Genomic DNA, 57671 nt, shown 5'->3' on the forward strand with positions numbered 1-57671 from the left:
CAGCAACGGGAATCGCCGTCCTTTTTGCCTTGATCAGAGGATTTGTCCTGAAACAGAAAAATACCATCGGGAATTTTTGGGCAGACCTAGTTAGGTCCACGCTTTATATCCTGATTCCAATTTCTTTTCTCGTAGCTTTGCTGCTTGTTTCCCAAGGGGTAGTTCAGTCGTTTGACTCCTATAAAGAAGTTGCCATGCTGGAAAATGGGGCCTTACAGACAATACCCTTAGGCCCTGCGGCAAGCCAGATCGCAATCAAACAGCTTGGAACGAATGGAGGAGGCTTCTTTGGGATGAACTCTGCGTTTCCTCTTGAAAATCCAACGGTCCTCTCGAACCTGATACAGGTTTTGTCTATACTGCTGATTCCTGCGGCACTTTGCGTAAGCTTTGGAAGGGCGGTAAAAGACGGCAGGCAGGGGAGGTCAATTTATATTACTATGATGATTTTTTTTGTCGCAGCTCTTGCTGCCATAACCGTCAGCGAACAGTTTGCGGCGCCTGTGTTTGATTATGCAGCAGCTTCAGGCAGTATGGAGGGCAAGGAGGTAATTCACGGGATTGGTGCTTCCTCATTATGGGCCGTGGTGACCACGGCGGCATCAAACGGCTCTGTGAACGCCATGCACGACAGCCTAACTCCTCTTGGAGGAATGGTTTCCATGTTCCTTATGCAGCTTGGGGAAATTGTATTTGGCGGCGTGGGAAGCGGGCTTTATGGAATGCTTGCATTTGTACTTCTTACCGTATTTATTGCAGGCCTTATGGTTGGCCGGACTCCGGAGTATCTGGGGAAGAAGGTAGAACCTTTTGATATGAAAATGGTTTGCTTAATAGTCCTTGTTCCCCCGCTTATGACGCTTTTAGGAACCTCCGCCGCCGTTTCTATGCCCGGCGCCCGGTCATGGCTGACCAATTCGGGAGCCCATGGATTTTCAGAGATTTTATATGCTTTTTCTTCCATGGCAAATAACAACGGCAGTTCCTTTGGAGGGTTTTACGGAAATACTCCGTTTACCAATATTTTAGGCGGAATCATTATGCTGATGGTTCGGTTCGTTCCCATGACAGCCGTCATTTTCCTCGCCGGCAATATGGCCCAGAAAAAGGCTGTAGCCGTCAGCGAGGGCACATTATCCACCAGCAATGGCATATTTATAGGACTTTTAATCGGAGTTATCCTTATCATCGGCGCGCTGAGTTTCTTGCCGGCGCTGGCCCTTGGTCCGATTGCCGATTTCTTTACAATGCAGTGACAGAAGGTGATTAGAATGGAAAAAAAGAGTGTTGATAAAAGCATCTTTTATGATGCGCTGAGGCAGTCCTTTGTAAAGCTGTCTCCCAGAGTGCAGGTGAAAAATCCTGTTATGCTGGTTGTTTATATAGGAGCAGTTTTGACCGGTGTGTTGTATTTTCTTTCCTTTGCAGGGCTTAAGGATGAGAATTCGGGTTATACCTTAACCATATCCCTGATTTTATGGTTTACCGTCCTGTTTGCAAACTTTGCAGAAGCGATTGCAGAGGGGCGGGGACGGGCACAGGCAGACAGTCTGCGCAGTGCCAAAAAGGACGTAAAGGCAAGGAAACTGAGAACTCCATCCAATATTGATGATTATACAGAGGTACTTTCAAATACCTTAAAAAAAGGAGATATCGTATACGTCAGGGCAGGGGAGCAGGTCCCAATGGATGGGGAAGTAATCGATGGGGCGGCCTCTGTGGACGAAAGCGCTATTACCGGTGAATCAGCTCCGGTCATCCGGGAATCCGGCGGCGACCGAAGTGCTGTAACAGGGGGAACTACCCTGGTGTCTGACTGGCTGATCATAGAAGTGACGGCAGAAGCAGGAGAAAGCTTCCTGGATAAAATGATATCCATGGTGGAAGGTGCGGCCAGGAAGAAAACGCCGAATGAAGTGGCTTTGCAGATTTTACTCATAACCCTGACCATCATCTTTCTTGTGGTTACGGCAGCCCTACGGCCCTTTACCGGCTTTGCAAGCCTACAGGCTGGCTCTGGTTCTGCCATCTCCATCACCAATGTCATAGCCCTTTTGGTATGCCTTGCGCCTACTACCATTGGTGCGCTTCTATCTTCCATCGGCATTGCGGGCATGAGCCGCTTAAATCAGGCCAATGTTCTGGCAATGAGCGGGCGGGCCATTGAAGCTGCCGGGGATGTGGATGTACTGCTCCTTGATAAGACCGGAACCATTACCCTGGGAAATCGCCAGGCCAGCGAATTTCTGCCGGTGGCCGGCGTCACGGAGCAAGAGCTTGCCGATGCGGCCCAGCTTTCTTCTCTTGCGGACCAGACGGCGGAAGGAAGAAGTATTGTGGTTCTGGCAAAGGAACGGTTTGGAATACGGGGCCGGGAGCTTTCGGCCCTGGGCGCTAATTTTGTGGAATTTACAGCAAAAACAAGGATGAGCGGCATCGACTATCAGGGCAACGAGATCCGGAAGGGTGCTGCGGATACCATCAAAGCGTATGTGATGGAAAAGGGAAGCAATTACCCGGAAGAATGTGAAACGCTTGTAAGGCGCATAGCGGAGGCAGGAGGCACTCCTCTTGTGGTGGCAAAAAACAATCAGGTGATGGGAGTAGTCTATTTAAAGGACATCGTAAAAAATGGCGTAAAAGAACGCTTTGAAGATCTGCGAAAAATGGGCATCAAGACCATTATGATCACCGGTGACAATCCCATGACTGCGGCAGCTATCGCTGCAGAGGCAGGTGTTGATGACTTTCTTGCAGAAGCTACACCAGAAGCAAAACTGGCCCTCATCCGTGATTACCAGGCCAAAGGCCATCTGGTCGCCATGACTGGAGATGGTACCAATGATGCTCCTGCCCTTGCACAGGCAGATGTTGCGGTGGCTATGAATTCAGGAACCCAGGCTGCCAAGGAGGCAGGGAACATGGTTGATTTAGATTCCAGTCCAACCAAGCTCATCGATATTGTCCGGATCGGTAAGCAGCTTTTAATGACAAGAGGCTCTTTGACGACCTTTAGTGTGGCTAACGATGTAGCAAAGTATTTTGCCATCATTCCAGTATTGTTTTTCGGCATTTACCCCCAGCTGGAAGCCCTGAATTTTATGAGGCTGACCAGCGCCGCAAGTGCCATGCTTTCAGCGATCATTTATAATGCGCTGATCATTATTGCACTGATTCCCCTGGCTCTTAGAGGGGTAAAATACCGGGAGCTGCCTGCTGAAAAGCTGCTGACAAGGAACCTGCTGGTCTATGGCCTGGGCGGGATTTGTGCACCTTTTCTTGCAATCAAGCTGATAGATTTGATTCTGACCGCGTGCGGTCTTGTGTGAGGTAAATAGAAACTATGAAAATCAAGAAATTATTCAGAGCCGCTGTTGTATGCTTTGGTTTAATGACCATATTGTGCGGCATTATTTATACGGCTGCAGTCACGGGGGCCGCCCAGCTTCTGTTTCCGGATCAGGCGAACGGGAGCATGAGCGTTGTCACCCAAGAGGATGGAACACAGAAGGAATATGGATCCCAGTTACTGGCCCAGGAATTTACAAAGCCCCAATACCTGATTGGAAGACCCCTTGGCGTGTCAAACCTCTCACCTGTCAGCAAAGAACAGCAAACCCTGGTTTTAGAGCGCATAAACTGGTGGCATTCCTTTGATCCCGGCAATCAGGAAGAGATTCCCATGGATTTAGTTACGGCCTCAGGAAGCGGCGTTGACCCTCATATTTCTCCTGAAGCGGCGGAGTATCAGGTGGCAAGGATTGCGGCCGCCAGGAATATGACAGAGGATGAAGTGAGAGGTATTATTAAGACCTGTACAAAGGGGCGCTTACTTGGATTTATCGGCGAGCCGGGTGTCAATGTTTTAAAGGTGAATTTGGCTCTTGATGGTTTGCTGAAGATAAAAAAAGTGGTATGATATCAAAATAGTAAGGTGGTGGAATATGAATGGAATTATTTGATCACAGACCTGACCCTGACGCGATTTTAGAGGAAATTCAGACGCATCGGGACCAAAGGCCAGGACGGTTAAAAATATTTTTTGGATATGCTGCCGGTGTGGGAAAAACCTATGCAATGCTTGACGATGCTCAGGAACGCTTAAAAAGCGGGATCGGCGTTTTAGTCGGCTACATCGAACCTCATACCCGTCCGGAGACCATGCAGAAACTGCATGGTCTGCCGGTGCTTCCGCCTAAAACCGTATCATACCGCAAGATGGAGCTAAAGGAATTCGACTTAGATAAGGCTCTGGAACTTAAACCGGAATTAATTCTTGTGGATGAACTGGCCCATACCAATGCAGAGGGCGGAAGGAATAAAAAGCGTTATCAGGACATTGAAGAGCTTCTGGGGGCAGGGATCGATGTTTATACAACTGTGAATGTTCAGCACATGGAAAGTTTAAATGACGTGATCGAGAACATCACAAAGGTCCAGGTCCGGGAAACTGTACCGGATTATATCTTTGACCGGGCAGAAAAAATTGAACTGGTGGATATTGAGCCGGACGAACTGCTGCGCCGCCTGGAAGGAGGAAAGATCTATCGCTCTGACCGGGCAGAAACGGCCATGCAGAACTTTTTCACACTGGAGAACCTGCGGCTTTTGCGGGAGATTGCCCTTCGCTGCGCTGCGGATAAGATCAGCTCAGAGAATCAGAGTGAGCGGAGCTTATCCGATAAAATGGCTAATACCAAGCTGCTTGTCTGTATCGGAGCCTCCCCTTCATCGGCAAAATGCATCCGGTGGACAGCACGGGCGGCGGAAGCATTTCACGCAAGCTGGGCCGCATTATACGTGGAGAGTACGGAAAGTGAGGAGCTTACTGCGCAGCAGCAAAAGACCATCCGGGAGAACCTGGACTTAGCAGAGAAGCTTGGGGCTGAACTTGTTAACTTAACAGGACATGATATTGCTGCCACCGTATCGGAATACGCCAAGCTATCTGGTATCACAAACATCGTGGTGGGAAAAAGCAGAAATAAAAAGACGCTTAAGAATCTGTTTGATATGGATTTTGAAGATAAGCTTATCTCCCTTTTGCCTAACATAGAAATCCACATCATACCTGGGAGCGTTGCCAAACGCAACTATAAAAAGCCAAGAAAAAAAATAAAATATGATAGGTTTCATTTTACATGGACGGACACCGTGAAAACACTCTCTATTTTAGGAGGTGCCACCCTGTTGTCCTTTTGGCTTCATAAACTTAATATTATGAACCAGAATATTATTATGGTTTATATTTTCTCCGTTTTACTGGTTTCCCGGATGACGGAAGGGTATTGGTATGGAATTATTGCTTCTGCAGTCAGCGTGCTGACCTTTAATTTCTTTTTTACAGAGCCGTATTTCACTTTAAACGCAATCCAATCCGGTTATCCACTGACCTTTGTCATCATGCTTTTAGTTGCTTTAATAACCAGCGCTTTGACCGTGCGCATGAAAGCGGAAGCCCGGCTGGCCGTGAGGAGGGAACACCGTACTGAAATCCTGTATGAAATCAATAAGAAGCTTCTTGCCACAAGGGGTCTTGACCGGATCGTGGACCTTACAAATGACTATGTGGTCAAGCTGTTTGAACGTTCTGTCATCTTTTTCACTACGGATCCTGAACATGGGGAGAATGGTGAAGTCAGGCAGGCAGCAGATGATATCGGTTCCGATGTCTTAAACTTCGCCGATGAAAAGGCGGTTGCCCACTGGGTATTCTTAAACCAGAAGCGGGCAGGAGCGGGGACCGATACCCTGATGGGGGCGGCAGCATTTTATATGCCTTTGATCTCTCAGGGAAAGGTTCTTGCTGTATGGGGAATTTCCTGTGGGAAAGGTAATCTTGACCATAATACCCGTCTCTTTTTACGTATGATCGCTTCTCAGGTGGCAATGGCCCTGGAACGGCAGCACCTTTCTGATGAGCAGAGGAATATTATGGTGGAGTCGGAAAAAGAAAAGATGCGCAGTACCCTTTTGCGGGCAATATCCCATGATCTGCGCACGCCTCTTGCAGGGATCTTAGGTGCCAGCTCTGTAATTCGTGAAAATGGGAAAATGCTTGATGAAAATACCCAGGGCAGTCTGATCGCCAACATACAGGAGGAATCACAATGGCTCATACGGATGGTGGAAAATCTGCTTTCCGTGACCCGGCTCAATGAAGATGCCTCCAATCTTAAGAAAAGCCCGGAGGCGGCGGAGGAGGTTGTAGGGGAAGCCGTCAGCCGTATCAAGCGAAGATTCCCCCAGTGTAAAATCCTTGTTCATGTCCCGGAGGAATTTTTAGAGGTCCCAATGGATGGAACCTTGATTGTGCAGGTGCTGATCAATCTTCTTGAGAACGCCATAAAGTATTCTCCAGCCGATTCTCCCATTGAGGTCCGTTTAGAGAGAGAAGGAACATGGGCCAGATTTGAAGTGATGGACAGAGGGCGGGGAATTCCAAATGAAGATCTTCCCTATCTGTTTACAGGTTATAAGCCCAATGAAAGCAGGAGTGCTGATTCTTCCAGAGGAATGGGGATTGGTTTGTCTATCTGCAAAACCATTGTCAATGCGCATCAGGGTAACTTAGAGGCTGAAAACAGAAAGGATGGAGGAACGATATTCTGCTTCACTCTGCCCTTGAAAGGAAGTGAATAGATATGGATATAAAACCAGTGGTGCTGATTATTGAAGATGAGGAAGCGATTTGTAATTTTATATCTGCCATTCTGATTTCAAATGATTATCAGGTGATAAAAGCCAAAACAGGGAAGGAAGGTCTTTCTCTATTTACTTCCCATGTTCCCGATATTATCCTTCTGGATCTGGGTCTTCCGGATATTGATGGGGTAGAGATATTAAAAAATATACGTCAATGGTCTAAGACTCCTGTGATTGTGGTTTCCGCCCGTGGTCATGAACGCGAAAAGGTGGCGGCTCTTGATTTTGGAGCTGATGATTACATCGTAAAACCATTCGGAACCTCGGAACTTCTTGCCCGAATACGGACAGCAATGCGGCACAGTCCTCAATCAGCAACCGCAGAAGCCTTGAGAGATGAAGTGTTTATCGTCGGGACGCTGGAAATCGATTATAACAAACGGGTCGTATACAAAGATGGAGAAAAAATCCATTTAACGCCAATTGAATATAAATTATTGGTTTTACTCTCCAAAAATGCGGGCAAAGTGCTTACCCATGATTTCATCATTCGGGAAATATGGGGGGTTTATACCGATGAAAGCCATACCCTTCGGGTTAATATGGCGAATATAAGGCGAAAGATAGAAGAAAATCCAGGAGCGCCTCAGTATATTCTTACGGAAATGGGTGTTGGATACCGGATGGTGGAGGAATTGGAGGAAGGGTAAAAAGAGGGCAAAATATGCCCTCTTTTTTCGGCAGTTGGAAGTTTAAGTTTAAATCATTTGATTTGCATATGATTTTGTGATAAAATTCTTTTGTTTTAAAAGAGAAGATTTTTGACGAATAAAGGATTCAAGTTAAGCAAAAGCGAATACATACTTTAGGTGGAAAATAAAGATGAACATTATTAAAAATTTTATTGATGTAATTCTTCATTTAGATAGCTATATGAACTTGATAATCCAACATTTCGGAGTTGGAACCTATTTAATTTTATTTTTTGTTATTTTTTGTGAAACAGGTCTGGTTGTGACTCCGTTTCTTCCAGGCGATTCCCTGTTATTTGCGTCAGGTGCTTTTGCTGCCCTGGGTTTCCTTGATCTTAAGCTATTGCTTCTGATCAATGGTTTCGCTGCGGTTCTTGGAGATACTGTAAATTATACCCTTGGAAGAACCATTGGACGAAGGATATATGAAAAAGAAAATTTGAGATTCATAAAAAGAGAGCATCTGATAAAAACTCGCAAGTTCTATGAAAAATACGGTGCCGCAACGATTATCATTGCAAGGTTCATACCTATTATTCGTACCTTTGCTCCATTTGTTGCCGGAATAGGTGAAATGAGGTATATGAGATTCATTTCATATAATATAGTCGGTGGCCTGGCCTGGGTCACCCTGTTTACTTTGGGTGGTTACTACTTTGGAAATCTGCCTGTAGTAAAGCATAACTTTACATTTGTTATATTTGGTATCATTTTTATTTCCGTTATTCCAGCAGTTTTGGGATTATTGAAAGAGAAGATGAAGCAAAGAGAAGATCAGATATAATCATAAAATAAGGCACCCTGCTTAACAATGAAAGTTGTCAGACAGGGTGCTTTTGTCATAAAGAAACATAGTATTCAGGTATAGACGTCCCTTAGCCCTCAGGATAAATAAGCTGGTCGTCATCGATTCCATACAGTACAGTATCAAGGAATTTTCCAGCCAGGTATTTTGCCATTCCAAGGTTCATGTCCAGGAAGTTGCCGCAGTCTCTTGCAGCTGCACCTGGCACCTCGCCTTCAAAATTCCGGATGAATTCATACATTTCCGTGATCAATGGGACAATGTCCCCGGACTTGTAATCACCCGACAGCAGAAGGTAAAAGCCGGTGCGGCAGCCCATGGGTCCAAAGTACAAAATACGGGAAGAAAAGAATTCGTGGTTACGCAGGAAGGTGGCTCCCAGATGCTCAATGGTGTGAATTTCCGCTGTATTCATAACAGGCTCAAAGTTAGGGCGGGTCATGCGGATATCAAATGTGGTAATGACAGAGTCTCCAGCCTGATCCTTGCGGGAAACATAGATGCCTGGAAGAAGTTTTAAATGGTTGATGGTAAAGCTCGTTATTTTTTCCATGGATATCATGTCCTTTCTTATCATGGTTGCTTACGGTTAGCGGGTTGCTCATCCCATGATAAAATTATAATAAAAAAAGTGTTCTCCTGCAATAGGAAACAAATATAAACAGCTTGTCTCCAATCCTGACTTAGCTAATGAGCAAATGATGTATGTATTCATCTTGAATGTTGTATATAATATACAATAAAGCATCAACAATATCTGAATTATATTCTATATTGACAGAATTTCTCCATACTGATAAAATGATAATATGGTAATACCTTATGAAAGCGAGAGAGAATATGGAACTTCACCCAATGATTAAACCCAATTTAAGCAGCTCAGTTAAGAATTATCTTTATAAGTATATCCGAAGTCTGGATTTAGGGGGAAATACGAAGCTGCCGCCTGAGAATGAACTGTCTTTAAATCTTGGAGTCAGCAGGGTAACAGTGCGCCGGGCATTGGATGAACTGGAGAAGGAGGGGATAGTCCTAAGAATTCATGGAAGAGGAACATTTGTTAATCCGGAAGCTTTAAATATTCAAGTGAATCTTATGCCGGGAGAAGAGTTTTCAAGGCTGATTGAATCCTGTGGTTATAAAGCATCCTTTGAAGTTGCGGATGTTAGGAAATTGAAAGCTGACGCTGAGATTGCACGGATTCTTCAACTGGAAGATGAGGAAGAAATCTATGAAATTGAAAAGATTTATCTAGCGGATGGACATCCGGCCATTATCAGCATCGACCGTTTTGCATGTAGTTTGGCAGGAGATGATTTGAAACGAGAGGCTGTGGAAGGGAAGTCCACCTTTGATATCTTAAGAAAGTTTGGCGGATGCTTTATTGTTAGGGATAAAATCCGGATAGAAACCATGAACCGCAGGGAGATGGAGCAAGAAACCGTTTACGGGCGGAAGATGGAGTGCGACAGTGTTTTGGTATTTCATGGGATAAATTACAATCAAGATAATAGAGCGGTTATTTACGATACTGAGTTTTATGATACGAAGTACATAAAATTCAGCCTTCTAAGAGTAAAGAATGTATATGAAGATTAGAATTAGTGAAAGAATAAAGTGCTGGTAAGTACTTTATTTTTTAAAGAATAATAAAGGTAATACCATATTATCATAATAACAAATAAGGGGAAAATAATATTATGAGAGACAAACTGAATCAGTTTTTTCATCTTTCCGAGAGAGGGACCAATATTAGAACAGAGATATTGGCGGGGACCACAACATTTCTAACCTGTGTCTACATTGTGGCAGTTAATCCGGGAATCTTATCGGCAGCAGGAATGGACACAAAAGCAGTTTTCTGGGCAACCGCTGTGGCATCGGCCATTGCCTGTATCTGGATCGGAATCTGGGCGAACCTGCCGTTTGCCCTTGCACCTGCTATGGGACTAAATGCCTATTTTACATATTATGTGTGCAATACACTTGGACTTCCATGGCAGAATGCCTTAGCTTGTGTGGCGATATCAGGAATTACGTTTATGCTGTTAAGCATATTTAAGGTACAGCAGAAGATTGTGGATGCTATGCCGGACTGCATCAAACATTCCGTGGGTTCGGGAATTGGATTCTTTATCGCTTTTACGGGGCTTATGCAGGCAGGAATCGTTACATCTTCCCCGGATACACTGCTGACGCTGGGGGATTTAGCCAATCCTGGAGCCTTGCTAGCACTCTTTGGGATTTTCCTTACGGCAATCCTGGTGATCAAGAAGGTCAGAGGCGCGATATTGATCGGGATCCTGGCTGTGACTGCGCTCGGCATTCTGGTTAAAGATCCGGTGACAGGAATTGCATATACGGTGATTCCGGACAACATCATATCCTTTGATAATCCGGTGACGGCTATGGCGCCTACCTTTGGCAAGCTGACGTTAAAGGGGCTGTTTTCAGGAACACCGGAAATGGTGCTGGGAGTAATTTTTGCTATTGTCAGCTTCCTGTTCGTGGATCTGTTTGACAGTATCGGTGTTCTTTTGGGTGTTTCATCAAAGGCTGGCCTGATGGATGAGAAGGGGAATATCCCATGCGCAGGTAAGGCGCTGTTTGTAAGTGCCGGAGGAGCGGCTGTTGGGGCACTGCTGGGAACGAATACGGTGACGATCTATGGAGCAGAAAGTGCAACCGGGATTAACGAAGGCGGAAGAACCGGCCTTACTGCTTGTGTGACGGGAGTATTGTTTTTGTTCACATTGTTTTTATCACCGTTGTTTCTTATGATTCCATCGATTGCAACTGCACCGGCCCTGGTTATGGTAGGAATATTTATGATAGAGCCATTAAGAAAACTGCCCCTTGATGATGTTTCCATCGCGCTGCCGGTATTTCTCACAGTGGCCCTCATGCCATTTACCTATAATATTGCATATGGAATCCTGTTTGGTTTAATTGGATATACCATCGGGCAGGTTGCCGTGGGAAAGGCAAAGGAAATGACAAAGACGGTATGGGTGCTGACGGTTATCTTTATTGTATATTTAATACTGGAAATTATTTTATAGGAGGATATGAACATGAGAACATTTGAGGAAATTAAGAATACAATTGAGGCAGGTCTGGGAATGCATCCCTGCGATTTAAAGCTGGAACACGTAAAACTGGTAAATGTATTTTCAGGTGAAGTGTATCCCACCAATATCTATATTAAAAACAAGAGAATTGTGTCCATCGACCCTGACGCAGTCCTGGAATCGGAACGTGTCCTGGATTGTAAGGGACAATATGCGCTGCCGGGGCTGATTGACGCTCATATGCACTTTGAATCCACCATGCTTTCCCCGGAAGCGCTGGCTTCCGTAGTGGTTCCCCAGGGAACAACCACACTATGTGCAGATCTGATGGAAATTGCAAATGTGGCAGGAGAGCAGGGACTAAGGGCAATGCTCCAGTCTATGAACCGTCTTCCCTACAGAATGCTCATTGAGGTCTCTTCCCGTGTTCCGACCGCACCAGGACTTGAGACGACGGGAGCAGTTCTTGGAGCAAAGGAAGTGGCAGAAATCATGGATTGGGAAGAAAGCGTCAGTCTGGGAGAACTGGACCCATCAAAGATTCTCTTTGTAAAAGATGAGTATCTCCATAAGATAGCGGATACTCTTTCACGGAGGAAACTGGTGAACGGACATGCCATAGGACGTCTGGGGCAGGAACTGAATGTATATGCTTCTTCGGGAATATCCGACGACCATGAATGTGTAAATACCAATGAAATGCTGGAACGGCTGAAAGTGGGAATGAAGGTGTTTATCCGGGAAGGAAGCAGTGAGCGGAATGTGGATGAACTGGTTAAGGGAATTGTAGACAACCAGCTGGATACTGCAAATATCATGTTCTGCACTGATGATAAGCATGCCCGTGAGATACAGGTGGAGGGCCATATTAACTATAATGTATCAAGAGCTGTGGAACTGGGACTGGATCCGATGGAAGCGATTCAAATGGCAACGGTTAACACGGCAAAGCATTTTCGCATGGAAGACGAAATTGGAAGCATTACTCCCGGGCGGTTGGCGGACATCATTCTTGTGGAAGACTGGCGTATTGTAAAACCAACCACGGTTATATTTGAGGGAAAGGTGGTTGCTGCAGACGGTGAACTTCTGGAAGAATGCAGGGTGAGTGATTATCCCCAATGGATTAAAAATACGGTAATTCTGAAACATAAGATTACTTCAGATTCTTTCCGGGCAGCATCAAAGAAAACAGATGGATCAACGGATATTCATGTAATTGATATGATTCCAAGGCAGATCATTAACCGTCATATCATAAAAGAGATGAAGGTAAAAAATGGTGTAGTTTTAACGGATGTAGATCAGGATATTCTTAAACTTGCTGTCGTGGAGCGGTATGGAAAAAATGGAAATGTTGGTGTTGGATTTGTCCGCGGATTTAAACTGAAGAAAGGGGCGCTGGCATATTCCATGTCCCATGATCACCATAATATTGTCGTAGTGGGGACGAATGATGAAGATATGGCTGTGGCAGTAAATGAAGTTGCCAGACTGAATGGAGGGCTTTCCGTAGCCTGTGACGGTGTGATTTTAAACAGCATGGAGCTTCCGATTGGAGGCTTAATGAGCGAAAAAACAGCCGAAGAAGTGATGTCACAGCTGGATATTTTGAATGCGGATGCAAAAAATATGGGCTGTGAGATGGAAGCCCCGTTTATGTCTTTAAGTTTTATTTCCCTTCCGACGGTTCCGGATCTGGGGCTGACTGATATGGGGCTTGTGGATGTACTTGAACATAAACTAATTGAACTGGAGATGGAGTAGGTGAAGTAAATTTGACTTATAATTTCCTTAAGGCCTCTTGTGTTTTTTCGTAGGGGCCTTAAGAGAAATACCAGTGCAGATGGAACATATTCAGCGGAAAAATCAGGAAAGCGGTTGACAATAACCATTTCTAATAATATAATGGGGAACAGTTAGTTAAAGCTAACTAACTAACAATAACTATTTAATGAGGAGATGAAATGAAAAAAAATAATGTATTAAAATCAACTGCCATTATGGCAGCAGCCGTTTTAATGATGACAGCTTGCTCAAGTCCAAGCAGTACAACTACTGGAACCACTGAGACCACTGAAACCGCTGAAACCACTGCAGCTGTTACGAGTAAGGAAGATTTAACAGTTGAAATCAATGATATTCATGGCCCGGTTACAGTTCCTGTAAATCCTCAAAAGGTAATTTCTTTGGATAATAGAACTTATGAAACATTATCAGACTGGGGAATTGAATTAGTCGCTGCTCCAAAGGGTGTAATGCCGGCGGATTCCCCATATGTAACTGATGAGTCTGTTCTGGATATCGGAAATCACCGTGAACCCAATCTTGAGATTATAGCAGCTGCAGATCCCGACCTGGTAATAATCGGTCAAAGATTTGCGTCCTATTATGAAGAAATAAAAAAATTAGTTCCAAATGCAGCTGTTATTGATCTGAATTTCGATGTCTCTGAGGAAGCGAATAAACCTGGAGAAAACTTAGTAAACGGACTTAAGGATTCCACCGTTGCGTTAGGAAAAATTTTTGATAAAAATAAAGAAGCGGAACAATTGACCGCTGACTTTGATCAGGCGATCGAAGCTGTCAAATCTGCATATAACGGAACGGATACCATTATGAGTGTTGTGGTTTCCGGTGGAAATATTGGCTTTTCAGCTCCTCATTCCGGACGTGTTTGGGGACCGATGTATGAAGTGTTCGGATGGATTCCGGCATTAGAAATTGACAATACGACTTCCGATCATCAAGGGGATGATATTTCTGTTGAAGCGATTGCACAAAGTAATCCGGATTGGATTTTCGTCTTAGACCGTGATGCTGCAGTATCTTCTGTAACGGATGCGGTTCCTGCTCAGGACGTTATCGATCAATCACCTGCGCTTCAAAACGTAACTGCAGTTTCTGAAGGACATATCGTTTATGCACCGGCTGATACTTACACAAATGAATCCATACAAACCTATCTGGAGTTATTTGGAGACATTGCAAAGGCTTTGGCTGAATAGTACATAGGAGTATAGTGTTGAAATATACAGCGAAAAAAATGATTGGGGCTGGGAATTCTCAGCCCCAACGTCATTATAATAAGAAATGCACAAAACCATTTATATTAGCGGTTATCGTTGTTATTCTATTAGGCATTCTATCACTGTTTACCGGAGTTTATGATATACGGGGACAAGTGGATGGAATGGATATGTTTTTCATAACACGGGTACCAAGAACAGCTGCACTCATGCTTACTGGAGCTGCAATGTCAATGTCAGGACTAGTCATGCAGCTTATTACGCAAAATCGTTTAGTGGAACCTACCACAACAGGGACGATTGAATGGTCGGGTTTGGGACTTCTTTTTGTCTATTTATTTTTTCCGGCACCGACATTAGTTTTAAGAATGACCGGGGCAATCGTGTTTTCTTTTATAGGAACTATGATTTTCTTCTTGTTTTTAAGAAGAGTGAAACTTCGTTCGTCTTTGATTGTTCCGATCATTGGGATGATGCTTGGAGCAGTTATTTCTGCATTTTCTACTTTTATAGGACTTACATTCCAAATGACGCAAAATATTGAAAGCTGGTTTGTAGGTTCGTTTGCAGCAGTTCAAATTGGAAGATACGAATATTTATGGCTGATTATTATTGTTACTGTCCTTATTTTTATTTGTGCTGATAAGCTGACGTTAGCCGGTCTGGGAGAAGATGTTGCTACAAGCCTTGGAGTAAATTATAATAAGATCATTATTTTGGGGACAGGTCTTATTTCTTTTGCGGTTGGAATTGTGACCGCTGTTATTGGAAATTTACCTTTCTTAGGTTTGATTGTACCCAATATAGTTTCCATGTACAGAGGAGATAACCTCAGGAGCAATTTGCCTTGGGTATGTGTGTTGGGAATGGGTGTAATAACTCTTTGTGACATAATTTCCCGTACAATTATCATGCCTTTTGAAGTACCTGTTTCTTTGATTCTTGGAACAGTGGGGTCAATTGTATTTATTGTGATCTTATTGAGGCAAAGGAGGTCAAGATGAACGGAATAGAATATAATACAAGCCTTAGCCATCAACACAGATCAGCGAGAGCTTTTCGTTCTAAGAAGGAAGAAAAAAAATATTGGATTTTGTTGATCACATTAATAGCTTTGGGCGTTTTTGCTTCCTATGGACTTTTGACTTTTAATAATCCGGTTCCAATTGATTCTCCTTCTTTTCTCCCGGTTGTCAAAAGAAGGATGTTCGCTCTTACAGCAATGATTATTGCTGCAGTATGTCAGAGCTTATCAACAGTCACGTTCCAATCAATTACGAGTAACAGGATTATAACTCCTTCCCTTTTAGGTTTTGAAGCACTTTACTCAACCATTCATACCAGTACTATATTTTTCTTTGGAGCCAGTGCCTTTATAAATTTTAGCGGAATTGGATCCTTTGTATTTCAAGTGGTTGTTATGGTCCTGATGTGCCTGATCCTTTATGGCTGGCTGCTTTCCGGTAAGTATGGAAATTTACAGCTCATGCTTTTAGTTGGTGTTATTATGGGTACTGGGCTGAAATCTTTATCGTCTTTTATGAGAAGACTTCTTGCACCGTCAGAGTTTGATATTTTACAGGCAAGATTGTTTGGCTCTGTCAATAATGCGGATCCGGAATATTTTCCTCTTGCAATTCCGGTTGTAATCATTGCAGCACTGCTGCTTCTTGCTTATTCTAAGAAGCTAAATGTTGTGTCGCTTGGAAAGGATTGCTCTACTTCTTTGGGGGTCAAGCATCAAACTCACGTAATTTATGCTTTAATTCTAGTTTCTATTTTAATGTCAATTTCGACGGCTTTGGTCGGACCACTGACTTTTTATGGATTTTTAGTTGCGACTTTGAGTTATCAGGCGGCGCCAACATATGATCACAGATATATTTTTCCTATGGCTCTCGCGATTGGATTTTTGATAATAACAGGTGCGTACTTTTTTATGTACCATATCTTCAAGGCTCAAGGTGTTGTTTCAGTGATTATCGAGATGTTTGGCGGAATCACATTTTTAATCGTAATTTTAAGGAAGGGTACCTTATGATAATAATAGATAATGCCAGAAAGTCGTATGATGAGGTAGAAATAGGACCTTTGGATATTAAAATACCAAAAGCAGGTCTCACTTCTTTAATCGGACCCAATGGTGCCGGAAAATCCACCACACTTTTGATGATTGGAAGGCTTTTGGATATGGAAGAAGGCCATATTAAGGTGGCAGGTTTGGATGTCACAGAGTCAAAATCAGAGGACTTAGCAAAAGTTTTGACTATTTTGCGGCAGGAAAATCATTTTGTAACCAGGCTTACTGTCAGGCAGCTGGTTGGATTTGGCCGTTTTCCTTATTCAAAAGGAAGATTAACCAATGAGGATGAAGCCATTATTTCTAAGTATATTGATTTTTTAGAGTTGACTGATCTGGAAAATAGATATTTGGATGAGCTATCTGGTGGCCAAAGGCAAAGGGCATATGTGGCAATGGTTTTGTGCCAGGAGACGGAATATGTACTTTTGGACGAACCCTTGAACAATCTGGACGTAGCTCGTTCTGTTCAGATGATGGAGCATTTGAAGCATGCTTCCAAGGAATTTGGACGAACAATTTTGGCTGTCATGCATGATATTAATTTTGCTGCCAAATATTCTGATCGAATCTGTGCAATGAAAGACGGACGAATTGCGGCTTTTGGCACGGTAGATCAGATTATGGATTCAAACGTTTTGACCGATATTTTTGAAACGAATATAAAAATTATCGATGGGCCGTATGGGCCGATAGCAATTTATTGAGTAATCGACAAAAAACAGCGTGACGTTCAGAATCTCAAGGCGTGCCCACAATAGCAAGCTAAAATCATTCATGAAATTCACTTCCTGTCTCATACCATAGTATAGGTTATCAGAAATCGCTTTACAGATTTCTGATAAAAGGCAGCGCTCTTTGCTGCCGTCCATCCGATTATGAAAACATCTTTATGTTTTCATAAATATAGGTTATCAGAAATCGCTTTACAGATTTCTGATAAAAGGCAGCATTCTTTGCTGCCGTCCATCGGATTATCGGAAGCAGTTTGGGATTCCGATAATATGAGAAACAGGAAGGAGCGTCAGAATGGAAGAATGGTTTCGTTTATCAGAGGATGAGGCCCTTGCAAAGCTCGGCGCAGGCAGGAACGGCCTGGATTCCAGGGAGGTCCTGAAGCGCAGGCAGATATATGGTCCAAACACACTAAAGAAGGCGGAACGTAAAAGCGCTTTCCAGGTGTTTTTGGACCAGTTTAAAGACCTGTTGGTCATCATCCTGATTATAGCAGCAGTGATTTCTATGATATCCGGTGATGTGGAAAGCACAGGAGTAATTTTTGCAGTGCTTCTGCTGAATGCGGTGTTGGGGACCGTAGAGCACCAGAAGGCAGAGAAGTCCTTAGACAGCCTCATGGCCCTGTCGTCACCGGTGGCAAAGCTGATAAGAGAAGGGAAAAAGCAGGAAATCCTGTCCGGGGATATCGTACCTGGGGATATTCTGCTCTTGGAAGCAGGGGACATGGTAGCGGCAGACGGCCGGATACTGGAAAATTATTCCCTTTTGGTCAATGAAAGCTCCCTGACCGGAGAATCCATTAATGTGGAGAAACGGACAGGGAGGATCCGGGAAAAAAAGGTACCTTTGGCAGAGCAGACGAATATGGTGTTTTCCGGCTCCCTGGTGGCAGCAGGCAGGGCAAAGGTACTAATCACAGGCACCGGAATGGATACGGAAATCGGCAGGATCGCTTCCCTCATGAATGACACCGGGGAAAAAAAGACACCACTTCAGGTAAGCTTAGACCAGTTCGGAAGCAAGCTGGCGGCAGCTATCCTGTTTATTTGTGCGGTGGTTTTCGGCCTTAGCATCTACCGGAGAATGCCGGTTTTAGATTCCCTGATGTTTGCCGTAGCCCTGGCAGTTGCAGCAATTCCGGAAGCGTTAAGTTCCATTGTCACCATCGTTCAGGCAATGGGCACACAGAAAATGGCAGGAGAAAATGCCATCATAAAGGATTTAAAGGCAGTGGAAAGTTTAGGCTGCGTTTCCGTCATCTGCTCCGATAAGACGGGAACCCTGACCCAAAATCGCATGACCGTACAGCAAATCTACGTAAACAGCCGTCTTTATCCTCCAGAGCTCTTAAACAAAGAGGTTCCGGTACATAGATATCTGTTGTATGATGCTATTTTAAATAATGATTCTGCCTACATAGAAGGAAAGCTGTTGGGGGACCCGACGGAAGCCGCACTGGTGCAGATGGCCGAACGGGCGGGGATAAACGAGGAAGCCATGAAATCCTATTACCCCAGAGCAGGGGAAATTCCCTTTGATTCCCAGAGAAAGCTTATGAGCACTATGCACAGGATCGAAGGGAAAAGGGTCCTGTTCACAAAGGGAGCGGTGGATGTGCTGCTTCCCAGGATCAATCATATTTGGACAGGGGAAGGGATCCGCAACATAAGGGAGGGAGACCGGCAGAACCTAATGGAGCAGAACATGGAATTTTCCAAACAGGGGCTCAGGGTTCTGACTTTTGCCTGCCGGGAAATGAATGAGGATGAAAGGCTGACGGAAAAATCAGAGGCCGGCTATACCTTTCTTGGAATGGTCGCGATGATGGATCCGCCCCGCCCGGAAACTAAGAATGCGGTATTAAACGCCAAAAGAGCAGGCATCCGCCCGGTTATGATTACAGGGGACCATAAGATCACTGCATCCGCCATAGCGGAGAAAATAGGCATCCTGGGAGAGGATGATATGGCAGTCAGCGGGCCTGAGCTTGATGATATGCCGGAGGAAGAATTGAGCCGAAAGCTGGAGCACATCAGCGTCTATGCCAGGGTTTCGCCGGAACATAAAATACGAATCGTCCGCTCCTGGCAGAAAAAAGGCCACATCGTAGCCATGACAGGAGACGGGGTTAATGACGCTCCGGCCTTAAAACAGGCCGACATCGGCGTTGCCATGGGAAAAATGGGGACAGAGGTATCAAAGGATGCCTCTGCCATGATCCTGACGGATGACAACTTTGCAACCATTATTAAGGCAGTTGCCAATGGCCGTAATGTTTACCGGAACATCCGGAATGCCATTAAATTTCTTTTATCAGGAAATATGGCTGGTATAATTTGTGTATTGTATACATCCTTTCGGGCTCTTCCCCCTCCCTTTGCGCCGGTTCACTTGCTGTTTATTAACCTACTGACCGACTCCCTTCCAGCCATTGCCATTGGCATGGAAAAGGCGGAGGCGGACCTTTTGGCCCAAAAGCCCAGGAATCCCAAAGAAGGAATCTTAACCAAGCGTTTTGTCCTTCAGGTCCTGCTTCAGGGGGCCCTTATAGCAGGCTGTACCATGACTTCATACCACACAGGTATGGTAACCGGAAGCGAGGCAGCCGCAAGCACCATGGCATTTTCCACCCTGACTCTGGCAAGACTATTTCACGGCTTTAACTGCAGAAGCGGCCATTCCATTCTGAAGATTGGATTTAAAAGTAATTTGTGGAGTATTATGGCCTTTGAGGCAGGAGCCATTCTTTTGGCAGCTGTGTTGTTCATACCAGGGCTTCATACCTTTTTTTACGTGGCAGATTTAAACGCAAGGCAGTTTATAACCATTTTCATATTTGCATTTATTCCTACGCTTGTAATCCAGGCATTTAAGACCATAAGAGAGAGTCTCCATTAAGAAAATAAGCACCCTGAAATATTGACATACTTTTTGGTCCATGGTAGTATTAAGTATACATAAATAGATAGCCTAAGAGATGACAGAGCCAGGTAATGAGTTCGGGTAACCGTTCATTTCCGAGGCTCTTTCTTTACTCCTTGAGAAAAGTTTAACAAGGAAAGAAATCCGGGGGCAATTACTGGAAGGGGAAGAAATTATGGGAAGATATGTCATTGCCTTAGATCAGGGCACGACAAGTTCCAGATGTATTCTGTTTGATGAGCAGGGGAACATCTGCAGTTCAGCACAAAAGGAGTTTACTCAGATTTTTCCGGAGCCGGGTTTCGTGGAGCATGACCCAATGGAGATCTGGTCTTCACAGCTTTCTGTGACCATGGAGGCCATGGGAAAGATCGGGGCCCATTACAGCGATATTGCTGCGATCGGGATCACGAACCAGAGGGAGACCACGGTGGTCTGGGATAAGGAAACTGGGGAGCCGGTCTATCATGCAATCGTGTGGCAGTGCCGCAGGACCGCTGACAGGATCGAGAAGCTTAAGCATGACGGCCTGGAAGGGCTCATTGTTGAACGCACGGGACTGATCCCTGACGCTTATTTTTCAGGAAGCAAGATTGAATGGATTCTTGATCATGTAGAAGGGGCAAGAGAACGGGCAGAGCGTGGGGAGCTGCTGTTTGGAACCGTAGATACCTGGCTGATCTGGAACCTGACCAAGGGCTGCATCCATGTGACGGATTATACCAATGCATCCAGAACCATGCTTTTTGATATACACCGGAAGTGCTGGGATGAGGAAATTCTTAATTATTTCCGCATTCCCAAATGCATGCTGCCGGAGGTTAAACCATCAAGTTGTATCTATGGCTACACTTCTTCGGATGTCATGGGAGGAAAGATTCCTATTGCAGGAGCGGCAGGCGACCAGCAGGCAGCTTTGTTCGGCCAGTGCTGCTTTGAAGCGGGGGAAGTGAAAAACACTTATGGAACCGGCTGTTTTCTTCTTATGAATACAGGAGAAAGGGCGGTAAAGTCTGAGCATGGACTTTTGACCACCATAGCTGCCAGTGACCAGGGGAACATCCAGTATGCTCTGGAAGGAAGTGTGTTTGTGGCAGGAGCTGCCGTTCAGTGGCTAAGGGATGAGATGCGGATGGTCCGTTCTGCCTCCCAAACAGAGGAATACTGCAGTGCTGCAAAGGATACGGGGGGCGTTTATATAGTACCGGCCTTTGCAGGACTTGGGGCACCCTATTGGGACCAGTACGCAAGAGGAACCATTGTGGGAGTGACCAGAGGAACCAGCAAGGAGCAGTTTATCCGTGCTACGGTGGAATCCATGGCTTATCAGGTCTGCGATCTCATTGAGGCCATGGAACAGGATTCGGATATTCATTTAAAGCAGTTAAAGGTGGATGGGGGCGCCTGCGCCAACAATTTCCTCATGCAGTTCCAGTCTGATCTGTTAAACACGGAGATCGTAAGGCCGGATTGTATTGAGACGACCGCTCTTGGAGCGGCATACCTGGCTGGACTTGCGGTTGGCTATTGGAAGAGCCGGGAAGAAATCAAGGCAAACTGGAAAGTATCCAGGGCCTTTGACAGCCAGATGGAGGAGGAACACCGGAAGAGGCTGGTTAAAGGCTGGAAGAGGGCGGTAAAATGCGCACTTTATTGGTCAGAAGAAGAGGAGTAAAACGTGGAGGGGTAGGATTTTGGAGGGTACATATTTATTGTTTGGGGGAATTACATTATCATACGTCATGATCCAGCTGGAATATATGCTGCGTATTATAACGGCTGGGTTATTAGGTTTTTTGATTGGCAGTGAGAGAAAAAACAGAAACAAATCGGCTGGAATCCGCACCCACGCCATTGTAGCGATCGGTTCAGCCCTTATGATGGTGGTTTCCAAATATGGGTTTTCGGATATTCCCAGCAGCGATGGGGCAAGAATCGCGGCTCAGGTGGTCAGCGGAATAGGATTTTTAGGTGCAGGGGTTATATTTGTGCGGAACAATCTGGTAAATGGACTGACGACGGCAGCCGGGATATGGGCTACTGCCGGAGTCGGGCTGGCTCTTGGGGCGGGCCAGTACATAGTGGGCATATTGTCTGCGGTTCTCATTATCGTCATGCAGACCATGACCCACCGGATCAGCTATTTTGCCCAGGTGGCTTCTTGCGGCTTCCTGCGGATGACCATAGCACAAAAGAACGGGGCAGTAAAAAACATGGAAGAGTTTCTGGAAAGAGAAAAGGTGGAGATCGCTTCTGTTAAGATCAACAAAAATAAAAAAGATGAGATTAAGCTGGAATTTGAAGTGATTTATCCGCCGGGCTTTGACAAAGGAGCCCTGCTGTCCAAGCTGGCAGAAGAGAGTGCAGTCATGGCAGTCAGCGAATAAGGGAAGGAGATACCCTGGCAGAAAAATCTTGACAATCCGGTCCGGATTGTGCTAGCATTAACTATATAAAATAGAAAAACCTTTGAGACGAAAGAGTAAGGGAATAAAACGGAAGTATCCGTTTGTTTTCCTTACTCTTTTTTGTATGATTTCCATTAAATAGGGTGACCATTACAGAGATGGAGGAGAAAAACATGAAGGAAATGAATTACGATGCAGCGATCATTGGCGGCGGCGTAATCGGCTGCGCAATTGCAAGAGAACTGGCTCGCTATGACCTTAGCATTTGTGTCATTGAGCGGGAGGAAGATGTCTGTTCCGGTACGTCTAAGTCAAACAGTGCCATTGTCCACGCAGGATACGATGCAATACCCGGGTCCTTAAAGGCGAGATTCAATGTAGAAGGCAATCATTTAATGGGAGAGCTTTCCGAGGAACTTGATTTTTCAATGGTCCGAAATGGCTCACTGGTACTCTGCTTTTCAGAGGAGGATGTGCCCGCTCTTAAGGAACTTTATGAAAAGGGTATAAAAAACGGAGTCCCCGGATTATCCATCCTTTCCGGCGATGAGGTTAGAGCCATGGAGCCTAATGTGACAGATACGGTAGTAGCAGCCTTATATGCACCTACAGGGGGAATCGTATGCCCCTTTGGTTTAACCATAGCACTGGCGGAAAATGCCTGTGACAACGGCGTGGAATTTTTATTTAATACTGAGATAAAAGATATCGAAAAGACGGAAAAAGGCTATGATCTTAAATCCGAAGAGGAGATCATCCATGCCACTTATGTGATCAACGCAGCCGGAGTTTATGCCGACGTATTCCATAACATGGTAAGCGAAGAGAAGAAGCATATCACGGTAAGAAAAGGAGATTACTGCCTGTTGGATAAGGAGGCCGGAACCCATGTGTCCCATACTATCTTCCAGCTCCCGGGCAAAATGGGTAAAGGAGTTCTGGTGACCCCTACGGTTCACGGCAACCTGCTGATCGGGCCTACGGCAATTAATGTGGAGGATAAGGAGGGCGTCGGAACAACCGCAAACGAACTGTCCGATATTATGGAGAAGTCTGCATGGGGAGTAAAGAATATTCCGCTCCGCCAGATCATCACTTCCTTTTCAGGTCTCCGTGCTCATGAGGATGGGGATGATTTTATCCTGGGAGAGGTTTCCGATGCCGCCGGTTTCTTTGATGCGGCAGGTATTGAATCACCGGGTCTTACAAGTGCCCCTGCCATTGGTGTTTATATAGCAGGTCTGGTTGCAGAAAAGGCAAAGGCTTCCCCAAGGGAGAATTTTAAATCCACCCGAAAGGGAATCCTGGACCCTCAGAAGCTGTCTTTTGAGGATCGGGCGGAACTCATTAAGAAGAATCCTCAGTACGGTACCATCATCTGCCGCTGCGAAGGGGTCAGTGAGGGTGAGATTGTAGATGCCATTACCCGGACTCTGGGAGCAGTTTCCTTAGACGGGATCAAACGCCGTGTCCGTGCCGGCATGGGACGGTGCCAGGCCGGTTTCTGTGCCCCTAAGACCATGGAGATCCTGGCAAGGGAAACAGACAGGAAGTTGGAAGATATCTGCAAGAACAGGCCCGGCTCCAATATAGTGACCGGTCATAAATAAGGAGGACAGCGACATGGCAGAACATGATATAGTGATAATCGGAGGCGGTCCGGCTGGTCTTGCTGCAGCAGTAGCGGCAAAAAAGGCGGGCATTACAGATATATTGATCCTGGAAAGAGAAGCCTGCCTTGGCGGTATCTTAAACCAGTGCATCCATAATGGTTTTGGCCTGCATACCTTTAAAGAAGAATTAACAGGCCCGGAATATGCGGCCCGTTACATAGAGCTGGCGGAGTCAGAAAATATTCCTTACAAATTAAATACCATGGTTCTTGATATTAACAAAGATAAAGAGATAACGGTCATTAACAGGGAAGATGGCCTGGCAATGATAAAGGCAAAAGCCATTATCCTGGCCATGGGATGCAGGGAACGCCCCAGAGGTGCCCTTAACATACCGGGCTACCGTCCGGCAGGAATCTATTCCGCAGGCACAGCCCAGAGATTAATGAATATCGAAGGCTTCAGCGTGGGGAAAGAAGTGGTGATCTTAGGCTCCGGAGACATCGGTCTCATCATGGCAAGGCGTATGACCCTGGAAGGTGCTAAAGTGAAGGTTGTGGCAGAGCTTATGCCTTATTCCGGAGGCTTAAAGAGAAATATTGTCCAGTGCCTGGATGACTATGGAATTCCCTTAAAGCTTAGTCATACGGTTATTAACATTGAGGGAAAGGATCGGTTGACAGGAATTACCCTTGCCCAGGTCGATGAAAAAAGAAAGCCGATTCCAGGTACAGAGGAATATTACAGCTGTGATACCCTTCTTCTTTCCGTAGGCCTGATTCCGGAAAATGAGCTTTCCAAAGGGGCAGGTGTAAAGATGAATCAGGTGACGTTTGGTCCCGAAGTAGGCGACCAGCTGGAAACCAGCAACCCAGGTATCTTTGCCTGTGGTAATGTGCTTCATGTCCATGACCTGGTTGATTATGTATCTGAGGAAGCCGCCTTGGCAGGAGCAAGCGCTGCAGCCTACATAAAGGCAGATGGAGAAAAAGAAACGGCTCATGCAGTAGAACTGGCAGCTGAGAACGGAGTCCGCTATACGGTGCCTCAGAAGATTGACGTGGAGAACATGAAGGATAAGGTTACAGTCCGTTTCCGTGTGGCCGATGTTTACAAGGACCGCTTCATCAGTGTTTATTACGATGATGTAAGGGTTTCCCACAAAAAGAAAAAAGTCCTGGCTCCCGGTGAGATGGAGCAGATTGTATTAAAGAAAGACAGCTTTAAGGAATATCCGGAGCTTAAGAGAATTGTTGTCTGTACGGAGGTGGAATGATATGGAGGTAAGAGAACTGATCTGTATCCGATGCCCTTTAGGCTGCCCGTTAACGGTGCGCATAGAAGGAGACCAGGTGGAAGTAACAGGGAATTCCTGCAGCCGCGGGGAGGAATATGGAAAAAAAGAGGTTTTAAGCCCTACCAGAGTGGTGACCTCCTCGGTCCGCGTCATAGGCGGTGACTTAGAAATGGTGCCTGTAAAAACAAAGCAGGACATTCCTAAGGACAAGATTTTTGCTTGTATGGAGGAAATCCGAAAGATGGAAGTTTCCGCACCTGTTTCCATTGGTGATGTGATCATTCCTGACTGCGCCGGAACCGGTGTTTCCATCGTTGCTACAAGGAACGTTGAAAAAGTGTAAAATAATTATATAAAAAACCTCGTAATTACGTTAAGCGGCTGAAGTCATATTGGAAGCCTGCGGAATTACGAGGTTGTTTTGCATAAAACAGGGGGAACCTATAGAAAATTTACCCAGGAAATGATATAGTTAAAAGAGATCTTTTGAGAATAATTAAAAAGGAAGAGGGGTTGATATGAAGGTATTTGCACACAGAGGCTACAGCGGTAGGTATCCGGAAAATACTATGTTGGCGTTTCAGAAGGCAGCAGAGACAGGCTGTGACGGGATCGAATTGGATGTGCAGCTTACAAAGGATGGTACCGTGGTGGTAATCCACGACGAAAGCATTGACCGGACCACGGATGGAGCTGGCTTTGTGAAGGATCTTACCTATGAGGAACTAAAGGAATTCAATGCAGATGCTGTCTGCGGAGGAATTCACGGTTTTGTGCCTGTTCCATCCTTTGAAGAATACTGTAAGTGGGCAAAGGATCAGGAGCTTGTTACAAATATCGAAATCAAGACTGGTGTATATTATTATGAAGGTCTGGAGGAGAAGACTCTGGAGCTTGTACGTAAATACGGGCTCGAAAAAAAGGTTATCTTTTCTTCCTTTAACCATACTTCCATAATCCGCTTAAAGGAACTGGCTCCCGAGATCCCGTGCGGCGCGCTGCTTGATCATCCGGGCCTGGGAAATGCAGGATACTATTGTGACCGGTATCATTTCGAATGCTACCACCCAGGAGTAAAGGGATTAACCAAAGAGGCTGTGGACAACTGCAGGAAATACGGAATTTTAGTGAATGTTTGGACGGTTAATGATATGTCCGCATTGGAGCAGGTCTATGAATGGGGCTGTGACGGAGTAATCAGCAACTTTCCGGAGGTCTGCAAGCGGTGGGTCCAAAGCAAAGATCTGTAGATAAAAGATAGCAGGAGTGAGGCGTGTAGTTTCCAGAGAACGCAGCTCCTGCTATCTTGTATGGAAAAAAGAACGTTAAAATATGCTTTTCTTCCTTATAAAATCCAGAAAGGGCAAAAATTGCCTTGACGGTGGGGGAAAGGATTGATAAAGTAGAACGAGATCCATATATTGTGGGTGAAGATGCAATCTCCACCACAAAGGAAGAGCTATGGTTCATGTAAAAGGAGGATGTTATGAAATTAGTTACATACGAGGTTGACCGGAGAAAAGATATCGGGGTAGTGAGTAAGGACGAGATGTGGATCTTTCCTCTCAGGGCATTTGGTATGGAGTATAAGGAGATGCTGGAAGTCATCAAGGGGCTTACTCAGTCTGAACTTGACCTGCTGGAACATGCCTCCGGCCTTGATCCTTACAACAGCAACGTCATCGGAGCTGCTATGATGAAGGAGGTCAGGCTGCTGGCGCCCATCCGGACACCGGAGCAGGACATCATCTGTCTGGGGCTTAATTACATGGAACATGCCGAGGAATCTGCCCGCTTTAAAAAAGAGGATTTTGACGGGAAACGCCCCAATGCTGTTTATTTCTCCAAGAGAGTGAATGAAGCGGTGGATCCATACGGGGAGATCTTAAGCCACAGCGATATCGTGGACAGCCTGGATTATGAGGCGGAATTAGGGGTTATCATTGGAAAAGATGCAAAGGATGTGGCACCGGAACAGGTAAAGGACCATATTTTCGGTTACACCATCATCAATGATGTCAGCGCCCGCAATGTGCAGAATGCCCATAAGCAGTGGTATTTTGGAAAGAGCCTTGACGGGTTTACTCCTATGGGTCCTTGTATTGTGACTGCAGGTTCCATAACCTATCCACCGGAGCTTGGCATTCAGTCTAAGGTAAATGGAGAGCTGAGGCAGGACAGCAATACCGGGCTTATGATATTTAATATAGATCATATTGTCAGCGAACTGTCTAAGGGGATGACTCTTAAGGCAGGTACAATTATTTCCACCGGAACGCCTAAGGGTGTTGGAATGGGATTTGAACCGCCAAAGTTTTTGGTGGCAGGAGATGAAGTGGAATGCCTGATCGAAGGGATTGGGGCCATTAAGAATAAGGTTGTATAAGAAAAATTAGGAATGCTGCTCATTTATTGGGCAGCATTTTTTTTTATGTCACAGTAAGAAAGAAACTTCTGCGGATGGAATCTCTATAGATAGAATACTGCCTGTGCAAAAAAAAGCAGGTCTGTAAACTGTTCTGATACTATACGGTTATGTATCGTAAATATTAAAAAATTATATTGACACTTTACGATGGTGCATTCTATAATTAGTTAGACTGAACGTCAGTCTAATTAAAGTTTAAGGAGCAATGTTATGCGAATTATAAAAGACGCTGATGTGCGTAAGAATGAAATACTGGATGCTGCCGCAGACCTTTTTAACAGTGATGGCTTTGATGGAACGACCATCAGCGCCATTATAGAGAAGGCCGGAATCGCGCGGGGAACAATATACTATCATTTCAAATCAAAGGAAGATATTTTGGATGCACTTATTGATCGGCGCAACACAGAGTTTTTGACTGCGGCCAGGCAGATTGCTTCGGATAAAAGTATTCCTGTATTGGAACGGCTGATCAGAACTTTTATTGCTATGAATGGTGATAAAGATGGCAAATCAGAACTCACCCGGCAGATGCACAAGCCCCAGAATGCTTTGATGCACCAGAAAACACATCAGGCAATGATGGAAGGCATCCCCCCGATTCTTATGGAAATTATTGAGGACGGTATCAATGAGGGCTTATTCAACACCCCTTATCCCTATGAGAGCTTGGAGATGGTTGTGGCTCATATCAATGCAGTTTTTGATGATTATGCGGAAAAACTTACAGGCGAAGAACTTTTGGGAAGGGTAAAGGCGTTTATATTTAATCTAGAAAGATTGTTTGGTGCAGAACGGGGAAGTTTTGACAGGGTGATAGAACTATTTCAAATGGATGGAGGAAGTGCCTATGAATAAGAACACGGGAAAACCATTTATAAAATTTGTTATGCTGTGCTCCGGCAGCTTTGTCGCCGCCATAGGCAGCGGCATAACATCTTTCGGGCTTGGCGTATATGTATTTGAGCAGACCGGTCTTGCGTCCTCCAGTACATTGATTATCTTGTTGGCTTTTTTACCGGGACTCCTGCTCACTCCGTTTGCAGGGGTGCTTGCTGATAAATACGACCGCAGGCTTTTAATGATACTCGGCGACGGGCTTTCCGCTTTGGGACTTATCTATATCCTGATTTGCATGATGAATGGCCCAGCACTGCTTTGGCAGATCGGAATAGGCGTTACCATCAGTTCGGTGTTTTCTTCACTCATAGAACCGGCGTTCAAAGCGACAATTACTGACCTGCTAACGGAAGAAGAATACACAAAAGCAAGCGGATTGGTACAATTATCCGGTTCCGCAAAGTTTTTGATCTCACCGCTCATCGCGGGGTTTCTGTTACAGGTTTCAGATATAAGGCTTCTGCTTATGATAGACATTTGCACAATCTTTCTGACTGTAATGGTGACGTTTGTGGTACGAAGGGGGCTTGCTGCCAAAGCTTCCGAATATAAAGAATCTTTCTTCCATGAGTTTAGAACCGGACTGACTGCGCTCACCCAAAACCGGGGCGTGTTCACACTGGTTTTATCAGGAATCGGCATCTCTTTCTTTTTAGGCTGCATCCAGTCTCTTTATACGCCAATGATACTTGGATTTACCGACAGTTCGGTGCTGGGGGTTGCCACTACGATTTCAGCCATGGGCATGCTGGTAAGCAGCCTTATTCTTGGCACGGTTCCCATAAAAAAGGGCTTTACACAAATGCTTTTTGCCTCGCTCTTTTTTGCCGGTATCTTTATGGCAGGCTACGGATTTAGAGAAAACATTATTTTAATCTGCATTTTTGGTTTTCTCTTTTTTTCAATGCTTCCATTTGCCAACACAAGCATTGATTATCTGATCCGTACCAATATCAGCAACGATGTGCAAGGCAGGGTTTGGGGACTGATCGGTATTATCTCCCAGCTTGGATATGTGATTGCATACAGCATTTTAGGTCCGCTTGCAGACTATGTATTTATCCCTTTGCTGGTAGAGGATGGCGCGCTGGCAAATAGCATGGGAAAGGTAATCGGCGTGGGAAGCGGCAGAGGAATTGGATTATTAATTATGATAGCTGGTCTGTTGTTATCTGCAACGGCCATTCTTTTATATAATATAAAGTCCGTCAGGGGGCTGGAGCGGGGAGGTGAACTGTGTACAGAAAAATAATAATAAACGATGTAAAGAAAAGCAAACTGATTACAATCACCATTACCGCATTTATTCTGCTTGCGGCAATGCTTACCTCCCTTGCCGCGATATTGTCGGTGAATTTGTTCTCTGCTATTAACAACATGATGTTAAGAGCCGAAACGCCCCACTTTATGCAGATGCACTCCGGTGATATTGATATGGAACGGCTTTCTGCTTTTGCAGATACGGAAAATAATGTAGAAGATTTTCAGGTGCTTCCCTTTCTCAACATCGAGGGCGCAGAAATTGTCATTGGTGAAAACTCCCTCGCCGGTTACGTGCAGGATAACGGCCTTTCGGTGCAGAGCAGACGCTTTGATTTTCTGCTGGGCCTTAACGGCAATATTATTTACCCGGCCAAAGGAGAGATCTATGTTCCCATTTACTACATGAAGCAGGGGCTGGCAGGTATTGGCGACACCATAACCATTCATGGGGTTTCCTTTACGGTAGCTGGTTTCCTGCGGGATTCTCAAATGAACGCTTCCATGATTTCCTCCAAGCGGTTTCTTATCAATGAAAGTGATTTTGAAAAAGTAAAGAAATTTGGAAAGCTGGAATATTTAATAGAGTTCCGACTTAGGGACAGTTCCGCTGTTTCCGCTTTTGAATCTGGCTATATTGCCGCAGGACTTCCGGCAAACGGGCCTCCCGCCATCACCCATTCCCTGTTTAAGCTGGTAAATGCCCTTGATGACGGCATGATGATAGCGATGCTTATCCTTATCAGCGTCCTTGTAATCGTGATCAATTTCCTGTGTATACGTTTTACCCTGCTTGCCAAGGTGGAAGAAGATTACCGGGAAATTGGCGTATTAAAAGCTATCGGTCTGCAGGTTGGAAGCATCAAAAAGCTCTATCTGGCTAAGTATGGTGCTATTGCCGGAACTGCCTGCATAGCTGGATTCATCCTGTCTCTGTTTGCAAAAGAGCCTTTGATGGAGAATATTCGTCTGTATATGGGAGAGAGCGGCAGTTCCGGTCTCGGCACGGTATTTGGAATGATAGGCGCAGGGATTATCTTTTTGGTGGTGGTGCTTTATGTGAACGGCGTTCTATGCCGCTTCAAAAAAGTATCAGCGGCAGAGGCCATACGCTTTGGAGCGTCCCAGAGTGGAGCCAAACTTGCGAAAAGCTACCGGCTATCCTGCAGCGGGGGGCTCCCGCCGAATATTTTTCTTGGCATTCAGGATGTGCTAGCCCGAAAAAAACTTTACAGCACAATGCTTTTGGTGCTTGTTATTTCCTCATTCCTGATGATTGTGCCGCAGAATACTTATAATACCATTTCCCAAAGAAACTTTATGACTTATATGGGCATTGGCGAATGTGATATGAGAATCGATATCCAGCAGACGGAAGATATTGCAGGAAAGACAGCGGAGATAGCAGCTGCGATGGCACGGGACACAGATATTAAAAAATACACGGTGCTGACCAGTTATATGTTCGATATGAAAATGGAGGACAGTACCACTGAAAAGCTAAAGGTGGAACTTGGCGACCAATCAGCGTTCCCTATTGAGTATTCGGCTGGCAGAGCCCCGCAGCGCGAATCGGAAATCGCTATTTCATCATTAATTGCGGGCGATCTCGAAAAAGGGCTTAATGATATTATCGTGCTCAATATTGACGGTCAGGAGAAGCGGCTTACCATAAGCGGGATATATTCTGATATCACTAATGGGGGCAAGACGGCAAAGGCAGTTTTTAAAACCAGTAAGGACAGCATTCTATGGAGTATTATTCCGGTAAAATTACAGGCGGATGCTGCCACAGATCAAAAGATAACCGGATATAAGGAACAGTTTTCCTATGCCAAGGTATCCGATATAGATGAATACATCGGCCAGACCTTTGGCGGGATTACTGATGCGGTTAAAAAAGCTTCTTACGCTGCCATTGCCGCTGCCGCCATACTCACTGTGCTGGTCACACTTCTCTTTATGAAAATGCTGGTGACAAAGGATAGATATCCGATTGCCGTTTTAAAATCCCTCGGCTTTAAAAATGAAGATATCTGCCGGCAATATATGGTGAGGTCTGCCATAGTACTGGCTGCCGGCGTTTTAATAGGCACTGCCTTGGCAAACACTTTGGGAGAGCTGGTGGGCGTGGGTTTGATTTCATCTTTTGGCGCATCCACGTTCCGCTTTAATATAAACCCGTTGTTTGCCTATCTGTTTTCCCCTGTTTTAATGGCGGTCTGTGTCTATCTGGCAGCACGTTTTGGCATTTCGGAAATTTCCGGTCTGAAGATATCCGAATATAGAAAGGAGTAGCCTATGAATAAAATTCTAAGCGGAAAAAATATTGTAAAAACCTATGGCAAAGGACGGGAAGCGTCCAATGCACTCAATGGAGTGAATATAGAAATATTAGCCGGAGAGTTCGTCGCAGTGATGGGGCCGTCCGGCTGCGGAAAGTCTACGCTGCTCTTTGCGTTAAGCGGTACAGATACCATCAACAGCGGTTCTATCCAATTTGGCGGTAAGGAACTGACCCGGCTTAATGAAAACGCACTGGCAGATATTCGCAGAACAAAGATGGGATTTGTATTCCAGCAGCCTGCCATGCTGAAAAATCTGAATATTCTGGATAATATCATTCTTTCCAGCGTACAGGAAAAAAGAAAAAATACCGCCGGCATTATCAGAAAAGCCAAGACATTGATAGAAAAGACCGGCATAACCGGGCTGGAAGAAAGAGATATTACCGAGGTTTCCGGCGGTCAGCTCCAACGCGCCTGTATCTGCCGCGCCCTTATGAGCGAGCCGGAGATTTTATTTGCTGACGAACCTACCGGCGCACTCAACTCAAAATCATCGGAAGAAATTATGGAGCTGTTTTCCGATATCAGCAAAAATGGCATGGCTGTTTTTCTTGTAACCCATGACGCAAAAGTCGCGTCCAGAGCTGACCGGGTGTTATTTATGAATGACGGCGCTGTTAGGTCCGAGCTTTTTTTGAAAAAGTTTAATGGACGCGACATGGAAAACAGAGTGAATCAGGTTATTTTGCGGATGAGGGATTATGAAATATAGGTAATGGGTGCTTATAGTCCGGCGATGCTGGAACGGTAATTAAAGGGGATTTCACTGATGATATTGGCTTTATAAATAAACAAAATCAATAAATGTTTGTTTATGCGTAGACATTTAGTAAAAAATCATATATAATAACCCTTATTAAGGGTATCCTGATATTTGAATGCAGGAAATAAAGAAAAGGAATTATATGCATTGTTACGATGCGTGGAATGGATATAATCATGAAAAATTTGTTTGACAGAAAATCTTTGTGGCAGGCTGGACCCGATGAATTAAAGAGTGGATATTATGAAGATGATGATTCCGTTTACTGTTTCATTTGCAATGAGCATTATACCAAGGGTGAGATTTATTCCTATGACGGTCACTTTTATGATGCATATAAAATGGCTGACATCCATGTCGCAGAAAAACATGGATCAATGCTGAATTATTTGATGAATATGAATCCTTCTTTTTTAGGCTTATCAAAGCTGCAGCACTCCATATTAAAATTGATGGTAGAGGGCTTATCCGATAAAGAAATAGCTGCGCAAAAAGGCATTTCTTATTCGACTGTACGGAATTACCGCTTTAAGCTTCACGAACATGAAAAGCAATCAAAACTGTTTTTAGCGACAATGGAACTGTTACATAAAAAGGAGGAAGCTATGAAATCAGAACATGATGCAACAGAGTTTTATGATGCTCATAAAACTGCAACAATGGTGGATGACCGGTATGATGTTACCATAGAAGAAAAGACGAAGATCTTGTCCAGATATTTTGATAAAAGCGGGGCGGTAAAGCAGTTTCCTTCAAAGGAAAAGGCTAAAATCGTGGTTCTCCGTGAAATAGCAGCCAAGTTTCTGCCAGGTGTCCATTACAGCGAAAATGAAATCAACAATGCTTTGAAAGAGATATATCATGATTTTCCATATATCAGGCGTCTGTTAATCGAATACGGCTTCTTTTGCCGCACGGACTTCGGCTCTGAATATTGGCTCAAGGAGTAAATTCAATTGTCATATCACCATACTACTTTTATAAAAATCCGGAAGAAAATCTGAACAAAAGATTTTTTCCCGGATTCTGTTTATATCCGGAATGTTTTCTTAGTGCAGATTTCCCTCATTCGCCCCACTCCGCCTTATAAACCAGAGGAATAACTCCGGCCGGACAGGACATGCCCTTTGCTGATTATGCAGAAAATACTACCGGTTATGCAAAAAGCCACCCTGAGAATCCATAGTATGCTAAAGTGAAGTTCATACCACGCAGCTTGTGGTAATTTTTATGGAGGAGGATGAAAGAAATGTTACAAATCAACATCGATGATGTATTAAAAATCGTCAACCTTTGTGTGCCGTACCTCATTGGATTGGCCATTGCAGTTGCAGCCGCAGTGGTGGTTATGGTAGTATGCAGGAATAAGAAATCTGCAACCTGTTATTTGATCCGGCGCCAGGGGCTCATGGCCATTGGGCTTGCCGTGGTTATCGTAGTAAATATGATATGCTGGGGTCCAATGTCCAGTCTGATCTCCCTTGCAACCGGAAGTGGAACAATTTCAAAAGAAACCTCAGACAAAGCAACAGAGCTTTGTACTAGAATTGCAGAAGAAGGAATCGTTCTTTTAAAAAATGAGGAAAACTTACTTCCTTTAAAGACAGATTCTAATTTAAACGTTTTTGGCTGGGCTTCCACCAATCCATGCTATGGAGGTACCGGTTCAGGCTCCCTCTCTGACGCATATGAAACCGTGTCTCTTCTTCAAGGGCTTGAAGACGCGGGATTTAAACTGAATACCGGGCTTACTGATTTCTATACCGCATACCGGAGCGACCGTCCCAATGTGGGGATGTGGGAACAGGACTGGACACTTCCGGAGCCTTTAAAGGAATCCTACACCAGTGAGCTGATGACAGATGCAAAAGCATTTTCTGATACGGCACTGATCGTGATTACCCGTGTAGGAGGGGAAGGAGCCGATCTCCCTACAGATGTCAGCGCAGTTACCTATACAGATAATTCTGCCGAATATAAGGATTTTGAGGCCGGGGAGCATTATCTGCAATTAAGTAGGACGGAAAAGGACATGGTTGATTTGGTTTGCTCCAATTTCGACAATGTCGTTTTAGTTTACAATGGTGCAAACGCCATGGAGCTTGGCTTTCTCAATGATTACAGTCAGATAAAGAGTGCTATCTGGTGTCCGGGAACCGGTCAGTCCGGCTTTGAGGCACTGGGCGAAATTGTAAGCGGTGCTGTCAACCCCTCAGGAAAAACAAGTGACACCTTTGCTGCAGACTTAACAGCGACTCCTCACTATAATAACTTCGGAAGCTTTATTTACGATAACATGAATGAATTCGCGGGTAAGGCATTTAAGGGAGAGGCTACCTATCCCAGCTTTATCAATTACGTGGAAGGCATTTATGTTGGTTACCGTTTCTATGAAACTGCCGCAGAGGAAGGGCTCATTGATTACGGTAAAACGGTGCTTTATCCCTTTGGATACGGCATGTCCTATACCTCTTTCTCTCAGGAAATGGGGAACCTCACAGAAGCAGACGGCACGATTTCCTTTGACGTGACCGTTACCAATACTGGAGACAAAGCAGGAAAGGATGTAGTGGAGGTTTATTACAATCCGCCCTATACAAATGGAGGAATTGAAAAGGCTTCTGCAAATCTGATTGCCTTTGATAAGTCAGATCTCCTGGAGCCGGGCCAGTCCCAGACCATTGCAGTTTCTTTCCAGGCGGAAGATATGGCATCCTACGATGCAGCTGGGAAGGGCGCTTATGTCCTGGAAGCAGGAGATTATAAAATCTCGATCCGGACCGATTCCCATAATGTCATCAAAGAACAGATTTATACCGCAGCTTCGGAAACCATATATGATGAAGCCAATCCCCGCTCTACCGATAAGGCGGCTGCGGAAAACAGGTTTGCTGATGCTAAGGGAGAACCGGCTTATTTATCCCGTGCAGACGGATTTGCAAATTATAAAGAGGCTACGGCAAAGCCTTCTACCCTGACCATGCCGGAAAAATATAAGGCTACCTTTGTAAATAACAGCAATTACGATCCAGAAGCTCATAACAATGCTGAGGATATAAAACCGGTAACCGGCGCAAAGAATGGATTGAGCCTTGCCGCCATGCGGGGGCTGGATTATGACGATCCGCAGTGGGAGAAGCTTCTTGACCAGCTGACCGTAGGAGAAATGGATACCATGGTCGCCATCGGAGGTTATCAGACGTCAGCAGCTAAGAGCGTGGATAAGGTAGGTACCGTGGATTGTGACGGACCGGCTTCCATTAACAACAACTTTACAGGAACCGGCTCCATCGGCTTTCCTTCCGCAGTGTTGATTGCTAGTACCTGGAACCGTGATATTGCAGAGGAATTCGGAGAAAGCATCGGTAAGATGGCAGACGAAATGAAGGTATCCGGCTGGTATGCGCCGGCTATGAACACTCATCGTTCCGCCTTTGCAGGCAGAAATTTTGAGTATTATTCCGAAGACGGAATCCTGTCAGGAAAAATGGCGGCCAGTGCAATTAAGGGTGCAGAACGTCATGGAGTATATGCTTATATGAAACATTTTGCCCTTAATGACCAGGAAACCAACCGGACCAACATGCTTTGTACCTGGTCCGGCGAACAGGCCATCCGTGAGATTTATTTAAGACCATTTGAAATTGCAGTAAAAGAGGGCGGAGCAAAGGCAGTAATGTCCGCATTTAACTACATTGGAACCGAATATGCAGGTGCTTCTGATGCACTGCTTAACAAGGTGCTTCGGGATGAATGGGGTTTCCGCGGCTTTGTGCTCACAGATTATTTCGGAGGATACGGATATCAGAATGCCGATCAGGAGATCCGGAACGGCAACGATGCCATGCTGGTAGCCTATGATACGGAAACCAACCATTTAAAGGATACGTCCAGCGCTACAAGCCTTCAGGCTATGCGTAAGGCTTGTAAAAACATGATGTACACGGTAGTAAACAGCCGTGCCTACGAAGGAAACAACGCAAAGGGCGGAATGCTTCCATGGCAGATCGCAGCCATTGTGGCTGATGTGATTCTGGCGGCAGGATTTATAGCCTTGGAGGTAAGAATTATCAATGCCTATAAAAAGAAACGGGAATCATAGGCAGCAGCTTAGGAGGGGGAAAACTCATCTAATGTCCGGAGGAAAATGACATGAAACATACTGATATCATTGAAAAGATGACAATAGAAGAAAAGGCGGCCATTTTAAGCGGGAAGAATGTATGGCAGTCCCGGAACATCGACCGGCTGGGTATCCCTTCCATATTCTGCGCTGATGGCCCCCATGGAATCCGGAAACAGGCAAGGGAAGGGGATCATTTGGGATTAAATGCTTCCCTTCCGGCTACCTGCTTTCCTACGGCAGCGTCCATCTCAAATAGCTGGGATATGGACCTTTGCCGTGAAATCGGGGAAGCTCTGGGAGAGGAAGCCTCGGCCCTGGACGTGAATGTCCTGTTGGGGCCTGGCCTTAATATTAAGAGAAGCCCCCTTTGCGGAAGGAATTTTGAATATTTCTCCGAAGACCCCTACTTATCCGGAAAACTGGCGGCAGCCTACATTAAGGGTATTCAGAGTCAGGGCGTGTATGCATGCCCCAAGCATTTTGCAGTCAACAGCCAGGAGCTGCGCCGCATGGCCATGAATTCCGTGGTGGATGAAAGGACCTTAAGAGAGATTTATCTGGAGGGCTTTGAAATTGCGGTGAAAGAGGGTGGGGCAAGATCCATTATGACCAGCTACAATGAAGTCAACGGTGTCTATGCCAATGAAAATGAACATCTTCTAAAGGATATCCTGCGGGGAGAGTGGGGCTTTGACGGCATCGTCATCACTGACTGGGGAGGTTCCAATGACCATGTGAAGGGGGTGGCAGCAGGGTCTAATCTAGAAATGCCTTCCCCTGGCCTTCATTCTGCCAGGGAGCTGATCGAAGCAGTAGAGAATGGCAGCCTTTCCATGGAAGCGCTGGAGGCTAACGTCGACGATTTGCTGGAGGCGGTGCTTGACCTTACCGGAAACCGGGAAAATAAGGGGAAATCTTTTGATCAGGAAGGGCATCACAAGCTAGCGGAAAAGGCGGAAGAGGAGAGCATCGTGCTATTAAAAAACGAAGATGAACTTCTTCCGTTAAAACCCGGCTGCAAGGTGGCGTTAATCGGTGACTTTGCCTTCACCCCCCGTTATCAGGGGGCAGGATCTTCCCTGGTAAATCCTATCCGGGTGGAGAATATGGAGGCAATGATAAGGAATTATCCTTTGAATGTGACCGGCTGTGCCAGAGGCTATTCCCGTGGCGGAAAAACTGATGTCACCTTAAAAGAGGAAGCCTTAACGCTGGCTGCCCAGGCCGATGTGGTGCTATACTGTTTTGGTCTTGATGAAATCAGTGAATCGGAGGGGATGGACCGAATCCATATGGGAATCCCCCAGAACCAGATCAGTCTGCTCACTGCGTTATCAGAGGCAAATCCCAATGTAGTAGGAATCTTAAGCGCAGGTTCTGCCATAGAAATGCCGTGGCATGAATGCTGTAAATCCCTTCTCCACGGTTATTTAGGCGGAGAAGCCGGACCGTCCGCCATGCTTCGCGTAATAACCGGAGAAGTGAACCCTTCCGGCCGGCTGAGCGAGACTTATCCCCTGCGGTATGAGGACACTCCGGCTTACCGGTATTTTCCCGGAGCAGAACGTTGCTCCCAGTACCGGGAGGGCATTTATGTGGGTTACCGATATTATGATACCGTAAAGGTAAAGGTGCAGTATCCGTTTGGCTATGGTCTGTCCTATACCACCTTTTCCTATAAGGACCTTGAGGTATTGGAGAATGAAGTCCGTTTCACCCTTACAAATACGGGAAGAGTTGATGGTAAGGAAGTTGTCCAGCTTTATGTGGGAGGACCTAAGGGCAGGATATTCCGGCCTGAAAAAGAGCTGAAGGGCTTTAAAAAAGTATTCTTAAAGGCGGGGGAATGTAAAGCAATCACGATTCCCTTTGATGATAAGACCTTCCGGTACTGGAACAGTATGACAAACCGTTTTGAGGTGGAGGGCGGCGTTTATTCCATATTCATCGGTGCAAATGTAGCGGATATTAGGCTGCTTCAGACAGTGACCCGGGAAGGGACCACAAAAGATTGGCCGTATAAGGCTGAAACCCTTAAATCTTACTATACCGGCAGGATTAGCCAGGTGTCTGAGAAAGAATTTGAAACTCTTTTAGGTCATCCGGTTCCCGAAGGAAAATGGTCTGGAGACTTAAGCTTAAATGATGCACTCAGCCAGATGTATTATGCCAAAAGTCCCTTGGCCAGACTGGTCTGGCGGATTCTGACAGGCTTGAAAAACAAGAGCGAGGAAAAAGGAAAGCCGGATTTAAACCTCTTATTCATTTATAACATGCCGTTCCGCGGGATCGCCAAGATGACCGGGGGAGCAGTCAGCATGGATATGGCGGAGGGGATGGTTTTGGCAGTGAACGGCCATTTTTTCCGCGGGATGAGACGAATCATCGGCGGGTACTTTGCCAATGCAAAAGCAAACAGAGCTTATGAGAAAAAGCTCTCCGGTAAATAGAAGGGAGGGAGCACATGCTGTCACGAATAAAATCCGGATGGAAGACCTTTGCGGGCAACCATCCGACCTTAGCACAATTTTTAATATTTTTTCTCGTGTCCAACGGAGTTACGGTATTGCAGATGATTTTAATGCCGGTTTTCCGAAACATTTTCGGAATGACTTCCCTGGTGGATACAAACTTCCAGATATGGCATGTGGGCTCCAATTTAGACGGCACGCCCTATTATATATTTAATTACGGAGCGGGTGCACTATCCGCCGGCGGGGGCGGAGGACTTGCGTATTTTCTAGCGGTGGAAATTACCATGGGAATCGCCCAGGTCATCAACTTTTTTCTTCAGAGGAATGTTACCTTTAAAGCCAATAACAGTGCTGCAAAGGCAGCCTTGTGGTATGTGATCGCTTATATCATCATTACAATTGGCGCAGCCGCTCTGCAGGGCCTTTATAAGGCTCCTGTCTATCATCTGTTCATGAACGGTTTAAACCTGGGCGGAGGGGGAGAGACCATTGCAGATGTAATCACCATGCTGATCAATTCTGCGATTTCCTTCTGGGTGTTCTTCCCCATCTTTAAGGTCATTTTTAAGAACAATGAAAAATAATCGGAAGCCGTAAAAAAGATGTAAACGCATAATAAAATCAGGCAGCCCGTATGAAGAATGTTCATACGGACTGCCTGATTTTATTATGTTTCTCTGTTTATGCTGTTTTGTAGAGGCATGGCAGTGCGAAAGCTATTTACGCTTATTCACGGACGGCCAATGTCTCATCCTGGATCGGTATGAGGAGCTGAAGGCGGAACCAGTTATCTCTGGAAGAAATGGTCATTGAACCGCCATATTTTTCCACTGCGGCCTGAATGCTTTTTAAACCGTACCCATGATACAGCTTATTACTTTTCGTAGTGGGAGGAAAGCATCCGTTCACCATGGCCAGCTGGTTTTCCAAATAATTTTCACATTGAATCATTAAAAAGTGGTTCCGTTTAAATATGGAGAGATTGATCAGCCTTTTTTCCGGATCTTCAAACTGTGAAACGCATTCAATGGCATTATCCAGAGCATTTCCAAAGATGGAACAGATGTCTTTTACATGGAGAAAGGAAATCAGTTTTCCATCGGCCATGCAGGCTAAGGTGATTTTGTTTTGGGTGCAGTAGGTACTTTTGGTGGTCAGTACCACATCTAATACCTGATTCCCCGTATTTGCCATAGCCTCCTGGGTGAGAATGGCTTTTTCCATTTCAGATAGGCATTGCTCCCTCTTTTCCGGATCCTTTTCCGCCCGGATCGCAATCATGTAATGTTTCAGATCATGGAATTCCCGTCTTAACAGTTCCATATTGTCAATGGCCATGCGGTACTGATCGTATTGACGCTGTAAGACCCCGTTCATTGCATGGTTTTCGCTGCGGACCTGCAGTTCTTTTCTTCTGTTTTGCTGGGCGAAAAGCATCAGGAGTCCTCCGAAATCCACCAGGGTCCTTACATAGAGTAGAGAACTGGTGGCACTGGAAAAGGGGGTATTAGGCATGACAAAGCTTATATTGCTGATTAAAAAGGCACCCAGTGCAATAAAAACAGCGCCGACAAGCTCCTTCCGTTCCACTTCCATTCCCTCTGCCTGTGGAATGTGCTCTTTTTCCAGAAAATAATATACCGTATAAATGCACCCATAGGAAATTGACATGATCAGGACGGAAAGGGCCCTGCTCACCCGTCCGAAGCTGAGCGCCCACCATACATACAGCTGCCACTGGAAAGAGGCAGTAAACTCCGCCAGAACAAAAGCGCGGACACAAAGGAATCCGGCGTCATAAGGAGAGATCCGGCAAGAGGCATAGATGGAAAAATACATCAGTAAAATGGCGGCGATCATCCCTGGAAACCATAGATACAGCGGAAGAATGGCGGCAATCATGTGGAGAAGAAAAAACAAGCCAAGCATGCCCACAAAAGAAACGGCCAGGTTGAGTCCCTTAAGCCTTCTTCGAAGCATAAGAATGTAGATTATGCAGGCACACCATTCGGCTAGAGCGGTAAAGGGGCGGGGCGTATTCATAAGTTCGCCAAAGTTCATCGGTTTAACCTCCCATATATTCAGCTAGGCATTCCATAAATGATTTTTTCCGGCTCCGGCTAACGGGAATCTGTTCGCCTGAAAACAGCAGTACATCGCTAGGCAGGCAGCCGGTCACGTGTTTTAAATTAACCAGATAGGCATTGTGGCACTTGGCAAAACCAAAGGTCTTTAAATTCTCTTCCAACCGTTTCATGGGCCCGGAAGCCACAAAATTCCCTTTGTCCGTATGGATGAGGACATGGTGCAGCTGGCTTTCGATATAATAGACGGAGTCCGTGCTCATCCGCATGGTACCTTCGGGCCTGTCTATATTGATATAGTGTATTGCCTGCCGTTTCTGGATTCTGCCCACAGCTTTATTTAGTATTTGTGAAAAGGAAAGATAGGGCACTGGTTTTAATATATAGCCCAGGGCGTCTACCGTGTATCCCTCTACTGCAAACTGGGAGGAGGAGGTAATAAAAATGAAGATCACATCCTCATCAAGCTCCCTGATCTTTTGTGCCGTTTTCATGCCGTTTAAATATTTCATCTGAATGTCCAGCAAAATGATATCATAGCTGGCAGTATAGTCCGATACAATATCAAGACCGTCGGTAAAAGCCTGAAGCTGAAAGCTGACGGAATGATCTTCTTCGTACCGGGCAAGGTAGCCTTTTAGTGTTTCCACATATTCCATTTCATCTTCTACAATAGCGATTTTAATCATATCTTTGTCCTCAAACCGGTCATTCATTTCCTACTATAAAAGTATAGCATGGGCATCAAAAAAAATCCAAGGTATTTTAAAGGGGCAAGTCTTTGACCTTGGGAAATAAAGCAGGTAAAAAGGCGGTACATATGAAAAGATTAAGATAAAGGATTATATTGAAAAAAGCGTGAAACAGAAGAGTTAATCAATCTATGGAAAAGGAGAAAAGGGGTCTTTTTATGCCCTAAAATGGACCATAAAGGCATTAAAGTTATATAAATATTACAATGAAATGAAATATGTGTTCAGAATATTGGACAGTTTGCCAGAATAATGGATTGCTCCGAAAGAAATGAGATAATATAATAATCTTACAGATATTTCAAACGCAGAGGGCAGGCGGGCGCACTGGATATGGTGGTAGACCTTGGTGATGAGAAGGAAGGGGACTTCGTCAGGGTGACCTGAAGAATCGAAGATTTGAAAAAGGCAGCCGCCTGCTCTTTCTGCACTTTCGGAAACATAGGCAAAGCAGTACAACTAAAGGAGGATAATGGAAATGAAAAAAAGAATGATTTCATTGTTATGTGCAGCGGCAGTAGCAACAAGCCTGGCAGGCTGCTCTGGTGGTACCAGTCCAACGTCGGGGAAAAATGCGGACACACAGGCGCCCAAGACAGAGGCAGGCACAGAGGCTAAGAAAGAGGAGGGGGCAGCAGCCTCAAAAGAGAAGCTGATTATCTATAGTCCTCTTACCGAGTCCATGATCGACTCCATGCTGGCTATGTTTGAGGAAGATACCGGTATTGATGCAGAGTGTCTGGCTATGGGTACAGGAGACGCATTAAAGCGAATCCAGACGGAGGCAGACAAACCACAGGCAGATATCCTCTGGTCAGGAACCATAGGCACTGTGAAAAATAAGAGCGAATATTTTGCTGATTACATAACTGTTAATGAGGATGCTTTCTATGATGAGTACAAGAACACAGAGGGCAATATGACACGTTTTGATACCATCCCATCTGTTATCATGGTAAACACAGACCTGATTGGAGATATCAAGATTGAGGGATACGAAGACCTGCTGAATCCGGAGTTAAAGGGCAAGATTGCATTTGCAGATCCGGCAGCTTCCTCCTCCTCTTTTGAGCATCTGGTAAATATGCTCTATGCCATGGGCGGCGGCAACCCGGACAATGGCTGGGATTATGTAAAACAATTCTGTACACAGCTGGACGGCAAGCTTTTAGGCGGTTCCTCCGCAGTATATAAGGGCGTTGCGGATGGAGAGTACACCGTAGGCCTTACCTTTGAACAGGGTTCTGCGCAGTATGTAGGTGCGGGTTCCCCTGTAAAAACTGTTTACATGAACGAGGGTGTTATCTTCCGGGGTGATGGCGTGTATATCATCAAGGGATGCCAGAATGAGAAAAATGCTCAGATATTCATAGACTGGCTTACCAACAAGGAAGTACAGGAATTCATGAATAATACTCAGTATAGAAGGACTATCCGCAAGGACGTGGAGGCGGGAGATGCCATGGTTCCGATGGATCAGATCAAGGTAATCCAGGATGATGAGACCGATACAGCAGCCCACAAGTCTGAGTGGTTAAATGAGTTTAAAGAGATGTTTACAGAGTAAGGCTGTACCGGATAACTGATACCGGCAGTACTGGACTATATACACCGGGGGCGTGGCTTCATATGTCACTCCCCTTCATTTTAGAGGAATTGAGGGAAACGTATGAGTGTTTCAATCGGAATCGGCAATGTAGTAAAAAAATATGGAGATCTGACCATCATACCGGACTTATCCGCCTATATTAAAAATGGAGAGTTCTTTACGCTCCTTGGGCCTTCTGGTTGTGGTAAGACAACGCTGCTGCGTATGATAGCGGGCTTTAACAGCATTGAAGGGGGAACCATAAAGTTTGATGAAGAGGTCATAAATGACATTCCCGCCCAGAAGAGGAATATCGGTATGGTGTTCCAGAGTTATGCCATTTTCCCGCATTTAACGGTCAGGCAGAACGTGGAGTACGGCTTAAAGATCCGCAAGGTGCCAAAGGACCAGATGAAGGACAGGATTGATGAAATCCTTAAAGTGGTTAAGATTGACGAGTATCAGGATCGTCTGCCGGAGCGTCTGTCAGGAGGACAGCAGCAGAGGGTGGCTCTGGCCAGAGCAATCGTTATCCATCCCCAGGTGCTTCTCATGGATGAACCCCTGTCCAACCTGGACGCAAAACTTCGTATTGAGATGCGAAGCGCCATCCGTGACGTGCAGAAGCAGGTGGGGATTACCACCGTGTATGTAACCCATGACCAGGAGGAAGCTTTAGCCATATCAGACCGGATTGCAGTGATGAAGCAGGGAATCATCCAGCAGATAGGCTCTCCCCAGGACATCTACGCACGGCCTTTCAATGCATTTGTATCCACCTTCATCGGGCATTCCAACCTGTTCTTTGGTACCATAAGGAAGCAGGGAGACGTTCCGGCAGTGGTGCTCAGCAATGGATACCAGGTGCTTATGCCTAACCTTGTAGACACGGTTACAGAAGGGCAGAAGGCAGTAATATCTGTGCGTCCTGAGGAATTTTCCCTGAACGAGGAGGGATTGGAGTGTGAGATCATCAGCAGGACCTTCCTTGGGAAGTACACCAACTATTTCCTTCGTTTCCCCGACGGCATGGTGCTGGATAACCAGCCCAGCATTGAATACTCCCAGGATCTGGGCCACGTGGACCGTATATTCGGCGTGGGAGAGAAGATTCGTTTAAGGCCTAACCCCAACAAAATCAATGTGTTTACCGAAGACCTGGAACGGAGTCTGATAAAGGATGTGAAGAAATATGACGAATAAAAAAATCAGATGGGATTTTTGGACCATTGTGACTGTAGTCATTCTCGCACTGTTTGCCATATTCCTTTTGTATCCGCTGATAAGCCTTTTCCTAAGCGGTTTTAAGGATACGGAGACTGGTATCTGGACTATGGATAACTATGCCAGATTTTTTTCAAAGAAATATTATAAGAGCGCACTGTTAAACTCATTTAAGCTGACGATCAGCGTGACTCTTGTGGCAATTCTACTGGGAGTGCCTCTGGCTTACTTTATGTCATTTTACAAGATAAAGGGAAAAGGGATTCTGGAGATCCTCTTTATCATTTCCATGATGAGCCCTAACTTTATCGGTGCTTATTCCTGGATACTCCTTCTGGGAAGGAGCGGTACCGTGACCCAGTTTTTAAAGGGTATGGGGATCCATATGCCATCCATTTATGGTTTTGGGGGTATGCTTCTGGTATTTGCCCTAAAGCTATATCCATTTATCTACATGTATGTGTCGGGAGCTCTTAAAAAAATTGACGTGGCCCTGTCTGAAGCGGCTGAAAGCCTTGGGTGCGGCGGACTTCGGAAAGTATTTACCGTTATCATGCCCCTGGTGACTCCTACCCTGATAGCAGCTGCCCTGCTGGTATTTATGAACTGTATGGCTGATTTTGGTACTCCGGCCTTAATCGGTGAGGGCTACCGTGTCATGCCCACCCTGGTTTACTCAGAATTTGTAGGGGAGACAGGCGGATCCGCAAACTTTGCGGCCTGCATGGCTACCATCATGGTGGTGGTGACAGCCACTATATTCCTGATACAGAAGTGGTATGTGAATACCAAGTCCTTTGCCATGAGCTCCATGAGACCAATTCAGCCAAAGGCTGTCCACGGCATCAAGGGATTCCTGATTCATTTATATATCTACCTTCTGGCAGCAACTTCCATCATCCCGCAGTGCATGGTGATCTATACTTCCTTTCGGGCGACCAAGATGCAGGTTTTCGTGGACGGATTCTCCTTAGAAAGCTACCGCAAAGTATTCTCCACTGCAGTCCAGTCCATTAAGAATACATATCTTTACTGTCTGGCTGCAATCGTGATCATTATTGTCCTGGGTATGCTCATTGCCTACCTGGCAGTGAGGCGCAAGAATTGGCTGACCAACATCATTGACACCATTGCCATGTTCCCGTATATTGTTCCGGGTTCCGTACTTGGTATCACTCTGCTGATTGCATTTAACCATCCGCCAATGATGCTGGCAGGATCTGCCATCATTATGATCATATCCCTTGTCATTCGCAGGCAGGCATATACCCTGCGTTCCAGCTCAGCCATTCTATACCAAATCAGTCCAAGTATGGAGGAGGCAGCCATCAGCCTGGGAGATTCGCCTTCCATGTCATTCGTCAAGGTGACGGCCAAAATGATGCTGCCCGGAGTTGCATCCGGTGCGATTCTAAGCTGGATTACCCTGATCAACGAGCTTAGTTCCTCAGTTATGCTCTACACCGCAGGCACCAGGACCATGTCGGTCGCCATATACAACGAAGTCATCCGTGCCAGCTATGGTACAGCGGCGGCTCTGGCCACCATACTGACCATAACCACTGTTGTATCCCTGCTTATCTTCTTCAAGGTATCCGGCAATAAAGACGTGACAATGTAGGGGCCTTATGATAAACTAAGCATATAGATAACCGAAATGGATTTTAGAAAATACAGTTTAAAAGGTGCAGGCATATGGAGAAAAGAAAGCAAACATGTTTCAGGGATGAGATCCGGAAAAGTTTGATTTTCCATGCGCTTGTGCCTTGTTTTATATCACTGGTAGTGCTTCTTCTGGTGTTCACTGCCCTGGGATCCCAGCAGATCATAAGAAAAAGCAGAACCATGCTGGCGCATTTTTCCGGAGAATTTGAAGGGGTCATTACCAGCTATGTGGAAATGAATAAGAAGATGGCTCAGGAACTTGATATGGAGTCCTTTCAGGGGAAGCCTTCCTATAAGACGGAGACAGTGTCCGGCATTTATCGCTTCTTAAACGGCCAGAATTACAGGGGGAATTACTACCTTTTTGATGAGAACCGGAATGTGGTATTCTCTACGGACAGCCGGGCTAATGTGGTACAGTATATAGGGAATTATCTGCCGTGGAATACCACGGACCAGAAGTACAGCAAGAATGACTGTATATTTATCTATGACAGCACAGTGATAGACGGAAGGGCCCTTCCTGCATGGCTCATATTTGAAACCGTGGTGAAAGATGGAACACTAAAGGGATACAGCGGTTTTGTGCTGAAGGCCGATGCTTTTAAGGAGCGCCTGGGAAATATGGAACAGCCGGTGCTGATGGTCAATAAGTTTAACCGTGTATTTACAGATGGGACTTCACGGTTTCAGAATGACAGGGGAAAACTGGTGAAGGAATTCCGGGCTGGCAGGAACCTGGCGCGCTTTGGGAAACGATGGTATTATACGGCCGGACAATCTGTGCTGGGAGGGGAGGCCGCGGTACTGGTGGTCAACGACTGCACTTCTTTTGTACAGCTGTGCATCATGTCCTTAATGCTGGTGGCGTTCTTGGCTCTGGTGGTGGCGTTGGCAATTTACCGCAGTGCCGGTAAGGTGGCGGACAAAAAGACAGAGATTATATATGACCTCATAGGAGCCCTGGATCGGGTGGAGAAGGGGGATTTAGATGTGTTCTTAAATATTGCTTCCGGCGATGAATTCGAGCGGATCGGTCATTCCTTTAACACCATGATAGGCAGTATCCGCCATCTTCTGGTGCGTCACCAGGAGCTGGCCAGGGAGAACATGCTTGCTACGGTCCAGATCCTGGAGTCCCAGTTCAACCCCCATTTCCTCTTTAATACTCTGGAGTCCATACGGTATATGATAAAGTTTAAACCGGGGGATGCAGAGAAGATGATAGTCTGCCTTTCCAGGATGCTGCGCTACAGCATCCAAAACGGCAAGGATGTGGTAACTGTGAAGGAGGAGATGGATTTCATTAACCGGTATCTGCAGGTAATGCTTTACCGGTATGGAGAACGGCTTAAGTACAGTGTGGAACTGGAGGAGGAGAGCAGCCAGGCTTCCATACCCCGTATGGTGATGCAGCCCATAGTGGAGAATGCCATCAAGTATGGATTTGGGGAGGACCTGGACTGTCTGGAGATTTCCATCCGTACCAGGATACAGGATGGCGTGCTTTCCATCATCATATCGGATGACGGGGTGGGCATTCCCGAAGGACTTTTAAAGGAGCTTCAGTCGAATCTGGAATATCATCAGAACCAGATGGACCACATCGGTATCTATAATGTCCATAAACGAATCCGTTTGGTCTATGGAAATGAATACGGAGCCAGGATTGAAAGCGGGGTTAATAAGGGAACTGTGGTGACTCTCAGGGTTCCCTGTAATGGAAACAAAGATGATTCGCGTACATGAGGACTTGCATGTACAAATTTCAGAATACAGATTGGGGGAATCTGTAATGTTATTAAGAGTAGTAATTGTGGAAGATGAGGAGATCATCAGGAAGGGGCTTACCTTTGCCCTTAACTGGCTGGATATGGGGTGCGCCATTGTAGGTACGGCTAAGGACGGGGCAGAGGGACTGGAAACCATCCGCAGGGAGCAGCCGGATATCGTACTTACGGATATAAAGATGCCTAAGATGAACGGCCTTAAGATGGTGGAGAAGGCGTTGGAGGAGAGGCATTTCTACAGCCTGGTCCTAACCAGCTATTCGGAATTTGAACTGGCTCGTCAGGCCATCCATATGGGAGTCACAGATTATCTATTAAAGCCTGTGGACGAGGATGAATTGAAGGAAGCGATTGATAAGATCAGGCAAAAGATCGCCTATGCAAGCAAGTATGAGAAGATAGAGAAGATATCGCAGGACAGAATACTGACGGTTTACGATGAATGGAAAATATTTGACAGCGCCCGGAACAGCATAGACCCATATGTGAAAAAGACATATGAGCTTATAAAACAGCATTATAATGAGAAGCTGAGCATCAACGATGTGGCAGAGAGCTTAGGTGTCAGCTCCAGCTATCTTAGCAGGAAGCTGAAATCAGAACTTAACGCCACATTTGTAGATCTGCTGAACCAGTACAGGATCAGGAAAGCCATGAATATGTTAAACAAGGGAACTATGCGCATCTATGAAATATCGGATGAGTTAGGGTTTGGGGAGTACAAACATTTCTGCAGTGTATTTAAGAAGTATACCAATGTGACGCCCTCCGAGTTCTTAAAGAACGGAGGGGTGGCGGTGATGGGAGAAAAGGTATAAACATCGCTTAACCGGTTCCGGGCAGTAAAAATGCACCTTGATGAGCTTTAATAAGCTGTTTCAAGGTGCATTTTCCTGTTTACAAGCTATTTCTCTGGCTAAAATATTGCTTTAAAATCATTTTGCAGCATCCGGGATTTCATTAATAATTTTCTACTTTTCTTTCAAAATAAGCCTTCGGATGAGCACAGGTTGGACAAATTTCCGGAGCATCCGGTCCTTCATGGATATAACCGCAGTTGCGGCACTTCCAGCCAAGAGGAGCATCACCCTTAAAGGTCTTGTCGTTCTTTAAGCTGTCAAGCAGCTTTAAGTAACGTTTTTCATGAGCAGCTTCTACTTTTCCTACGAATTCAAATTTCAGAGCCAGTTCTTTAAAGCCTTCTGCTCTGGCATCCTCTGCCATTCTCTTATACATATCGGTCCACTCATAATTTTCACCTTCAGCGGCATCTGCTAAGTTTTCTTCCAAGGTACCAATACCATGCAATTCCTTAAACCACATCTTAGCATGCTCTTTTTCCTGGTCCGCAGTTTCTAAGTACAGGGAAGCCATTTGCTCATAACCGGCCTTTTTGGCAGCAGATGCATAATATGTATACTTGTTTCTTGCCATGGACTCGCCTGCAAAAGCGTCCTTTAAGTTCTGTTCTGTTTTTGTTCCCGCATATTTGGACATCGTATAAACCCTCCTGATTTGAATTTTGAATGATTAGTAAATTGCAAATTGGGGAGCGGTAGTTTATTCTGCCGCTCCCTAAAGGTGTATTAACCGAAGTATCTCTCTAATAAGCCCTTGAATGCTTTGCCGTGACGAGCCTCATCCTTTGCCATCTCATGTACTGTGTCATGGATTGCATCTAAGTTTAATGCCTTTGCACGTTTTGCAAGATCAAATTTACCAGCAGTTGCGCCATTCTCAGCAGCAACTCTTAACTCTAAGTTCTTCTTTGTGCTGGAGGTTACGCATTCGCCTAATAATTCAGCAAACTTAGAAGCATGTTCAGCCTCTTCGAATGCAGCCTTCTCATAGTATAAACCGATCTCAGGATAGCCCTCTCTGTGAGCAGCTCTTGACATTGCAAGATACATACCAACCTCAGAACATTCGCCTTCGAAGTTAGCTCTTAAATCCATCATAATGTCTTCCGGAGAACCCTGTGCAACACCGATTTCATGCTCGCAAGCCCATGACATATCGCCATCCTGTAACTTGAACTTTTCAGAACCAGCCTTACATACTGGACAGAACTCCGGAGCTGTCTCCCCTTCGTGAACGTAACCGCATACAGTACAAACCCATTTTTTCATGATCTTATGTCTCCTTTTTATTTATAATTTTTATAATTGTTATTGATGGTAATCGATAACAATAATGATTACTGATATTAATTTACCATAACTTTATCCAGGTGTCAAGTGTTATCGATAATTATTTTCAAAACAATCCTTGCAAGTCCCGTAGAAGTAAATCGTGTGACTGTCTACCGTGCCGTCCGCATGCTCCTGAGCCATATGGTTGATGTTCTCCATAGGATCTAGTGGCAGGTCACTGACCTTTCCGCAATGTTTACATACGAAATGGTAGTGAGGTGAAGTATCCGCATCAAAGCGGTCTGCGCCATCTCCGCATGTCAGCTTTTGGATTTCACCCAGCTCAACCAGAAGGTTTAAGTTGCGGTATACGGTTCCAAGGCTGATGTTGGGATATTCCTCACGGATCAATGTGTATAGAGCATCGGCAGTGGGATGGTCGTGCCTTGCCATTAGACAGGCTTTAATGGATTCCCGTTGACGGCTATACTTTAATGTTTTCATGGCCGCTCCTTTTCTAAAATAATAATTATATTAGTAATTGTTACTATTTAATAATAAAGGATTTCAGCCCTTTTGTCAATCTACAGTTATATTTTAGCTATATGTGCTCCCGTGCAATCCGTATGAACTCTTCCGTGGCCTGGGATAAATATCTGCCTTTGTAGCGGCCGAATGCCAGAACACCGTGACTGCGCCTGTAATTTAAAGAGAAAAAATGAAGTCCTGTTTTTTTCAATCCGGCATTTGGGCTTCCGGACATGAACATTTTGGGATAAAAGGTAATTCCCATTCCTTTGCCTGCAAGGGCAAGCACTGTTTCTATATTTTCTGTCTCCAAAAGAATAGAAGGAGTAAGCTGGGCATCCTCAAAGATTTCATCGGCAATGGTACGTACCCGGTTCCCCTTGTTGATGAGAAGGTAAGGGCAGTCCTTTAAAAGCTGCACGTCCGCATTTTCTTCCAGCACCTTTATCATCTCCTCCTGCTGTCCCGGAAAATACCGGTCCAGAATCTGGTCCGGAACCACAAGAAGGATTTCCTCTTCACAAATTGGAACGGTTTCCACATGATCGGCTTTAAAAGGAAGAAGGTCGATCATCAGGTCAATGTTCCCGTGGATCAGAGCAGCACTAAGTTCGGAGGAATTTCCCTCTACCAGATGGATTTCGATGTTTGGGAATTTTTCCTTATAAACGGGAAGAATAGCAGGGAGAAGGAAACGTCCCCTGGTATGGGAGATGCCGATGGAAAGCTGTCCTGTGGTAAAATCCTTGATGTCGGCAAGTTCCCGGTAAGTTTCATCCTTTAAGTCCAGCATCTGCTTTGCCCGGACCTTTAAGGCCCGTCCTGCGTAGGTCAGGGTAAGAGGCATAGTGCGGTTGAACAGCTGGACGTCAAACTCTTTTTCCAGATTGGAAATGTGGCTGCTTAGGGACTGTTGGGAGATGTACAGCTGTTTGGCGGCACGGGTGATATTTAACTCTTCCGCAACGGCCAGGAAATACTCCAGATTCAGGAAGTTAATCATAGATAAGCCTCCAGCTTTGGAATATAGGGAAGGAGCTTATTAAGAGAACTGTTTACAATAAGCTCTTCCGGGAAATTCACTTCTTTAATAAGCTCCAGGGCTCTTTCGTGGTTTCCCACATCCGCTTCCGTATGGGCATCGCTGTCAATGATGATGGAGGCCTGGTAGCGCTTGCAAAGTTCCAGCATGGTCCTGTAATTTTCCCCGGCATTCATTCTTGCACTTAAGGGATGAAGGGAACTGGAATTAAGCTCCAAAAGAGTGTGGTTCTCAGCGGCGGCGGAAACAAAGGTGTCATAATCCACCGGAAAACGGCTGTCATCAGGGTGGCCGATGATGTGGATCAGAGGATTTTCAATGGCTCCGAGATACGCTCTTGTATTTTCAGCGGAAGTTCCGCTCTTGTAGCAGGGTTCATGGAGGCTGGCAATGGAGTAATCTACTTTTTCCAGAAGACCTTTTCTCAAATCCACCCGTCCGGTGTGATCCATGATATTAAGTTCAACACCCATGAGTATGTTTACACCGTAGATTTTACGGGGGATCACTTTAAAATTTATAAAATAAAACTCGTGGCATGTTCCTGGCATCTTAGGTGCGTGGTCCGTAGAGCCCATGAGGGTGAGTCCCTTTTCAGAGGCAGACTTGGCCATCTCATATAAAGTGTTGTACGCATGTCCGCTGGCCACGGTGTGGGTATGCAGGTCCATTATGTCGTTCATGATTCTTGTCCTTTCTGTATCAGCGCCTGGGACTTCCCCAGTGGAAAATATTTCTTATATAATAAATATAACATATTTTTACTGAGAAAACTATAGTAATATCAGGCGGGATGTGATAAATATATAGATAGATTTTATGCGGAACTGAATGTATTATGAGCGGAGGAGATAACGATGAGCGAAGAGATGAAGCAAACAGACGTAAGGGAAGAAACAGTGGAAACTATGGCTGACTATGCCGCAGAGTTGGAAGCATCCTTTAAAAGGGTAAGAGAAGGAGATGTTCTAACAGGGACCGTTATTGGTGTAGATGAGGACAAGGTCACTTTGGATTTAAAATATTATGCGGAGGGAATCATTGATAAAGAGAATTTAAGCAATGATCCGGAATTTAACCTGCTTAGGGAAATCCAGCCTGGGGACGAAATCACGGCAACAGTCATAAATGCGAATGACGGGGAAGGTAACGTGGTTCTTTCCAAAAAGCTGGCTAATGATCAGCTGGCCTGGGAGACCCTTAGTTCCATGTTAAGGGAGCGTACCGTAGTTAGCGTCAAAATCGCTGAGATCGTAAAGGGCGGAGCCGTTGCCTATCTGGAAGGTATCCGGGGATTTATACCGGCTTCTAAGCTTGCGGGGGAATATGTGGAGGACTTAGAGGAATATAATGGAAGAACCATTGAAGTCACAGTCATCACCGCAGATGAAGAAAATAAGAAGCTGGTGCTTTCAGGCAAAGAGCCGGCCCTTATGAAACAGAAGGAAGAAACAAATAAGAAAATTGCAAAGTGCGAGGTAGGTTCCATCATGGAAGGAACGGTGGATAACTTAAAAGATTACGGCGCTTTTATTAACCTGGAAAATGGGCTTTCCGGACTTCTTCACATCTCACAGATCAGTACCCAGAGGATCAAGCATCCAGGAGTCGTGTTAAAGGAGGGACAGACGGTTAAGGTCAAGATCATATCCATTGCGGATAATAAGATAAGCTTAAGCATGAAGGCCCTCCAGGAGGAAGTGGAAACGGAAGAAGAAGTCTTTGATTACAAAGAGGAAGGTTCTGCATTTACAGGGCTTTCGGGACTCTTAAAGGGATTGAAATTTTAGAAATTAAGGAAAAAGAATATAAAATATCAGGTTTCTATGGTATACTATTCTTGAGGAGCAGGGGCTGCCGGGCGATGGGGCTGCCCCTGTCTCGCTGACTTGCGCGAGAGAGGGGGGAATGTGGAATGAATATTCCCAAATCATTTAATCAGGTCGATCAGTGGAAATCTGTGATGTTTTTGTATGACTCGGCATTAAAGGAAATCAGTACAAAAATTGAAATACTTAATAATGAGTTTGTGCATATCTACAATTACAATCCCATTGAACACATTAAGTCAAGGCTTAAGACTCCGGACAGCATAGTGAAAAAGCTGAAGCGGTACGACTATGATGTGACGATCGATAATATGGTGGAGAAATTAAATGATATTGCAGGGATACGAATCATTTGTTCTTTTACATCGGATATTTACCAGATTGCGGAGATGATAACAAAGCAAAGCGATGTCACGGTTCTCTATGTGAAGGACTATATTAAGTATCCAAAGCCTAACGGTTATAAAAGCTATCATATGGTAATAACCATTCCCATTTATTTGACGGATGGGCCGGTGGACACCAAGGTGGAGATTCAGATCAGGACGGTTGCCATGGACTTCTGGGCAAGCCTGGAGCATAAGATATATTATAAGTTTGAAGGCAATGCACCGGCCTACTTGCAGCAGGAGCTGAAGGCCTGTGCGGATGTGGTAAACATGCTGGATGGGAAGATGTTTTCCTTAAATCAGGCGATTCTGGAACTGAGTGAGGCTCAGCAGCGGGAGACAGCAGAAGAGGACATGATGGATGGAGACGATTTGACTTAAAAGATGGATGCAGCCTTGACGATTCCACTCGCTGAGGCTGCTTTTTACGCGAATACCGCGTCAGCTAAAAAACACCAAAAATATGTTTTTCTTAGTTATCTCCGCAAAAAGAAGGTTATAGCATGAGTACATTAACAAAAGACACCTGGAAGATTATAAAGTTCAATCAAAAGAATGCGTTTGTTTTTGAATTGCTGTTTCGGCTGGTCACCACGACCCTGTACCTGCTTCTCTTAAACAAAGGCCTTTTATTTGCGCTGCGCATGGCGGGATACAGCTATTTAACCGCTGCCAACATTGGCTATTTCCTGGTAAAGCCCTGGACGCTCCTTCTGATTGCGGCTATGGCAGTCATTGGTATCCTGATACTCATGCTGGAGACCGGCTGCCTTCTTACGCTGTATGAGGGAGCCTTCTACTCCCGGAAGCTGAAGATGGGGGAGATTCTTACAGGCGGATTTTTTAAGCTGGCCCATGAAATCCGCAGAAAAAACTGGCGGTTGGGGCTTCTCATTCTGGCTGATTATGGGCTTGTAAACTTATATCTCATATACCAGATGCTGACCCATGTAAAACCTCTTAATTTTGTTATATCCGAAATCTTAAATAATCCTGTGGGAAAGGCGTCTGTGGCCCTTTTCCTGGTTTTGCTCTTAGCGGTTGTCATTCCTGGAATCTATACCTTTCATGCATGTATGGTGGAGCAGAAGAATTTCAGGGATGGGTATTTTAGAAGCTTATGGCTGTTAAGACACCGGGTTTTAAAAGTTGTAATCCTTTTGACCATTTATTACGCAACAGCTGTGGTAGGCCTTTGGATTGTCTATGCATTCTGCGTGCTGATTGCAGCTGTGGGAGTTACCTTATTTACTGACAACAGCCTGGCCCTGGCCATCCTGCCGGCAGCATGCGGCCGGATCGAGCTGGTGTTGATTTTTTTAACCAGCATGTTCTTAACTGTGGGAAACTGGGGAGCATTAAGCGTCCAGTATTTCGGCTTTACCAGCAATTTTACAAAAAGGAGTAAAAGCAGCGATTATTCCGGCAGTAAGTATGGGGACAGGAAGCTGGCGGCCCTGTTCATGGCTGTGGCTGCGGCATTCAGCCTGTTTTCCATTTTTGGAGTGGTACGTAATGGTTCCGCAATTACCACCGACTTGCTCAGCGTAATTCAAATCACCGCTCACCGGGGCAGCTCTAAGGAGGCCCCTGAAAATACCATGGCCGCCATGACAAAGGCCGTTGATGACCTGGCGGACTTTGTGGAACTCGACGTCCAGGAGACAAAGGATGGCGTGGTGGTGTTGGGACATGACATCAGCTTAAAAAGAGTATCAGGAATAAACCGTACCATAAGCTCGTACACCTTTGAGGAATTGCAGCAGCTGGATGTGGGTAAGTGGTTTTCCGCTGATTATGAGGGCGAACGGATCCCGTCTTTAGAGGAGGTCATGGAATTCTGCAAGGGTCGGATCAATATAAATATTGAGATTAAGGATCTGGGAAATAGCAGTGAGCTGCCGGATAAGGTCCGGGACCTGATTGAGAAATACCAAATGAAGGAACAGTGCGTGGTGACCTCTGTCCGCATGTCCTATTTAAGCAGAATCAAGGAACAGGATCCTGAGATCCGCACCGGTTATATCATTTCCGCTGCCTATGGAGATTATTACTCCAGCGATGCCATTGACTTTATCAGCCTTCGTTCCAGCTTTGTCAGCGAAAAGCTGGTGGAAGCCGCTCATAAAAAGGGAAAGGCGGTTCATGCCTGGACGGTAAATAACAAAAGTGAAATGGAGCGGATGAAGATGCTGGGAGTGGATAATATTATAACAGATTACCCAGTGCTTGCCAGAGAGATTTTGTACAGGGAAGCGGCTACTGAAACCCTTTTGGAATACTTAAGACTGGTATTAAAATAGACAGGAGAATGGATATGAAGATTGTTTTGCAGCGGGTTGCCCATGCAAAGGTTACTGTGGATGGGCAGCAGATCGGCGCCATTGGGAAAGGCTTTCTGCTTCTTTTGGGAGTGTCCGATACAGATACGGAAGCCATTGCCGATAAAATGGCAGATAAAATATGCAAGTTACGGATTTTCGCCGATGAGAATGGGAAGACCAACCTTTCCCTGGCAGATGTGGGAGGGGAAATCCTGGTGGTCAGCCAGTTTACCCTTTATGCAGACTGCAAAAAGGGCAACCGCCCAAGCTTTACGAAGGCAGGAGGACCGCAGCTCGCAAACAGTCTCTATGAATACATGGTGGAGCGGTTAAAGACCTATGGAAACCAGGTAGAACATGGAAGCTTTGGAGCCGACATGAAGGTAGAGCTTTTAAACGACGGACCGTTTACTCTGGTCCTTGACAGCGATGAAATATGTTAATTAATTATCATAAAAATATGGAGGAATTACGAAATGGAAAAAACGAAAGGACAACAATTACAGGAGGAACTGACATTTAAATTTCCGCATATCGCAAAAGAAGCGCCTTATCAGCGTGAAGAGGCGGAGATGTTCTGCGAGGGCTATAAGAGATTTTTAGACAACGGAAAAACTGAACGGGAATGTGTCAGAGAGGCCGTGGCAATGCTTGAGATGCAGGGA

47 protein-coding genes (2 of these 47 running past the window's edge) are annotated in these 57671 nt (G+C 45.3%); 39 read left to right on the plus strand and 8 right to left on the minus strand.

Features of this window, described 5'->3' with window-relative positions; all coding sequences use genetic code 11:
• The 6 genes from kdpA to ACHZES_RS15620 all read left to right on the plus strand — a co-directional run.
• A protein-coding gene (kdpA, locus tag ACHZES_RS15595; RefSeq protein WP_395547170.1) for a potassium-transporting ATPase subunit KdpA crosses the window boundary here: on the plus strand, nt 1–1256 show its 3' portion. The gene continues 430 nt to the left of window position 1, outside the view; 1256 of the gene's 1686 nt are visible here — the last part of the coding sequence; its start codon lies beyond the left edge, outside the window; its stop codon occupies nt 1254–1256.
• Nucleotides 1257–1271: 15 nt separating this feature from the next.
• Complete coding sequence (gene kdpB, locus ACHZES_RS15600; RefSeq protein WP_038276821.1) at nt 1272–3329, plus strand: potassium-transporting ATPase subunit KdpB; 2058 nt, start codon at nt 1272–1274, stop codon at nt 3327–3329.
• 14 nt (nt 3330–3343) lie between these two features.
• Nucleotides 3344–3919: a potassium-transporting ATPase subunit C gene (locus ACHZES_RS15605; RefSeq protein ID WP_395547169.1), complete on the plus strand. Its 576-nt coding sequence runs from the start codon at nt 3344–3346 to the stop codon at nt 3917–3919.
• 29 nt (nt 3920–3948) lie between these two features.
• Nucleotides 3949–6642, plus strand: coding sequence for a DUF4118 domain-containing protein (locus tag ACHZES_RS15610; RefSeq protein WP_395547168.1), 2694 nt, complete (start codon nt 3949–3951; stop codon nt 6640–6642).
• Nucleotides 6643–6644: 2 nt separating this feature from the next.
• On the plus strand, nt 6645–7355 hold the full coding sequence (locus ACHZES_RS15615) for a response regulator (RefSeq protein WP_395547167.1): 711 nt from the start codon (nt 6645–6647) through the stop codon (nt 7353–7355).
• A gap of 172 nt (nt 7356–7527) precedes the next feature.
• Nucleotides 7528–8181, plus strand: coding sequence for a DedA family protein (locus tag ACHZES_RS15620; protein ID WP_395547166.1), 654 nt, complete (start codon nt 7528–7530; stop codon nt 8179–8181).
• Nucleotides 8182–8272: 91 nt separating this feature from the next.
• Here ACHZES_RS15620 and ACHZES_RS15625 read toward each other — a convergent pair whose 3' ends face one another.
• Complete coding sequence (locus ACHZES_RS15625) at nt 8273–8755, minus strand: S-ribosylhomocysteine lyase (protein WP_395547165.1); 483 nt, start codon at nt 8753–8755, stop codon at nt 8273–8275.
• 269 nt (nt 8756–9024) lie between these two features.
• Between ACHZES_RS15625 and ACHZES_RS15630 the strand changes: the two genes are divergently transcribed.
• From ACHZES_RS15630 to ACHZES_RS15740, 23 genes are all read left to right on the plus strand, one after another.
• On the plus strand, nt 9025–9801 hold the full coding sequence (locus ACHZES_RS15630) for a GntR family transcriptional regulator (protein ID WP_242843012.1): 777 nt from the start codon (nt 9025–9027) through the stop codon (nt 9799–9801).
• A 101-nt stretch (nt 9802–9902) separates the two neighbouring features.
• Nucleotides 9903–11264 carry an NCS2 family permease gene (locus tag ACHZES_RS15635; protein ID WP_395547164.1) on the plus strand — a complete coding sequence of 454 codons (1362 nt, stop codon included), beginning with the start codon at nt 9903–9905 and terminating at the stop codon, nt 11262–11264.
• A 12-nt stretch (nt 11265–11276) separates the two neighbouring features.
• Nucleotides 11277–13040: an adenine deaminase gene (gene ade, locus ACHZES_RS15640; RefSeq protein ID WP_395547163.1), complete on the plus strand. Its 1764-nt coding sequence runs from the start codon at nt 11277–11279 to the stop codon at nt 13038–13040.
• A gap of 200 nt (nt 13041–13240) precedes the next feature.
• On the plus strand, nt 13241–14281 hold the full coding sequence (locus tag ACHZES_RS15645) for a siderophore ABC transporter substrate-binding protein (protein ID WP_395547162.1): 1041 nt from the start codon (nt 13241–13243) through the stop codon (nt 14279–14281).
• A 17-nt stretch (nt 14282–14298) separates the two neighbouring features.
• Nucleotides 14299–15306 carry an ABC transporter permease gene (locus tag ACHZES_RS15650; protein ID WP_286173484.1) on the plus strand — a complete coding sequence of 336 codons (1008 nt, stop codon included), beginning with the start codon at nt 14299–14301 and terminating at the stop codon, nt 15304–15306.
• Complete coding sequence (locus tag ACHZES_RS15655; protein ID WP_038276852.1) at nt 15303–16343, plus strand: iron chelate uptake ABC transporter family permease subunit; 1041 nt, start codon at nt 15303–15305, stop codon at nt 16341–16343. Before ACHZES_RS15650 ends, ACHZES_RS15655 begins: the two co-directional genes overlap by 4 nt.
• On the plus strand, nt 16340–17089 hold the full coding sequence (locus tag ACHZES_RS15660) for an ABC transporter ATP-binding protein (RefSeq protein ID WP_395547161.1): 750 nt from the start codon (nt 16340–16342) through the stop codon (nt 17087–17089). The genes ACHZES_RS15655 and ACHZES_RS15660 overlap by 4 nt, the downstream gene beginning before the upstream one ends.
• Nucleotides 17090–17411: 322 nt before the next feature.
• Nucleotides 17412–20018, plus strand: coding sequence for a cation-translocating P-type ATPase (locus ACHZES_RS15665; RefSeq protein ID WP_038276858.1), 2607 nt, complete (start codon nt 17412–17414; stop codon nt 20016–20018).
• Nucleotides 20019–20217: 199 nt separating this feature from the next.
• Entirely contained in the window at nt 20218–21717 is a 1500-nt protein-coding gene (gene glpK / locus ACHZES_RS15670) for a glycerol kinase GlpK (RefSeq protein WP_154525105.1), read from the plus strand.
• A 19-nt stretch (nt 21718–21736) separates the two neighbouring features.
• Complete coding sequence (locus tag ACHZES_RS15675) at nt 21737–22429, plus strand: MgtC/SapB family protein (RefSeq protein ID WP_089990025.1); 693 nt, start codon at nt 21737–21739, stop codon at nt 22427–22429.
• A gap of 194 nt (nt 22430–22623) precedes the next feature.
• Nucleotides 22624–24060, plus strand: a complete 1437-nt coding sequence (locus ACHZES_RS15680) for an NAD(P)/FAD-dependent oxidoreductase (RefSeq protein ID WP_038276863.1) — start codon at nt 22624–22626, stop codon at nt 24058–24060.
• 13 nt (nt 24061–24073) lie between these two features.
• On the plus strand, nt 24074–25339 hold the full coding sequence (locus ACHZES_RS15685) for an NAD(P)/FAD-dependent oxidoreductase (protein WP_395547160.1): 1266 nt from the start codon (nt 24074–24076) through the stop codon (nt 25337–25339).
• Nucleotide 25340: 1 nt separating this feature from the next.
• Entirely contained in the window at nt 25341–25703 is a 363-nt protein-coding gene (locus ACHZES_RS15690; RefSeq protein WP_038284296.1) for a DUF1667 domain-containing protein, read from the plus strand.
• Nucleotides 25704–25878: 175 nt separating this feature from the next.
• Nucleotides 25879–26610 carry a glycerophosphodiester phosphodiesterase gene (locus ACHZES_RS15695; protein ID WP_038284295.1) on the plus strand — a complete coding sequence of 244 codons (732 nt, stop codon included), beginning with the start codon at nt 25879–25881 and terminating at the stop codon, nt 26608–26610.
• A gap of 236 nt (nt 26611–26846) precedes the next feature.
• Nucleotides 26847–27746 (plus strand): fumarylacetoacetate hydrolase family protein, encoded by a 900-nt coding sequence (locus tag ACHZES_RS15700; RefSeq protein ID WP_395547159.1) that lies wholly within the window; start codon nt 26847–26849, stop codon nt 27744–27746.
• A gap of 252 nt (nt 27747–27998) precedes the next feature.
• Nucleotides 27999–28646, plus strand: coding sequence for a TetR/AcrR family transcriptional regulator (locus ACHZES_RS15705; protein WP_395547158.1), 648 nt, complete (start codon nt 27999–28001; stop codon nt 28644–28646).
• Complete coding sequence (locus tag ACHZES_RS15710) at nt 28639–29940, plus strand: MFS transporter (protein WP_154525099.1); 1302 nt, start codon at nt 28639–28641, stop codon at nt 29938–29940. The genes ACHZES_RS15705 and ACHZES_RS15710 overlap by 8 nt, the downstream gene beginning before the upstream one ends.
• On the plus strand, nt 29925–32246 hold the full coding sequence (locus ACHZES_RS15715) for an FtsX-like permease family protein (protein ID WP_395547157.1): 2322 nt from the start codon (nt 29925–29927) through the stop codon (nt 32244–32246). The genes ACHZES_RS15710 and ACHZES_RS15715 overlap by 16 nt, the downstream gene beginning before the upstream one ends.
• 3 nt (nt 32247–32249) lie before the next feature.
• Entirely contained in the window at nt 32250–33008 is a 759-nt protein-coding gene (locus ACHZES_RS15720; RefSeq protein ID WP_154525097.1) for an ABC transporter ATP-binding protein, read from the plus strand.
• Between the two features lie 215 nt (nt 33009–33223).
• Entirely contained in the window at nt 33224–34009 is a 786-nt protein-coding gene (locus tag ACHZES_RS15725; protein WP_404820244.1) for a DUF2087 domain-containing protein, read from the plus strand.
• A 299-nt stretch (nt 34010–34308) separates the two neighbouring features.
• The gene (locus ACHZES_RS15730; protein WP_395547155.1) at nt 34309–37161 is read left to right on the plus strand and encodes a glycoside hydrolase family 3 N-terminal domain-containing protein; all 2853 of its coding nucleotides are present in this window, start codon (nt 34309–34311) and stop codon (nt 37159–37161) included.
• A gap of 50 nt (nt 37162–37211) precedes the next feature.
• Nucleotides 37212–39635 (plus strand): glycoside hydrolase family 3 C-terminal domain-containing protein, encoded by a 2424-nt coding sequence (locus ACHZES_RS15735; RefSeq protein ID WP_395547154.1) that lies wholly within the window; start codon nt 37212–37214, stop codon nt 39633–39635.
• A 14-nt stretch (nt 39636–39649) separates the two neighbouring features.
• Nucleotides 39650–40243, plus strand: a complete 594-nt coding sequence (locus tag ACHZES_RS15740; protein WP_395547153.1) for a hypothetical protein — start codon at nt 39650–39652, stop codon at nt 40241–40243.
• 142 nt (nt 40244–40385) lie between these two features.
• Here the strand turns inward: ACHZES_RS15740 and ACHZES_RS15745 are convergent, their stop codons facing one another.
• Complete coding sequence (locus ACHZES_RS15745; RefSeq protein WP_038284285.1) at nt 40386–41720, minus strand: ATP-binding protein; 1335 nt, start codon at nt 41718–41720, stop codon at nt 40386–40388.
• Nucleotides 41721–41724: 4 nt separating this feature from the next.
• Complete coding sequence (locus ACHZES_RS15750) at nt 41725–42432, minus strand: LytTR family DNA-binding domain-containing protein (RefSeq protein ID WP_038284300.1); 708 nt, start codon at nt 42430–42432, stop codon at nt 41725–41727.
• A 541-nt stretch (nt 42433–42973) separates the two neighbouring features.
• Between ACHZES_RS15750 and ACHZES_RS15755 the strand changes: the two genes are divergently transcribed.
• The 5 genes from ACHZES_RS15755 to ACHZES_RS15775 all read left to right on the plus strand — a co-directional run bounded on the left by ACHZES_RS15755 (nt 42974) and on the right by ACHZES_RS15775 (nt 49580).
• Nucleotides 42974–44062 carry an extracellular solute-binding protein gene (locus ACHZES_RS15755; protein ID WP_395547151.1) on the plus strand — a complete coding sequence of 363 codons (1089 nt, stop codon included), beginning with the start codon at nt 42974–42976 and terminating at the stop codon, nt 44060–44062.
• Between the two features lie 102 nt (nt 44063–44164).
• On the plus strand, nt 44165–45286 hold the full coding sequence (locus ACHZES_RS15760) for an ABC transporter ATP-binding protein (protein ID WP_395547150.1): 1122 nt from the start codon (nt 44165–44167) through the stop codon (nt 45284–45286).
• Complete coding sequence (locus ACHZES_RS15765) at nt 45276–46928, plus strand: iron ABC transporter permease (protein WP_038280202.1); 1653 nt, start codon at nt 45276–45278, stop codon at nt 46926–46928. Before ACHZES_RS15760 ends, ACHZES_RS15765 begins: the two co-directional genes overlap by 11 nt.
• A 74-nt stretch (nt 46929–47002) precedes the next feature.
• Nucleotides 47003–48721, plus strand: a complete 1719-nt coding sequence (locus ACHZES_RS15770; protein ID WP_395547149.1) for a sensor histidine kinase — start codon at nt 47003–47005, stop codon at nt 48719–48721.
• 46 nt (nt 48722–48767) lie between these two features.
• A complete protein-coding gene (locus ACHZES_RS15775) occupies nt 48768–49580 on the plus strand; it encodes a response regulator (protein ID WP_038280206.1) in 813 nt (270 codons plus the stop codon).
• Between the two features lie 142 nt (nt 49581–49722).
• Here ACHZES_RS15775 and rbr read toward each other — a convergent pair whose 3' ends face one another.
• The 5 genes from rbr to ACHZES_RS15800 form a co-directional block, all read right to left on the minus strand.
• A complete protein-coding gene (rbr, locus tag ACHZES_RS15780) occupies nt 49723–50259 on the minus strand; it encodes a rubrerythrin (protein ID WP_154525081.1) in 537 nt (178 codons plus the stop codon).
• A gap of 89 nt (nt 50260–50348) precedes the next feature.
• Nucleotides 50349–50891: an NADH peroxidase gene (locus ACHZES_RS15785; RefSeq protein ID WP_038280209.1), complete on the minus strand. Its 543-nt coding sequence runs from the start codon at nt 50889–50891 to the stop codon at nt 50349–50351.
• A 111-nt stretch (nt 50892–51002) separates the two neighbouring features.
• A complete protein-coding gene (locus ACHZES_RS15790; RefSeq protein WP_038280211.1) occupies nt 51003–51398 on the minus strand; it encodes a transcriptional repressor in 396 nt (131 codons plus the stop codon).
• Between the two features lie 97 nt (nt 51399–51495).
• Complete coding sequence (locus ACHZES_RS15795; protein WP_038280213.1) at nt 51496–52425, minus strand: LysR family transcriptional regulator; 930 nt, start codon at nt 52423–52425, stop codon at nt 51496–51498.
• Nucleotides 52422–53147 carry a phosphatase gene (locus ACHZES_RS15800; RefSeq protein WP_395547148.1) on the minus strand — a complete coding sequence of 242 codons (726 nt, stop codon included), beginning with the start codon at nt 53145–53147 and terminating at the stop codon, nt 52422–52424. Before ACHZES_RS15800 ends, ACHZES_RS15795 begins: the two co-directional genes overlap by 4 nt.
• A 174-nt stretch (nt 53148–53321) precedes the next feature.
• Here ACHZES_RS15800 and ACHZES_RS15805 point away from each other — a divergent pair, with 174 nt between their 5' ends.
• The 5 genes from ACHZES_RS15805 to ACHZES_RS15825 all read left to right on the plus strand — a co-directional run.
• Nucleotides 53322–54254 (plus strand): S1 RNA-binding domain-containing protein, encoded by a 933-nt coding sequence (locus ACHZES_RS15805; protein WP_395547147.1) that lies wholly within the window; start codon nt 53322–53324, stop codon nt 54252–54254.
• Nucleotides 54255–54379: 125 nt separating this feature from the next.
• Nucleotides 54380–55063, plus strand: a complete 684-nt coding sequence (locus ACHZES_RS15810) for a GTP pyrophosphokinase family protein (RefSeq protein WP_038280217.1) — start codon at nt 54380–54382, stop codon at nt 55061–55063.
• A gap of 122 nt (nt 55064–55185) precedes the next feature.
• Nucleotides 55186–56985: a glycerophosphodiester phosphodiesterase family protein gene (locus ACHZES_RS15815; protein ID WP_395547146.1), complete on the plus strand. Its 1800-nt coding sequence runs from the start codon at nt 55186–55188 to the stop codon at nt 56983–56985.
• A 14-nt stretch (nt 56986–56999) separates the two neighbouring features.
• Entirely contained in the window at nt 57000–57449 is a 450-nt protein-coding gene (gene dtd, locus ACHZES_RS15820) for a D-aminoacyl-tRNA deacylase (protein WP_038280219.1), read from the plus strand.
• Nucleotides 57450–57482: 33 nt separating this feature from the next.
• Nucleotides 57483–57671: the 5' end (the start) of an aminopeptidase gene (locus ACHZES_RS15825; protein ID WP_154525077.1), read on the plus strand. 1206 nt of this gene lie beyond the right edge of the window; 189 of the gene's 1395 nt are visible here — the first part of the coding sequence; its start codon is at nt 57483–57485; the stop codon falls past the right edge of the window.

The sequence above is a fragment of the Lacrimispora sanguinis genome (genome assembly GCF_044987295.1).
GTDB lineage: Bacteria > Bacillota > Clostridia > Lachnospirales > Lachnospiraceae > Lacrimispora > Lacrimispora celerecrescens_B.

Coding starts and splice junctions, on each gene's coding strand:
- rbr (WP_154525081.1), bottom strand. CDS start 50,259: ATGTCCAAATATGCGGGAACAAAAACAGAACAGAACTTAAAGGACGCT.
- ACHZES_RS15630 (WP_242843012.1), top strand. CDS start 9,025: ATGAAAGCGAGAGAGAATATGGAACTTCACCCAATGATTAAACCCAAT.
- ACHZES_RS15745 (WP_038284285.1), bottom strand. CDS start 41,720: ATGAACTTTGGCGAACTTATGAATACGCCCCGCCCCTTTACCGCTCTA.
- ACHZES_RS15720 (WP_154525097.1), top strand. CDS start 32,250: ATGAATAAAATTCTAAGCGGAAAAAATATTGTAAAAACCTATGGCAAA.
- ACHZES_RS15605 (WP_395547169.1), top strand. CDS start 3,344: ATGAAAATCAAGAAATTATTCAGAGCCGCTGTTGTATGCTTTGGTTTA.
- ACHZES_RS15700 (WP_395547159.1), top strand. CDS start 26,847: ATGAAATTAGTTACATACGAGGTTGACCGGAGAAAAGATATCGGGGTA.
- ACHZES_RS15665 (WP_038276858.1), top strand. CDS start 17,412: ATGGAAGAATGGTTTCGTTTATCAGAGGATGAGGCCCTTGCAAAGCTC.
- ACHZES_RS15685 (WP_395547160.1), top strand. CDS start 24,074: ATGGCAGAACATGATATAGTGATAATCGGAGGCGGTCCGGCTGGTCTT.
- ACHZES_RS15735 (WP_395547154.1), top strand. CDS start 37,212: ATGAAACATACTGATATCATTGAAAAGATGACAATAGAAGAAAAGGCG.
- ACHZES_RS15765 (WP_038280202.1), top strand. CDS start 45,276: ATGACGAATAAAAAAATCAGATGGGATTTTTGGACCATTGTGACTGTA.
- dtd (WP_038280219.1), top strand. CDS start 57,000: ATGAAGATTGTTTTGCAGCGGGTTGCCCATGCAAAGGTTACTGTGGAT.
- kdpB (WP_038276821.1), top strand. CDS start 1,272: ATGGAAAAAAAGAGTGTTGATAAAAGCATCTTTTATGATGCGCTGAGG.
- ACHZES_RS15775 (WP_038280206.1), top strand. CDS start 48,768: ATGTTATTAAGAGTAGTAATTGTGGAAGATGAGGAGATCATCAGGAAG.
- ACHZES_RS15760 (WP_395547150.1), top strand. CDS start 44,165: ATGAGTGTTTCAATCGGAATCGGCAATGTAGTAAAAAAATATGGAGAT.
- ACHZES_RS15705 (WP_395547158.1), top strand. CDS start 27,999: ATGCGAATTATAAAAGACGCTGATGTGCGTAAGAATGAAATACTGGAT.
- ACHZES_RS15790 (WP_038280211.1), bottom strand. CDS start 51,398: ATGAAAACATTAAAGTATAGCCGTCAACGGGAATCCATTAAAGCCTGT.
- ACHZES_RS15635 (WP_395547164.1), top strand. CDS start 9,903: ATGAGAGACAAACTGAATCAGTTTTTTCATCTTTCCGAGAGAGGGACC.
- ACHZES_RS15655 (WP_038276852.1), top strand. CDS start 15,303: ATGAACGGAATAGAATATAATACAAGCCTTAGCCATCAACACAGATCA.
- ACHZES_RS15755 (WP_395547151.1), top strand. CDS start 42,974: ATGAAAAAAAGAATGATTTCATTGTTATGTGCAGCGGCAGTAGCAACA.
- ACHZES_RS15610 (WP_395547168.1), top strand. CDS start 3,949: ATGGAATTATTTGATCACAGACCTGACCCTGACGCGATTTTAGAGGAA.
- ACHZES_RS15750 (WP_038284300.1), bottom strand. CDS start 42,432: ATGATTAAAATCGCTATTGTAGAAGATGAAATGGAATATGTGGAAACA.
- ACHZES_RS15810 (WP_038280217.1), top strand. CDS start 54,380: ATGAATATTCCCAAATCATTTAATCAGGTCGATCAGTGGAAATCTGTG.
- ade (WP_395547163.1), top strand. CDS start 11,277: ATGAGAACATTTGAGGAAATTAAGAATACAATTGAGGCAGGTCTGGGA.
- ACHZES_RS15620 (WP_395547166.1), top strand. CDS start 7,528: ATGAACATTATTAAAAATTTTATTGATGTAATTCTTCATTTAGATAGC.
- glpK (WP_154525105.1), top strand. CDS start 20,218: ATGGGAAGATATGTCATTGCCTTAGATCAGGGCACGACAAGTTCCAGA.
- ACHZES_RS15710 (WP_154525099.1), top strand. CDS start 28,639: ATGAATAAGAACACGGGAAAACCATTTATAAAATTTGTTATGCTGTGC.
- ACHZES_RS15730 (WP_395547155.1), top strand. CDS start 34,309: ATGTTACAAATCAACATCGATGATGTATTAAAAATCGTCAACCTTTGT.
- ACHZES_RS15660 (WP_395547161.1), top strand. CDS start 16,340: ATGATAATAATAGATAATGCCAGAAAGTCGTATGATGAGGTAGAAATA.
- ACHZES_RS15690 (WP_038284296.1), top strand. CDS start 25,341: ATGGAGGTAAGAGAACTGATCTGTATCCGATGCCCTTTAGGCTGCCCG.
- ACHZES_RS15615 (WP_395547167.1), top strand. CDS start 6,645: ATGGATATAAAACCAGTGGTGCTGATTATTGAAGATGAGGAAGCGATT.
- ACHZES_RS15785 (WP_038280209.1), bottom strand. CDS start 50,891: ATGAAAAAATGGGTTTGTACTGTATGCGGTTACGTTCACGAAGGGGAG.
- ACHZES_RS15725 (WP_404820244.1), top strand. CDS start 33,224: ATGGATATAATCATGAAAAATTTGTTTGACAGAAAATCTTTGTGGCAG.
- ACHZES_RS15740 (WP_395547153.1), top strand. CDS start 39,650: ATGCTGTCACGAATAAAATCCGGATGGAAGACCTTTGCGGGCAACCAT.
- ACHZES_RS15645 (WP_395547162.1), top strand. CDS start 13,241: ATGAAAAAAAATAATGTATTAAAATCAACTGCCATTATGGCAGCAGCC.
- ACHZES_RS15695 (WP_038284295.1), top strand. CDS start 25,879: ATGAAGGTATTTGCACACAGAGGCTACAGCGGTAGGTATCCGGAAAAT.
- ACHZES_RS15770 (WP_395547149.1), top strand. CDS start 47,003: ATGGAGAAAAGAAAGCAAACATGTTTCAGGGATGAGATCCGGAAAAGT.
- ACHZES_RS15805 (WP_395547147.1), top strand. CDS start 53,322: ATGAGCGAAGAGATGAAGCAAACAGACGTAAGGGAAGAAACAGTGGAA.
- ACHZES_RS15680 (WP_038276863.1), top strand. CDS start 22,624: ATGAAGGAAATGAATTACGATGCAGCGATCATTGGCGGCGGCGTAATC.
- ACHZES_RS15800 (WP_395547148.1), bottom strand. CDS start 53,147: ATGAACGACATAATGGACCTGCATACCCACACCGTGGCCAGCGGACAT.
- ACHZES_RS15625 (WP_395547165.1), bottom strand. CDS start 8,755: ATGGAAAAAATAACGAGCTTTACCATCAACCATTTAAAACTTCTTCCA.
- ACHZES_RS15815 (WP_395547146.1), top strand. CDS start 55,186: ATGAGTACATTAACAAAAGACACCTGGAAGATTATAAAGTTCAATCAA.
- ACHZES_RS15795 (WP_038280213.1), bottom strand. CDS start 52,425: ATGATTAACTTCCTGAATCTGGAGTATTTCCTGGCCGTTGCGGAAGAG.